The sequence below is a fragment of the Lacticaseibacillus nasuensis JCM 17158 genome, from assembly GCF_001434705.1.
Classification (GTDB): domain Bacteria; phylum Bacillota; class Bacilli; order Lactobacillales; family Lactobacillaceae; genus Lacticaseibacillus; species Lacticaseibacillus nasuensis.
This window is the reverse complement of the sequence record NZ_AZDJ01000013.1, coordinates 1-43,596: the sequence shown is the minus strand read 5'-3', so window position 1 is coordinate 43,596 and position 43,596 is coordinate 1. Positions and strand designations below refer to the sequence as shown.

44 protein-coding genes and 1 pseudogene are annotated in these 43,596 nt (G+C 56.0%); 5 read left to right on the top strand and 40 right to left on the bottom strand.

What is annotated here, in order from left to right; translation table 11 throughout:
- Window positions 1–272: 272 nt before the first annotated feature.
- Window positions 273–2,396 carry a peptidoglycan D,D-transpeptidase FtsI family protein gene (locus FD02_RS03270; RefSeq protein WP_056950408.1) on the bottom strand — a complete coding sequence of 708 codons (2,124 nt, stop codon included), beginning with the start codon at window positions 2,394–2,396 and terminating at the stop codon, window positions 273–275.
- Between the two features lie 139 nt (window positions 2,397–2,535).
- Between FD02_RS03270 and FD02_RS03265 the strand changes: the two genes are divergently transcribed.
- A complete protein-coding gene (locus tag FD02_RS03265; RefSeq protein WP_056950406.1) occupies window positions 2,536–5,145 on the top strand; it encodes a YfhO family protein in 2,610 nt (869 codons plus the stop codon).
- A 50-nt stretch (window positions 5,146–5,195) separates the two neighbouring features.
- On the opposite strand, the gene FD02_RS03260 is transcribed toward FD02_RS03265, so the two are convergent.
- From FD02_RS03260 to FD02_RS03210, 11 genes are all read right to left on the bottom strand, one after another.
- Window positions 5,196–5,837 carry a response regulator gene (locus FD02_RS03260; protein ID WP_056950404.1) on the bottom strand — a complete coding sequence of 214 codons (642 nt, stop codon included), beginning with the start codon at window positions 5,835–5,837 and terminating at the stop codon, window positions 5,196–5,198.
- Window positions 5,830–6,885 (bottom strand): sensor histidine kinase, encoded by a 1,056-nt coding sequence (locus tag FD02_RS03255; RefSeq protein ID WP_056950401.1) that lies wholly within the window; start codon window positions 6,883–6,885, stop codon window positions 5,830–5,832. The genes FD02_RS03260 and FD02_RS03255 overlap by 8 nt, the downstream gene beginning before the upstream one ends.
- A complete protein-coding gene (gene liaF, locus FD02_RS03250; RefSeq protein ID WP_056950399.1) occupies window positions 6,882–7,589 on the bottom strand; it encodes a cell wall-active antibiotics response protein LiaF in 708 nt (235 codons plus the stop codon). The genes FD02_RS03255 and liaF overlap by 4 nt, the downstream gene beginning before the upstream one ends.
- A gap of 104 nt (window positions 7,590–7,693) precedes the next feature.
- Window positions 7,694–8,170 (bottom strand): transcription elongation factor GreA, encoded by a 477-nt coding sequence (greA, locus tag FD02_RS03245; RefSeq protein ID WP_054723392.1) that lies wholly within the window; start codon window positions 8,168–8,170, stop codon window positions 7,694–7,696.
- A 68-nt stretch (window positions 8,171–8,238) separates the two neighbouring features.
- A complete protein-coding gene (gene udk / locus FD02_RS03240) occupies window positions 8,239–8,880 on the bottom strand; it encodes a uridine kinase (protein WP_235806662.1) in 642 nt (213 codons plus the stop codon).
- Window positions 8,881–8,929: 49 nt separating this feature from the next.
- On the bottom strand, window positions 8,930–10,090 hold the full coding sequence (gene mltG / locus FD02_RS03235) for an endolytic transglycosylase MltG (protein WP_056950392.1): 1,161 nt from the start codon (window positions 10,088–10,090) through the stop codon (window positions 8,930–8,932).
- 92 nt (window positions 10,091–10,182) lie between these two features.
- The gene (gene pheT / locus FD02_RS03230; protein ID WP_056950389.1) at window positions 10,183–12,594 is read right to left on the bottom strand and encodes a phenylalanine--tRNA ligase subunit beta; all 2,412 of its coding nucleotides are present in this window, start codon (window positions 12,592–12,594) and stop codon (window positions 10,183–10,185) included.
- Window positions 12,595–12,597: 3 nt separating this feature from the next.
- Window positions 12,598–13,644 carry a phenylalanine--tRNA ligase subunit alpha gene (pheS, locus tag FD02_RS03225; RefSeq protein ID WP_054723391.1) on the bottom strand — a complete coding sequence of 349 codons (1,047 nt, stop codon included), beginning with the start codon at window positions 13,642–13,644 and terminating at the stop codon, window positions 12,598–12,600.
- Window positions 13,645–13,973: 329 nt separating this feature from the next.
- The gene (locus FD02_RS03220) at window positions 13,974–14,339 is read right to left on the bottom strand and encodes a winged helix-turn-helix transcriptional regulator (RefSeq protein ID WP_054723390.1); all 366 of its coding nucleotides are present in this window, start codon (window positions 14,337–14,339) and stop codon (window positions 13,974–13,976) included.
- A 138-nt stretch (window positions 14,340–14,477) separates the two neighbouring features.
- Window positions 14,478–14,984, bottom strand: coding sequence for an HD domain-containing protein (locus tag FD02_RS03215; protein WP_054723389.1), 507 nt, complete (start codon window positions 14,982–14,984; stop codon window positions 14,478–14,480).
- A 70-nt stretch (window positions 14,985–15,054) separates the two neighbouring features.
- Window positions 15,055–15,813 (bottom strand): TrmH family RNA methyltransferase, encoded by a 759-nt coding sequence (locus FD02_RS03210; protein ID WP_054723388.1) that lies wholly within the window; start codon window positions 15,811–15,813, stop codon window positions 15,055–15,057.
- An 81-nt stretch (window positions 15,814–15,894) separates the two neighbouring features.
- Here FD02_RS03210 and FD02_RS03205 point away from each other — a divergent pair, with 81 nt between their 5' ends.
- On the top strand, window positions 15,895–16,176 hold the full coding sequence (locus FD02_RS03205) for an acylphosphatase (RefSeq protein ID WP_054723387.1): 282 nt from the start codon (window positions 15,895–15,897) through the stop codon (window positions 16,174–16,176).
- Window positions 16,177–16,254: 78 nt separating this feature from the next.
- The gene (gene yidC / locus FD02_RS03200) at window positions 16,255–17,217 is read left to right on the top strand and encodes a membrane protein insertase YidC (protein ID WP_056950386.1); all 963 of its coding nucleotides are present in this window, start codon (window positions 16,255–16,257) and stop codon (window positions 17,215–17,217) included.
- A 77-nt stretch (window positions 17,218–17,294) separates the two neighbouring features.
- Here yidC and FD02_RS03195 read toward each other — a convergent pair whose 3' ends face one another.
- From FD02_RS03195 to FD02_RS03180, 4 genes are all read right to left on the bottom strand, one after another.
- A complete protein-coding gene (locus FD02_RS03195; protein WP_056950383.1) occupies window positions 17,295–18,593 on the bottom strand; it encodes a D-serine ammonia-lyase in 1,299 nt (432 codons plus the stop codon).
- Window positions 18,594–18,720: 127 nt separating this feature from the next.
- Entirely contained in the window at window positions 18,721–19,155 is a 435-nt protein-coding gene (locus tag FD02_RS03190; RefSeq protein ID WP_056950380.1) for a MarR family winged helix-turn-helix transcriptional regulator, read from the bottom strand.
- A gap of 37 nt (window positions 19,156–19,192) precedes the next feature.
- The gene (locus FD02_RS03185) at window positions 19,193–20,752 is read right to left on the bottom strand and encodes a HAMP domain-containing sensor histidine kinase (protein ID WP_056950377.1); all 1,560 of its coding nucleotides are present in this window, start codon (window positions 20,750–20,752) and stop codon (window positions 19,193–19,195) included.
- Window positions 20,752–21,438 (bottom strand): response regulator transcription factor, encoded by a 687-nt coding sequence (locus tag FD02_RS03180; protein WP_056950373.1) that lies wholly within the window; start codon window positions 21,436–21,438, stop codon window positions 20,752–20,754. Before FD02_RS03180 ends, FD02_RS03185 begins: the two co-directional genes overlap by 1 nt.
- A 282-nt stretch (window positions 21,439–21,720) precedes the next feature.
- Between FD02_RS03180 and FD02_RS03175 the strand changes: the two genes are divergently transcribed.
- Window positions 21,721–21,981: a hypothetical protein gene (locus tag FD02_RS03175; protein ID WP_156408222.1), complete on the top strand. Its 261-nt coding sequence runs from the start codon at window positions 21,721–21,723 to the stop codon at window positions 21,979–21,981.
- A gap of 49 nt (window positions 21,982–22,030) precedes the next feature.
- Here FD02_RS03175 and FD02_RS03170 read toward each other — a convergent pair whose 3' ends face one another.
- The 23 genes and pseudogenes from FD02_RS03170 to FD02_RS03060 all read right to left on the bottom strand — a co-directional run bounded on the left by FD02_RS03170 (window position 22,031) and on the right by FD02_RS03060 (window position 42,779).
- Window positions 22,031–22,963: an Abi family protein gene (locus tag FD02_RS03170; protein WP_056950367.1), complete on the bottom strand. Its 933-nt coding sequence runs from the start codon at window positions 22,961–22,963 to the stop codon at window positions 22,031–22,033.
- A gap of 281 nt (window positions 22,964–23,244) precedes the next feature.
- Window positions 23,245–24,324: a GH25 family lysozyme gene (locus tag FD02_RS03165; protein ID WP_054722817.1), complete on the bottom strand. Its 1,080-nt coding sequence runs from the start codon at window positions 24,322–24,324 to the stop codon at window positions 23,245–23,247.
- A 23-nt stretch (window positions 24,325–24,347) separates the two neighbouring features.
- Window positions 24,348–24,590: pseudogene (locus tag FD02_RS03160) on the bottom strand (phage holin); the annotation flags it as partial.
- 306 nt (window positions 24,591–24,896) lie between these two features.
- On the bottom strand, window positions 24,897–26,594 hold the full coding sequence (locus FD02_RS03150) for a glycerophosphodiester phosphodiesterase family protein (RefSeq protein WP_056950365.1): 1,698 nt from the start codon (window positions 26,592–26,594) through the stop codon (window positions 24,897–24,899).
- Window positions 26,563–28,650 carry a phage tail protein gene (locus FD02_RS03145; protein ID WP_056950362.1) on the bottom strand — a complete coding sequence of 696 codons (2,088 nt, stop codon included), beginning with the start codon at window positions 28,648–28,650 and terminating at the stop codon, window positions 26,563–26,565. Before FD02_RS03145 ends, FD02_RS03150 begins: the two co-directional genes overlap by 32 nt.
- Before the next feature lie 13 nt (window positions 28,651–28,663).
- Window positions 28,664–29,482 carry a phage tail family protein gene (locus FD02_RS03140; RefSeq protein WP_054722806.1) on the bottom strand — a complete coding sequence of 273 codons (819 nt, stop codon included), beginning with the start codon at window positions 29,480–29,482 and terminating at the stop codon, window positions 28,664–28,666.
- Window positions 29,483–29,494: 12 nt separating this feature from the next.
- Entirely contained in the window at window positions 29,495–31,987 is a 2,493-nt protein-coding gene (locus FD02_RS03135; RefSeq protein ID WP_056950359.1) for a phage tail protein, read from the bottom strand.
- The gene (locus FD02_RS03130; RefSeq protein WP_054722798.1) at window positions 31,980–32,204 is read right to left on the bottom strand and encodes a hypothetical protein; all 225 of its coding nucleotides are present in this window, start codon (window positions 32,202–32,204) and stop codon (window positions 31,980–31,982) included. Before FD02_RS03130 ends, FD02_RS03135 begins: the two co-directional genes overlap by 8 nt.
- Before the next feature lie 89 nt (window positions 32,205–32,293).
- On the bottom strand, window positions 32,294–32,728 hold the full coding sequence (locus FD02_RS03125) for a tail assembly chaperone (protein WP_054722796.1): 435 nt from the start codon (window positions 32,726–32,728) through the stop codon (window positions 32,294–32,296).
- 68 nt (window positions 32,729–32,796) lie between these two features.
- A complete protein-coding gene (locus FD02_RS03120) occupies window positions 32,797–33,450 on the bottom strand; it encodes a phage major tail protein, TP901-1 family (RefSeq protein WP_056950358.1) in 654 nt (217 codons plus the stop codon).
- Between the two features lie 11 nt (window positions 33,451–33,461).
- Window positions 33,462–33,815, bottom strand: coding sequence for a hypothetical protein (locus FD02_RS03115; protein ID WP_054722826.1), 354 nt, complete (start codon window positions 33,813–33,815; stop codon window positions 33,462–33,464).
- Entirely contained in the window at window positions 33,815–34,189 is a 375-nt protein-coding gene (locus tag FD02_RS03110; protein ID WP_054722794.1) for an HK97-gp10 family putative phage morphogenesis protein, read from the bottom strand. The genes FD02_RS03115 and FD02_RS03110 overlap by 1 nt, the downstream gene beginning before the upstream one ends.
- A gap of 1 nt (window position 34,190) precedes the next feature.
- On the bottom strand, window positions 34,191–34,448 hold the full coding sequence (locus FD02_RS03105; RefSeq protein ID WP_235806661.1) for a hypothetical protein: 258 nt from the start codon (window positions 34,446–34,448) through the stop codon (window positions 34,191–34,193).
- A gap of 29 nt (window positions 34,449–34,477) precedes the next feature.
- The gene (locus tag FD02_RS03100) at window positions 34,478–34,840 is read right to left on the bottom strand and encodes a phage head-tail connector protein (RefSeq protein WP_056950355.1); all 363 of its coding nucleotides are present in this window, start codon (window positions 34,838–34,840) and stop codon (window positions 34,478–34,480) included.
- Window positions 34,840–35,718: a hypothetical protein gene (locus FD02_RS03095; protein ID WP_054722790.1), complete on the bottom strand. Its 879-nt coding sequence runs from the start codon at window positions 35,716–35,718 to the stop codon at window positions 34,840–34,842. The genes FD02_RS03100 and FD02_RS03095 overlap by 1 nt, the downstream gene beginning before the upstream one ends.
- Window positions 35,719–35,786: 68 nt before the next feature.
- Window positions 35,787–36,701 carry a hypothetical protein gene (locus FD02_RS03090; RefSeq protein WP_054722788.1) on the bottom strand — a complete coding sequence of 305 codons (915 nt, stop codon included), beginning with the start codon at window positions 36,699–36,701 and terminating at the stop codon, window positions 35,787–35,789.
- A gap of 12 nt (window positions 36,702–36,713) precedes the next feature.
- On the bottom strand, window positions 36,714–37,268 hold the full coding sequence (locus FD02_RS03085) for a DUF4355 domain-containing protein (protein ID WP_056950352.1): 555 nt from the start codon (window positions 37,266–37,268) through the stop codon (window positions 36,714–36,716).
- A 151-nt stretch (window positions 37,269–37,419) separates the two neighbouring features.
- The gene (locus tag FD02_RS03080) at window positions 37,420–38,220 is read right to left on the bottom strand and encodes a minor capsid protein (protein ID WP_225352480.1); all 801 of its coding nucleotides are present in this window, start codon (window positions 38,218–38,220) and stop codon (window positions 37,420–37,422) included.
- Entirely contained in the window at window positions 38,135–39,658 is a 1,524-nt protein-coding gene (locus FD02_RS03075; RefSeq protein ID WP_056950349.1) for a phage portal protein, read from the bottom strand. Before FD02_RS03075 ends, FD02_RS03080 begins: the two co-directional genes overlap by 86 nt.
- Before the next feature lie 4 nt (window positions 39,659–39,662).
- A complete protein-coding gene (locus FD02_RS03070; protein ID WP_056950346.1) occupies window positions 39,663–40,961 on the bottom strand; it encodes a PBSX family phage terminase large subunit in 1,299 nt (432 codons plus the stop codon).
- A complete protein-coding gene (locus tag FD02_RS03065; RefSeq protein WP_056950343.1) occupies window positions 40,939–41,484 on the bottom strand; it encodes a terminase small subunit in 546 nt (181 codons plus the stop codon). The genes FD02_RS03070 and FD02_RS03065 overlap by 23 nt, the downstream gene beginning before the upstream one ends.
- Window positions 41,484–41,621, bottom strand: a complete 138-nt coding sequence (locus FD02_RS11400; protein WP_003566426.1) for a hypothetical protein — start codon at window positions 41,619–41,621, stop codon at window positions 41,484–41,486. The genes FD02_RS03065 and FD02_RS11400 overlap by 1 nt, the downstream gene beginning before the upstream one ends.
- 9 nt (window positions 41,622–41,630) lie before the next feature.
- The gene (locus tag FD02_RS03060) at window positions 41,631–42,779 is read right to left on the bottom strand and encodes a hypothetical protein (protein ID WP_056950341.1); all 1,149 of its coding nucleotides are present in this window, start codon (window positions 42,777–42,779) and stop codon (window positions 41,631–41,633) included.
- An 83-nt stretch (window positions 42,780–42,862) separates the two neighbouring features.
- Here FD02_RS03060 and FD02_RS03055 point away from each other — a divergent pair, with 83 nt between their 5' ends.
- On the top strand, window positions 42,863–43,072 hold the full coding sequence (locus tag FD02_RS03055; RefSeq protein ID WP_054722786.1) for a CsbD family protein: 210 nt from the start codon (window positions 42,863–42,865) through the stop codon (window positions 43,070–43,072).
- 92 nt (window positions 43,073–43,164) lie between these two features.
- Here the strand turns inward: FD02_RS03055 and FD02_RS03050 are convergent.
- The coding region (locus tag FD02_RS03050) for a hypothetical protein (RefSeq protein ID WP_056950338.1) at window positions 43,165–43,596 on the bottom strand (432 nt) is incomplete at its 5' end.

Genomic DNA, 43,596 nt, shown 5'->3' with positions numbered 1-43,596 from the left:
CCGTGCCACTCCGCTTCGCGAAGGTGGCTTGCCACCTGCCGGCGACGGGAGTAACTTCAATGACGTGAATGGACTGAGGAAGGGCGAGTCTGCCCGGAATCAGGAAAAGTAAACATTCCGCAACTCGGACCAAGCCAATAGCCAACGTGGTAGAGATCCGGCTGGCTTAGTTGCGGGCACCATGGCGGTGTGAGGAAGCGTCGCGACTTCCTCACGCCGCTTTTTGTGTGTCCGCGCACAAAAAAACCGCCGCCAGCTGGCAGCGGTAAGCCTTATTGAAGTTTGGTTTCGTGCGCCGAGTAGCCGGACTGCTTGGCGATGTTGTACTGCTGGTAATAGGTACTAAACATCGTCTTGGCCACGGTCAGGTTGTAGTTCGCCAAGTCATCCCCGCGCAGGTTCGGGAAGACGACGGCAATGGCAATTTTCGGATTCTTCGCCGGGGCGAAGCCGACAAAACTTTGGGTCGTCGTTTCCAGCAGCTCGGATTGGGAGTTGGTGGGATCGCGGCGGGTAAAGGTTTGCGCCGTCCCGGTTTTTCCGGCCACGCCGGGGTTCAGCGTGTTTAAGCTCGTGGCGGTGGTCCACCCATCGGTGCCGTGCACCACTTGCCACATTCCTTGCTTGACCAGGTCTAGCTGCGCCTGGGTGTTGCCCGTCTTACCCAAGACGCTCGGCGTGGTCGTCTCCACGATTCGGTTGCTTTTGCCGGTGCCGCTGGCTTCGGCGATGCTTTGCACCACGTACGGCTTCATGCGGTAGCCGTTGTTGGCCACGGTGCTGATGTACTGCGCCATTTGCATGAGCGTGTAGCCATCGTAGTTCCCGTAAGCCAAATCCAGCGCCGAGCCGACCTTCAACAACCCGTTGGCGTAATCGTCCCCGGTCAACCCGCTGACTTCGCCGGGCAAGTCGATGCCGGTTTTTTGCCCCAAGCCATATTGCCCGAAGTAACCGCGCATTTTCTCGAAAATGTCGTCGTCCAGGGTCATCGAGGACTTCGGGACGTAGCTGGCGTGGCCTTCCTTCATCGCCAGGCGCATCATGTAGATGTTACTGGAGACTTCCAGCGCCTTGGTGGCCGTCAGCGTGGCAAACGTGCCGGCGGGATAAACGGACTTCTTCACCGCGGTGGCCGGCAGGTAAATCGGCGTGTCGACTTGGGTGTTGTTCTTGACGGTGATGACGCCGTCTTGCAAGGCGCCGAGCACCATCGCCCCCTTGACCGCCGACCCCATGACGAACGAGCGGTTGATGCTGCCCAAGGCGTCGTCGGTGATCTCGTTGGTTTTGGTGTCATGCGCCAAGCCGGCCACGGCAAGCACCGCGCCGGTTTGCGGATTCATCGCGATTGCGTAGGCGCCGTCGGAATACCGCGCCGCCCCGTTGCTCAACGCCGACTTGAAGGTGCTAGTCAGCACCTTTTCCACCTGCTTTTGATAATTCAAGTCGATGGTCAAGTTGAGGTTTTCGCCAGCCTTGCCCTTGAATTCTTGGACTTGGTTGATGATGCTGTTATCGCTGCCGATATCCACCTGGGTCCGCGACTTGGCCCCTTTTAAAATCGATTCGTATTGTTGCTCGAGGTAACTGGTCCCCACCCGGTCGTTGCGGGCGTAACCGTTGGCCAAGTAGCTGGTCAACCCGGAGGCAGGCAGCCCAGACTTGGCGCTGGACACCGTGCCGATAATGCTGGTCAGGGACGACCCGTTGGGATATTCGCGCTCCCAGTCGGTGCCGAGGTTTACCCCGGGCATGCTGGTGAGGTGCTCGCCAACGGCACTGGATTCGGCCACCGTGACGCCGCTGCTTTTCAACAGGACGGTCGTCAGCTGCGTGGCGCCGTTCATGATCTTGAACAGCATCACCGCCTCGCGCTGCGTGCTGGTGAAGGTCGGCAGGTGTGCCTGCACATAGGCGGCTTGTAGCTTGTACAGCTTGCTGGCATCGGTCAGGGTTTGCTGGCTTTTCGGCAACTTGGCAGTGACGGCCTTGGCGTGGTCGGCGTCGGCCAGATAATAGTCGGCGTAATCGCGCGGCTGCAAGTTCGTCGGCGTGATGGTCAGGTAATTGGCGAGGCGGTTAGCCACGCCATACATTTGCGCCGCACTGGTGCCGACACTTTTGGTGTAGGTGATGGCGTTGTTGGCGGTGTTGGTCACCAGCGGCCGGCCCTTGACGTCGTACATCAACCCCCGCGGCACGGCGCCGGCAACGACGGTTTGGTCGGTGCGGTCGACTTCCCCGGCGAACTTGCTGCCGTTGATGATCTGCAAATAAGCCAGTTGCCCGATCAAGGCGGCCAGCAGCAAGAACACCACGAAAAAGAGGAGATTCAACCGGAACGGAATTTGAGATTTCGGCCGTTTGGGCTTGGGGGTACGAACGTATTTCACGAGACAGGCTCCTTTGATTCTGACACTGATTACCCACCAGTGTAGCAAAAAACCGGGGCCATCGCGAATCTCCCCGCACCCTTATCACAAGTTTAACGCCTATGGTATAGTAGAATTCAAATTACGGGGAGGTGGCAACATGCGAGTCTATCACTGGCTAAAGGCCCATCCCTTGGTGTGCGCCGCGGTTCTTCCCATGCTGATCATGGCGGTTTACTTCATCGCCCGCGGCGTCTACCCCTTCGGCAACAGCAGCGTGTTGACCGTGGACATGGGCCAGCAGTACATCGATTTTTACGCCTACTTTCGCAGCACCGTGTTCGGCCACCCCGGTCAACTTTTCTATAGCTTCAGCAATGCCTTAGGCGGCGACATGTATGGCACCTTTGCCTACTACTTGTTGAGCCCCTACAACCTGGTGTTACTCCTCTTCCCGAAGACCATGCTCGACGTGGCCGTGGCGGTGATGACGCTGTTAAAATACGGCAGCGCCGGCTTGGCAATGGCGTATTATCTGAAAACCACCGGCTGGCGCTCCTGGTGGCTGCCGGCTTGGGGCACGGCCTACGCCTTGTCCGGCTGGATGCTGGCCAACCAACTCAACTTGATGTGGTTCGACGGCGCGATTTGCTTGCCGCTGATCGCCGTGGCGCTGGCCAACCTCGTGGCCGGGCGGCGGCCGTTTGCCTATATCGGCTGGCTGGCCGCGGCGATCGTGGTCAATTACTACATCGCCTTTATGCTGTGCCTGTTTCTGGTTGGCTACTTTGGTTACGAAGTCGTGCGGCAATGGGCCGGCTGGCGCTGGTTCGCCCGCCAGACCGCGCGCTTTGCCGCCGCCAGCATGGCCGCGGCGGGCCTGGCGGCGGTGATCGTGATCCCGACCTTGGTGCAGCTGCGGCTCGGCAAGGGCACCTACACGACGACGGATTTTCATTGGCGCTTCGAATACGCGCCGTACCGCCAGCTCGGGAAGTTCATGCTCGGGGCGTTTAACTTCGACCAGATGCCCAGCGGCCAGGCTAACGTCTTCATCGGCGCCATTGGGGTGTTAGGCGCGGTGCTGTTTTTCACCCAGCGCACGATTCCGGTGCGCGAGCGGCTGTTTGCCGCCGGCTGGAGCCTGTTTTTGACCCTGTCGGTAATGGTGGAGCCGCTCGACTTGCTGTGGCACGGTTTACAGTTTCCCTCGTGGTACCCGTATCGCTTCAGCTTCGTCATTTGCTTTTGGCTGCTGGTCTTGGCCGGGCGCGCCTTGCAAGGCCAACCGACTGGCCTGACTTGGTGGCAAATGTTGCTGACGCTGGGCCTGGTGTTGGCGGTGGTTGCCACCGTCTGGCTGAATCTGGCGCACTTTAGCTACCTCACCGAGTGGCAAGTCGGGGCCTCTGCGCTGTTTGGTATCGCCGCGGTGATTCTCCTGACGATTCGCCACGACGGCCGCGCCGCCACCGCCGCCATTTTCGCGATGTTTATGGTGATCGACAGCACCGCCAACATGGTGACGACCTTGAACCAGCTGTCTTACATTTCCCACTCCGACTATCACACCTACACGGAAAGCCTGCGCGCCGGCGTCGCCCACATTCAAGCGGCCGACAGCGGCACCTACCGCATCGGCAAAACCGTCACCCGCACCAAAAACGACGCCATGCAGGTGGGGTACATGGGCACCGACCAGTTCAATTCGATGATGGCCCCGCCTACCGTGCAGCTCTTCGAAGACCTCGGCCAATCCGAAAACGACGGCTTCGTCGGCTACACCAACGGCACCGTCATCACCGACGCCTTGCTGGACCTCAAGTATTGGCTGACGCCGCGGCCAACGCCGGCGGTGGCCACCGGCTTTTTACCGAGCAGCGGCGCCCGGCCCGACGTCAGCCGCTACGACGAGCTCGGCCGCACCGGCGACTTAATCGTGTCGCGCAACCCTAACGCCTTGGGGCTGGGGTTTGTCGCCAGCACCGATATTCTCAAAACCAAACGCGCCGCCAACTTGGCGATGCTCAATCAAGAGCTGATTCTCACCCACCTGGCCGGCCAACCCTACCGTTCGCTGTTCGACCTGCAGACTATGACGGGGCCGAAGCTGCACGACGCAACCATCAAGAAGCAAACCCAGGTGGTCACCAAGGTCACCGACGGGGCGACGGTCACATACACCTTCACGGCGCCCACCACCGATCCGTACTACCTCCAGCTTCCCGTGGCGTTCAGCGATAATGTCGTCACCCTCACGCAAAACGGCACCGATTTACCGATTCCCGATAGTTTTCGCAGCAGCATCTTGCTAAACGTCACGCCGACCGCACCCGGCGAAAAGCAAACCCTGACGCTGACGCTGCAAAAAAGCACGGCCAACCTTACCGACGTGGCGCTGTATCGCCTGAACGCCGCGGCGACCACCGCGCTGCTCACGCCGCTGCGGCAAAATCCGTGGCACATCACGCACCGTAGCGACACCAGCCTGCGTGGCACCGTCACGGTAGAGGCCAAGCACAAGCTGTTGATGACGACGATTCCCGCCGTGCCCGGCTGGCGCGTCACCGTCGACGGTCAGCCAGCCACCATCAGCAAGGCGCTGAAGTATTTCATCGCCATTCGCCTCAAGCCCGGCCAGCACACCGTGACCATGACCTACCGGCCGCCGGCGCTAGGACTCGGCGCCGCAATCAGCCTCGCCAGTGCCGCACTCGTCGGTGCCTGGTGGTGGTGCACCCCCACCGGCCGCCACCGCAAACATTCCTAAGCCACTAAAAACTCGCGCCGCCATTTTGCCAATGGCGGCGCGAGTTTTGGTTAGTCCTGTTTTTCGACCAGGTGGTGCTTGAAGGCGTAGATGGCGGCCTGGGTGCGGTCCTCGACTTCGAGCTTGGCCAAGATATTGGACACATGCGTCTTCACGGTTTTCAAGGTGATGAATAATTCCGTGGCGATTTCTTGATTGGACTTGCCTTGGGCGATGAGTTGTAACACCTCGCGCTCACGGTTGGTCAGGTCATCATAGCGCTGAATCTCGGCGCGCTTGCTCATCCGGTTCATCATCTTGGTGGTGACTTGCGGCTCGAGCACCGCCTCACCTTGCGCGGTCTTGCGAATGGCGTCGGCGATTTCTTCGGCCGTCGCGGTTTTCAAGATGTAACTCGCGGCGCCGGCGGCAATGGCCGGGTACACCTTTTCGTCGTCGATGAAGCTGGTCAAAATGATAATGCGCGCCTGCGGCCAGGTGGCGAGAATCTTCTTGGTGGCGGTGATGCCATCCATGTTCGGCATCACCAAGTCCATCAAGATGACATCGGGCCGCAGCTGCAACGCCAGGTCGAGCCCTTCCTGGCCGTCGGTGGCTTGGCCCACCACGGTTAAGTCGGGTTGCACGCCGAGGTAGGTGGCGATCCCTAACCGCACCATTTCGTGATCATCGACAATCAATACTTTAATCATTCGGCTCATCCTTTGGCATCGGCACGCGGACTTCAACCGTCGTGCCTTGATTTGGAAAACTAATTACCCGCGCAGTGCCGCCGACGCTGGTGGCGCGCTCTTGAATATTGGCGAGGCCATAGGCGCCGGTGTGCGGCTCGGCGTTCAAGTCGAAGCCGACCCCATCATCGACGACGCGCAAAATCACGTTGCCGCCTACCGCCTTCAAGTATACCTCAAGGCTGTCCGCCTTGGCGTGGCGCAGCGTGTTCGACAGCAACTCCTGAACAATCCGGAACAAGTTGTCCTCAATGGCGCTGCCGAGGTGCACGTCGTCGAGCTCCCAGGTGATCTTGATGTGAATCTTGGTTTGCAGCTCCTGCAGCAAGCCGATGATGCCGGCCTTCAGCGATTTGCCTTCAAGGTTGGTCGGCCGCAGGTGCAACAGCAACGCCCGCATTTCGGCTTGGGCCTCGTTGATCACGCCTTCGATGGTAACCACCGTTTTCAGCTGCGGGTCATCCTTGGGCATCACGCTGCGCACCGCCGACAGCATCATCATCGCGGCAAACAATTGCTGGGACACAGAATCATGCAACTCCCGCGCCAGGCGGTGGCGCTCGGCCGTCAGGATTTCTTCCTTGCTTTCACCGGCCACGCGAACCGGCACGTTGGCGTAGCGCTCGATTTCCCGCTGGAGGCGAATCATTTTTTGCCGCAATTGCTCCAGCAGCTGGGCGTTGTCCGGCCCGAGTAAGTCGGCGGCCACCTGCTGACGCGCCAGCACCGGGGCGTCGACGTGGCCGGTCGTCAGTTGCGCCAGGCGGCTGGCCAAGGCGCTGCGCTGGCGACGAGCGGCCGCATACGCCCAAATCGTGACAATGCTGGCGAGAATCACCGACCCGGCGATGAGATACGCCACCACCGGCGCGTGGTACACCGGCAGCATCAACGCTTGCGCCGTGGTGCGCGGCGTGTCGTAGGTGACCATGAAGACGGCGGTGAGTTCAAGCATCGCCGCCAGCAACCACGTCACGATAAACAGCCACAATAAATTGAATCGCCTCATACCGCCAGCACCTCCACATCACCAAACGCCACGTTGGTGAGAATGTGGACGCGCCGGGTGGCGGTGTCGTAGTCATCGCTGTACTGCGTCACGGTTTCCATGTGCACCGGCAGCTCGTGGTTGGCCATCGTCAAGGTGCCAAACGCGCCGGAGTGGCTGACCATGACCCCGACGCCCACCGGCACCAGGATCCGGGTTTTCCCGCAGCCCTTGCGAATCACGACATGATTATCCCCTTTAGGCAAGATGGTGTTGCCCAGGTCGATGATGGTGTCGCCGGCGGCCACGGTGAGGTTAATGTCGTCCCATTCAAACAACTGGGTGCCGATATGCGCCTCCCCGACCCACGGGTGCCGAATGCTCTTGCCGGCTTTGGGCGTCGGCTCGGTGGTGGCCACGGCGACGAATTGTTTCTTCGCCCAGGGGCCAAAGCCGTGCGCCCCGTTGGCGTACTTCAAGACCGCCACGGCGCCGAGAAACAGCATCACCCACACGGTAGGGTTGATGAACACCGCCACGATCACCGCGATGGTGCCGGCGGTGAGCCACACTTCGCGGCCGTGATGCACCCGCGTGCCCAGCCACACCGCGAGTAGCCCCAGCAACAGCGTCAGGAAAATCGGCGGGTTCGTCACGATTTCAAAGCCTAAACCAAATAACAGCGCCAGTTCTACCAGCCAAAACACTTGCCATCTGCGACTCACCACACCGCCCCCTTTCACTGATTCTCTTTAGTATACCGAATCTTAGTCAGTTGGGCTTACGGCTTTAGCCCGAAATCTGGCCACGAAAAAAGCGGCGACTGCCGCTATCCTTCAACCTTGGTAATCTTGACGGTCATGTTGCCGCCTGGGGTGGCGATGCTCACCTTGTCGCCAACCTTGTGGCCGATGAGGCCCTTGGCGATTGGCGATTCGTTGCTGATTTTACCGCCAAAGGCATCAGCCTCGGCCGCGCCGACGATTTCGTAGGTTTCTTCCTCGTCGTCGCCGTCTTCAACGAAGCTCACCTTGCGGCCCAACGACACCTCGTCGGCGGCCACGGCGTTGGCGTCGATGATTTCGGCGAAGCGCAGCATGGTTTCGACCTGGGCGATGCGGGTCTCTAACGACGACTGCTCGTCCTTGGCGCTTTCGTATTCGGAGTTTTCGGACAAGTCGCCGAAGCCGCGGGCGACCTTGATCCGTTCGATGACCTCTGGCCGGCGCACGGTTTTCAAGTTCTCCAGCTCTTCTTCAAGCTTTTGCTTGCCCGCGGCGGTCATTGGGTATGTTTTATCTGCCATGATTTATCCCTCAATTCAATTGATAACGTTCAGAAGTAGAGGATAAGCAGTTTCGCCTGCTTTGTCAACTACAATCCCCCGCCCCCTTGGCCGCGCGCGGCTAAAATGGCGCGGATCTTGGTGACCAACAAGTCGATGGCCACCTGGTTTTGCCCGCCTTCTGGAATGATGATATCGGCGTAGCGTTTAGTCGGTTCGATAAACTGATGATAAGACGGCTTCACCGTCGCCAGGTACTGGTCGATGATGTCGGCGAGGTCCCGACCGCGCTCGGCCATGTCGCGGCGAATGCGGCGGATGATGCGAATGTCGTCGTCGGTATCGACATAGACCTTGATGTCCATCAAGTCGCGCAGCTTTGGATCGGCCAGAATCAAGATGCCTTCCACGATGATCACGGCGCGCGACTCGACGCGCTCGGTGAGCGCGGCGCGGTTGTGGTTGGCGTAGTCGTACACCGGCTTGTCGATGGCCTCGCCGCGAATGAGTGCCTGCAGCTGCGCCAGCAAGAGCGGCGTGTCGAAGGCCAAGGGGTGATCGTAATTGATCAGCCGGCGCTGGTCAAACGGCAGGTCGCTGTGCTTGTAGTAGCTGTCTTGGGCGAGTAACACGACGGAATGTCCGGAGAAATGGTCGAAGATGGCGCGGCTCACGCTGGTTTTGCCTGAAGCGGAGCCGCCGGTCACCCCGATGACGATCGGTTTTTGCATGGTTGCCCCCATGAAAAAGCGCGACGGCTGTCGCGCTTTGGTTGTGTGCTTATTTACTGCTGGCCGCCGCCGCGTTATCGGCGGCAAACTTGGCCGTGTTGGCGTCGTGTTGGGCGCGCGTCGTCGCGTACAAGATTTCCCCAGTTTTCATGTTGGCCACGAAATACAGGTACTTCTTGTTGCGATTGGTCGGGCTCAACACCGCCGTGATCGAATTCTCGCTCGGTGAGTCGAATGGCCCCGGGCCGTAGCCAGTGTGGACGTACAAGTTGTACGGCGAGTCCACCGCCGTGTCCTTGTTGGTCAAGTGCGCCTTGTGCGTATTCAGCGCGTACATGACGGACAAGTCGGATTGCAGCGGCATCTTAGCGGCGATGCGGTTCAAGAACACGCCGGCGATGGTGCGGCGATCCGCGGTGGTGGACCCTTCGCGTTCCACCAGCGAGGCCAAGGTCATCACCTGTTGGACGCTGTAGCCTTGCCGGGCGATGCTGGTGTAATAACTTTGCATCACGCTGTCGGCTTTGACCACCATTTCGGTGACCAGCTCCTGCGCGGTTTCCTTGGCCGTCACGCTGTAGGTCGCCGGGAACAGGTAGCCTTCCAGGCGATAGCGGACCCCCTTAGCCGCCGCGGCGCTACTCAACAGCTTCGGGTAGCGCTTGGCCAGTTGGTCGAAAAAGGCTTGGTCCTTCAGCACCGCCAAGAACTTCGCCTTGGTGAGGTTGGGATTCTTGGCCTTCAGCCCATCCACCGTGGTGGCGATGTCGCTGATTTGTGCGCCTTCCTTGACCAGCACGGTGCCCACCGCGTCGGCCTGGGCGCCGCCGTCCCGCAAGACGGAAATGATGTCGTCGAGGGTTTCGGCCTTGCTGAAGTGGTACGTGCCGGCCTTAAACGCCGCCACGTTATGGAACTTCACGTAATAGTTGAACACCGTGCCACTTTTGATGATGCCTTTTTTCTGCAACTCGGCGCCGATGGCCTTCGTCGAGCTGCCGATGCCGATTTTCACGGCAATGCGGTCCTTGGAATTCGGATCCACCGGCGCCAAAGCGGACTTGATGTAGCGATAGCCCAGAATGCCGATGATCACGAGCAGCACCACGACGATGCCGACGATCCAGCGCACGATGCGCGTGACCACCCGTTGTTCCTGACGCCTGGTCCGGCGCTTTCTTGTGTCTTGATTGTGCGACTGTCTGTCCACCCACTCGTCCTCCGTTCGTGCCAATACTAGAAACAGTATACAAAAAGCCGCCGCAAATTGCGACGGCTGAACTATTTCATTCGTGTTACGGGCTAGCGGATGCTGGCGCCGACGTGTTCCTGCAAGGCGGCGACGACCTTGTCAAAGGCCGTGGTCACCTGCTCGTCCGTCAGCGTGGCCGCTTCGTTTAGGTAGGTCAACGTGTAGGCCAGACTCTTTTGGCCAGGGGCGATATGCGCGCCTTCGTAGACGTCAAACAAGGTGATGGACTGCAGGTACTTGCCACCCGCGGCGCGAATCGTCGCCTCGATGGTGGCGTTATCCACCGTCTTGGCCACCTGAATGGCAATATCGCGCGTCACCGCCGGGAACTTCGGCGCGGGCTGCGCCAGCACTTCAGCGCGGTCGGTTTTCATCAACGCGGAGAGGTTCAGCTCGAAAACATACGTCGCCGGCAGTCCTTCGGCTTGTTCAAACGCCGGGTGCAAGCGGCCAATCAAGCCAATGGTTTCGCCCCCCAGCATCAGCTTGGCGCTTTGCCCCGGGTGTAGGTGCGCATCGGTGGTCAATGGCAGGTATTGCACCGGCGTTGCCAGGCGAAAATCGGCCAGCAAATGCGCCACAATCCCCTTCACCGCGTAAAAATCGACGGCTTGGGCGGCTTGGTGCCAGGTTTTGCTCAGCAAGTTGCCGGTCAACACGCCGGCGACGTACTCGTTTTCCTCCGGCCGGCTGTGGCCAGCCGAGCGCGGGAAGACCCGCCCTTGTTCGTACAAGGCGATGTCGGTTTGCTTGCGGGCGAGATTATACTGCACCGCGTCGATCAACCCGGCCAACAAGTTGCGGCGCAAGGCCGAATGGTCGGTGGTCATCGGAAAGGCAACGGCGGTTTGCTCGCTTGGCGTCAACTCAAACCAGCCGGCCTGCTCGTCGCTGACCAGACTGTAGGTGATGGCCTGAGTGAGGCCGAGGCCTTCCAGCAGGCGCCGCGTGCGGCGCAGGCGCGCTTGTTGCGGCGTGAAGGCGCCGATGGTCATCGTGGTGGTCGGCAAGGTATTCGGCAGATTGTCGTAGCCGTAAATCCGGGCGACTTCCTCGATCAAATCGGCCTCGATGTGAATGTCCCAGCGCCGCGTCGGCACGGCGACGGCAAACAGGCCGTCCGCCTCGGTGACGCCAAAGCCCAGCTGCTCAAAAATCCCCGTGACCGTGGCGGCATCCAGGCTGGTGCCCAACACGTGGTTGATGCGATCCAGCGAAATATCCACCACCGTCGGCTCCGGCTTGACTGCCGTGGCACTCAGCGTCCCGGTGGCGACGGTGCCGTCGCCGAGCTCGGCCATTAGCCGCGCGGCTTCGTCCAACGCCAAGTTGATGCTGCCAACGTCCACGCCTTTTTCAAAGCGGCTGGAGGCCTGCGAGCGCAGGTTGTACTTCAGCGCGGTTTTGCGGATGTTGGTCGGGGCAAACATCGCGCTTTCGATGACCACGGTGGTCGTCGTCGCGGTAATTTCGGAATTCAACCCACCCATGACGCCGGCCAAGGCCACCGGCTGCTGGCCGTTGGTGATGACGATATCATCGGGATCAAGCTCGTGGTCGTTGCCATCAAGCGTCGTCAAGGCTTCGCCGGCCTTGGCGCGGCGCACGAGAATCTCCTGGCTGCCGAGCTTGGCGTAGTCAAAGGCGTGCAGCGGCTGGCCGTAACCCAGCATGATCAAGTTGGTGACGTCGACAATATTATTGATTGGCCGCACCCCGGCGTTCCACAGCCGGCGCTGCAGCCACAGCGGGCTGTCCTTGATCGTGATGTTGTCGACGACGCGCATTTGGTACGCCGGCGCGTCGGTGGGATCGGCCACCGTGGCGGTGAGGTAATCGCTCACCGGCTTGCCGGTTTCGGTCACGGGCTGGTCGGTGAAGTGCGGCTTGTTGCCATAAGTGGCGCCGACTTCCCAGGCCACCCCGCGCATGCCCAGGGCATCCGCGCGGTTTGGCGTGATTTCAAAATCCAGCACCGCGTCGTCCATCCCCAATGCGGCTAAGGCGTCGCTACCGGGGGTCAACGGCTCATCAAAAACATAGATGCCGGCGTCAAAGGACTTCGGCGCAATGGCGTCGCTGAAGCCGAGTTCCTGCAGCGCGCAAATCATGCCATCGGACACGACGCCGCGCATCTTGCCGCGCTTAATTTTTTCGTTGCCGCCGATGCGGGCGCCTGGTAAGGCCACCACCACGGTTTGACCGGCTTCGATGTTTGGCGCACCGCAGACGATTTGGCGCAATTCGTCATCGCCGGTGTCCACCATGGCAATCTTCAGGTGATCGGAATCCGGGTGATCGCGCAGGGATGCGACCTTGCCGACGACGACTTTTTTCAAGCCCTCGCCCAGCCGGGTCACGCTATCGACTTCGATCCCGGTGCGCGACACCTTGTCCATCAACTCTTCCGGGCTGACCGACACATCAACTAATTCTTTTAACCATTCATACGAGACGTTCACGGGTTAACCCTCCTGTTGGAATTGGCGCAAGAAGCGGACATCGCCTTGGTAGAAGCTGCGAATGTCGTCGATGCCGTATTTCAGCATCGCAAACCGATCCGGGCCAAGGCCAAAGGCGAACCCGCCATACACATCGGCGTCCACCCCGGCGGCGGTCAAGACGTTCGGGTGCACCATGCCGGCCCCAAGGACTTCGATCCAGCCGGAGTACTTGCAAATGGCACAGCCGACGCCGCCGCACCGGAAGCACGACACGTCGACTTCAACACTCGGCTCGGTGAACGGGAAAAAGCTCGGGCGCAGGCGAATCTTGCGCTCGGCGCCAAAGACGTGCTGCGCCAGCGCCAACAACGTCCCCTTCAAGTCAGCCATGGTGATGTGGCGGTCGATGACGAGGCCTTCGATTTGGTGAAACTGGTGACTATGCGTGGCGTCGTCGGTATCGCGGCGGTAGACGCGGCCGGGGCTGATCATTTTCAGCGGGCCCTTGCTGAAGTCGTGCTTCTCTAACGTCCGCGCCTGCACCGGGCTGGTTTGCGAGCGCATCAACAGCTGCGAATCGATGTAAAACGTGTCTTGCATGTCGCGCGCCGGGTGGTCCTTTGGGATGTTCAACATCTCGAAGTTGTAGTGGTCCTCTTCGACTTCGGGGCCGTCGATGACTTGATAGCCTTGGCCGATGAAGAATTCTTCCACGTCGTCCATGATTTGCTGCAAGATGTGCGGCGTGCCGGCCACCACTTCATCGCCGGGTAAGGTGACGTCGATGGTTTCCTGCTCGAGGCGTTTTTGAATCATGGCCGCTTCCAAGGCGGCGCGGCGCTCTTGCAGGTTGGCTTGGAGTTCGGCCTTGATTTGGTTGGCAAACTCGCCCACCTTCGGCCGCTCTTCCGGGGCTAAGTCGCGCATGCCGCGCAACACCTCGGTAATCGGGCCTTTCTTGCCAAGCAGGCTGACGCGCACCTGGTTTAATTCGTCGAGATCAGAGATATGGTGAATCTTTTGCTGGTTCTCATCGCGCAGTGCCTCTAAGCGTGATTTCAGATCCATGGTGTTGGCTTCCTTTCAGTACTAAATTTTGGGCATAAAAAAAGCCCCGTTCCCGAGGGACGAAGCATCGCGGTACCACCCTTGTTCACCCAACTTGGGTGCACTCAACAGCATAACGGCAGGACCGGGTCGCCGAAACGACCAACTCGGAAAGTGAAAACACCCGCTTGAGCCATCGGCACCTTACAGTCTATGAGTGCCGTTCCCTATCTGGTTCGCCCGGTTGAGCTTTCGTCAACGTCTTTAGGTGATTCGAATATGTTCAGTGTAGCCAAGGCGCGAAAAAATTGCAAGGCAGGCACGAAAAAAGCGGCACGCGGCCGCTTCCCTTATTCGCACTCAGCGTCCGTGATCCATTGGTCGCCCCAAACGTGGGCCGCATCCAGAACCGGGCCCAGGGCTGCGCCCTTGGCCGTCAACGCGTATTGAATCAACGAAGAGTTCGGATGGGTCAGGCGGTCAATCAAGCCTTCGCCTTCCATCTCCTTTAAGCGCTCAACCAAAACGCGGTCGGAGCACTTCTCGATGGTGCCGGCAATGTCCTTGAAGCGAGACGGGCCGTTTTGAAACAGCGTCTCGAGAATCATGCCGTTCCACTTCTTGCCGAGAATCGAGAACGTCTGCGAAAACTTCGGGCAGAGTGAGTATTTGGCGGCAGTACACGGCGCCGCCGCAGTGGTCGTAGTTGTTGTCATTTCCTTCACCTCATCGAATGCTTACATTTATATAGCTAGTATACCCCTTTGGCGTCAGAATGCAACGATTACGCAAGATTCCGGGAAAACCGGCGAAATATTGCACGAAAAAACCAACCCAAACCTCGGGCTGGCCGCTTAATTGCGTACTTGTTCGACGTGATAGGCGAAGGGATGCCGGAGCTTCATCAGCCACGGCTTGACCACCTCGTCAACCGCCGCGTAATCATCCACCAACGACACCACGAAGCTTTCTTTGTACTTCGGCAGGCCCACGGTGGCGCCCCACATGTGCTTGATGATGATGTCTTTTTCCATCGGGGTCAAGTCGGTCAGCTTCTCCGCGTTGCGCAAGGCAATCCGCGGATGAATGTAGGCATGCGTGCCCAGACTGAACTTGGTCGTTCGCCAATCGTAATAGAACAAGTCATGCAATAGCCCCGCTCGCGCCAGTGCGCGAACATTCAGATGGTGTTTCTTACCAAACAGGTAACTGCGGTAAGAAACGCTAATCACATGTTCCAAGCGATTGGAGTAATGGTGTTGCGGATATTCCGCCAGGCGCTGGACCTCGGGTGTTGCCAAGAGGTCCTGCACTAACGCCACATACTCGTGATCGTTGGCCCATTGCAAATCGTTACTCATTCAATGTCCCCTTTTGTGTGGTGCGTTCAACACACCTTCATTATATCAGGTCCAGCCGCCGATAACAGCCCTAGGCGGTGAGGTGAAACAAGATGACCGCCGCGGCAATGGCGACGTTAAGCGATTCAGCGCGACCTTTGATGGGAATGTAAAGATTTTTGGTTGTTTCTGTGAGCAAGGCTTCCTGCATGCCGTTGCCTTCATTGCCGACCACCAAGGCGAATTGTTCCTGAGGCGCCAGCTCCCGGTAGTTTTGCGCGTTGACGTTGAGCTCCGTGCCGTACACGGCGATGCCGGCGGCTTGCAACTGCGCAATCAAGGGCGCCAAGTCCGCCATCACGATGCGGACATGGAACTGGCTGCCTTGCATGGCGCGCAGCACCTTGGGATTAAACGGATCCGCCGTGCCGGCGCCAAAAACGACGGTGCCGACGCCGGCCGCGTCGGCGGTGCGCACCAGCGTCCCGACGTTACCGGGGTCTTGAATGCCGTCCAGCAGCAGGAATTGGCCGGTTAGCGCCGGCAGGCTCGCCAATTCGCGCGGCATCACCGCAAAGATGCCTTGCGGGGTTTCGGTGTCGCTGAGGTGCTTGGCCACCTCGGGGCTGATTTCGATCAGCTGGTCATAAAACGGCCGCAACGCGCGCTCGTCGAGAAACTTCTCGGTGGCGTAAATCGTCTTGGGCGTCAAGCCGCTGGCCAAGGCCTCTTCCACCAGGTGCCAGCCGTCGAGCAAGTACGCGTCGCCTTGCTTTTGGCCTTTCTTGGTGGTGAGCTTCTTGGCCGCCTTGATGCGCTCGTTTTTCGGTGATGCAATATATTCTGTCATGTTTTTTCCTCCGAGCGTAGTGTACCACACCCAAGCGGCGAATCTGCTACACTAATCTAGATGAACTAAAGGAGGTCGCCTATGCCAAAAATTGCGCAACAAATTCGCGTCGCCGGCCGCGTTCAAGGCGTCGGGTTTCGCTGGACTACCCTGCAGCTGGCGCAACGCCACCACATTGTCGGCACGGTCGCCAACCAGGCGGACGGGAGCGTCGAAATTATCGCGGTGGGCGAAGCCGCCGACCTAGAAGCGTTTGCCGCCAGCATCAAGGCCGGCCCGTCGCCTTACGCCCGCGTCGCCACCTACGAGGCGCACACGCTGTACCCGGTGCCGCACTTCACCGATTTTCGCGTCACCGGGTGACATCAGCCTTAGGTAGCATTGAACTTCGCCGCCCCAACAAGTATGATATTGGCTAGTGACATAGAAGGGACAGACGACATGCATAAACTTAAACGGTGGCTCGTGCTCGGGGCCATTCCTCTCCTCACCGTCGTGTTGACGGCCTGCAAACGCACCACGACCACAACCTTGAAGCCGCCCACTGGCTTTTTCGGCATTTTCTACAAATGGGTGGGCTTACCGCTGCAGCACCTGATGGACTGGATCGCCCCGTGGTTCGGCAAGGCCAGCGGGTACGGCATCGCCATTATTCTCATCACCTTAGCCGTTCGCTTGATTCTGTTGCCCGCCATGCTGCGCCAGCAGAAGAACATGACCATCTCCCAAGAGAAGATGAAGGTGTTGAAGCCGCAGCTGGACATTATTCAAGCCCAGATGAAAAAAGCCTCCTCGCAAGAAGAGACATTGCGGCTCAACCAGCTCATGCAAGACGTCTACAAGAAAAACGGCACCAGCATGTTGCCGTCGATGGGCTGCTTGACCCTGTTGATTCAGCTGCCAATTTTCTCCGGCCTGTATCAAGCCGTCGCCTATTCGCCTGAGATTTCGACGTCGAAGTTCTTCGGCATCGCCTTGGGCCAAAACAGCATGGTCATCACCATCGTCGCCACCTTGATCTACCTGGTGCAAAGCTGGATCATGGTGCAAGGCGTCGACGCCAGTCAGCGCAAGGCCATGCAAACCACGGCGCTGATGAGCCCAATCATGACCTTCTTCTTCTGTATGTTTTATAACGCCGGGCTGGGCCTGTACTTCTTGGCCGGCGGGATCATGATCGTCATCCAGCAGGTCATCGTGACCTACGTCATGACGCCGCGCATCCGCAAGCAAATCGACGAAGAAATCAAGGGCAAGCCACCGGTAATCGTGGTCGACGAGCACACCTTTTACCAAGGCGTGATTGCCCAGGCCGCGCCTGCCGCCGGCCCCGCCACCGCCGCGCGCCCGACCACGCCGCATTCAGGCCACGGTCGCAACGCCGGCAAGCAACGCCATCATTAAACCAAAGACACCGACCCCGCGTCGGTGTTTTTTTTCACCAAAATAGCGCCGGCTTTCGCCGACGCCATCAGAATTGTTCAGTGCAGAAATTCTTCGCCGATTCCATAGTCGCGCGCATACTCGGCGGCCGGCACCAGCATGCCGCCGGTGGCCCACACGATATGGGTGGCGTGTCGCATGGGGTAACGCTGGGCCAACACCGCCTGCGCATCGTGTAGCGCCGCAAAGCCGGCGCTGGCACTCGGCTCGACCTTGATGTCCTCCCGGTCTTTGAGCAGCGCCGTGTACGCCATGATGCGCTCATCGTCAAAGGTGGTGATGGCATCCAGCAGCGTGCGCATTTCGTGGCCGGCGAGCCGGCTCGGCCGCCCGACGGCTAGCCCATCGGCTTCCGTCAGGCCATCGAGGCCGATATCATACACCGAGATTTTTTCGTTCAAGCCCGTGGCCATGCCCAACAGCACGGAAGGAATGTGCGTCGGCTCGGCGAAAATCGCGTGCGCGTTGCCGCCAAAAATCATCTTCAAGCCGAAGGTCACACCAGCAGGTGACCCACCCACCCCGGCCGGTAAGTAAACGAACAGCGGGTGCGTCGCATCGACGCGGATTGCTTGGTCCGCCAGCTGCTTTTGCAGCCGAATCGCCGCGACGGCATAGCCGAGGTAAAGGTCCTTGCTCCCTTCATCATCGATGAAGAAGACGCTCGGATCTTGGGCGGCTTGCTCGCGGCCGGTGGTGATCGCCGTCGTGAAGCTGCCGGCGTATTCCACCACGGTCACGCCTTTTTCGCGAAGCAGGTCTTTCTTCCATTGCTTGGCGTCGCGCGACATGTGCACCGTGGCGTGGAAGCCGAGCTTGGCGGCGACGATGCCGATGGACAGCCCCAAGTTACCGGTCGACCCCACCGCGATGCCGTAGTGGCTGAACAGGTCATGAAACGCCGGTGTATTTAGCTTGGCGTAATCGTCCATATAGACTAATTGGCCACTGGCTAACGCGATTTCCTCGGCGATTTTCAGCACCTCGTAGATGCCGCCGCGGCTTTTGATTGAGCCGCTGATTGGCAGTTCGTTGTCGGCTTTCAGGTACAGCCGGCCCGGCAGCTGGTAGTCATCGCGCCGATTCAAGGCGGTTTGCATTATTTTTATGGGAATCAGCGGCGATTCGAGGATGCCGTCGGTCTCGGCGGTTTCGGGAAAGGCGCTGACGAAATACGGGGCGAAACGGCGCAGGCGCGCGGCCGCATCGAATAAATCGGCGCGCGTCGTCGCCAACGTCGCCGGTTTGCCGTAATCCGGATTCGCCCAGACGGTTTCTTTTTCTGCGACCAAATCTTTCACGATTGGGTAAGTTTGCTGTAATGCTGTGATGTCCATCATTAACCTCCGAGGGTGCACAATTAGCTAGATTCTTGGTTCATTGTACGCGACCGACTCGCTGAGGAAAAGGCCCAATCGTGCAGGTGGCACGTCTGTCGCCAAAAAAAAACAGGCTTTCGCCTGTTTACCGTTGAATGATCGACTCCCCGACGCGCCGCATGATGCGCAGCAATTCCCGCGCGTCTGCTTCGCCGAGCACGTCGACCCACTCACCGAAGCGCTCGCTGATAGCCACGTTGAGCTTGGCCGTCACCTGCTCGCCGGTTGGCGTCAGGTGCAGAAATTGGCGCCGCCGGTCGTCGGTGTCGCGCTCTTGCACCAGGTAGTCGCGGTCCAATAACGTCTTGATTTGACGCGAAATTGCTGCGCGGGAGACGCGGCGCTGTTCGGCAATCGCCGACAGCGCCACCTTGTGGCCCGCCGCGACATCGCGCATGATCAAGAACTGCTCGAAGGACAGGTGGTATTGGTGCATCGGTTCGGACACCAAGTCCCCCACGTTTTTAAACGCGGTGAAGTAAACCTCGATGTATTCGTTGAGCAAATCGGCTGTCGCCATGGGCTGCGCCTCCGTTTTCTTGGTTGCTAAGGACAAGCTACTGCAAACTGGCTTCGGGGCCTTGCGCGTCGTTTAACGCGTCCAGCCGCGCCACTTCAGCTGGCGACAACACCGGCAAGTCGACGCGGAAAATCGAGCCGTGGCCCAAGGCGGAATCGACGCTGATGGTGCCGCGGTAGCCTTCGACCAACTGCTTGGCGATGGCCAGGCCCAGCCCGTTGCCGCCTTTTTCCCGCGAGCGGGCCTTGTCCACCCGGTAGAACCGGTTGAACACCCGGGCGCGGTCGGCGGCGGCGATGCCTTCGCCGAAGTCCTGCACGGCAATGGCCACGCCGTCGGAATCGGTGCTGACGCTGATGTGGATCTCTTGCCGCGTCGTCGAATACTTCACGGCGTTGTCCAGCAAGATGATCATCACCTGCTCGAGGTGGTTGCGGTACATTTGCACATAGGTCGGCGCGTGCAGGTCGTTGTCGAAGGTGAACTGGAACTCGGGATGAATCATCGTGAAGTCGTTGACCGCCTGGGTGACGGTTTCGTTGACGTCACAGGTCGCATTCGGGAAGTGCACGTCGACTTGATCCGCCCGGGTCAAGTCGAGCATTTCTTGAATCAGGCTCTTCATGCGGGTGACTTCCTGCAGGCTGGCGCTCAAGGATTCGGCCAGCACCTCGGGATCGTCTTTGCCCCAGCGGTTCAACAGCTGCAGGTGGCCCTCGAGAATCGCCACCGGCGTGCGCAGCTCATGCGACACGTCTTGGACGAAATCTCCTTGCTGGTCGATGAAGCGCTGAATGCGATCCAGCATGCCGTTGAACTCGTTGATCAAGTCTGCCAACTCGTCGTTGCGCTTGAGCTCCGGAATCCGGGCGCTGCTTTGCGGCTCGTTGTTGACGATGTCGATGGTGTGGGTGATGGCCTTGATTGGACTCAAGAAGCGCTCGGCCATGAACCACCCGAGCAGAATCGCGATCAACAGCGCCGCCACCGACAGCACGACGATCAACTCGCCGACTTGATCCAAGGTGCGGTGCAAACTGGTCATGCGGTCGGTGACCTGGACGTAGCCGATGAGCTTGCCGTTGACCAGCGAGCGCACCGGCGTCCGGCCGACAATGCCGGCGCGGCCGGCCAGCGTTTCTTCCTTGATGCTGGCCTCGCCGGTTTTATGCAGGGCCAACAAGTTGTTCCGCGAGGTGAACAGGACCTGGCCGCTGGGGTCGAACACAGTGACGCTGATGTCGGAGCGCGACAGTTTTTCAATCACCGAGTCGGAGAAAATGCTGCTGCGGCTGGGTGCCTGCGCCGGTGCGTTTTCGCTGGTGTCGCCGGTGGTGTCGGTGCCTTCGATGCGCGGCACCACGGTGGCAATGGTCAGTTGCTTGGCCACCGGCGACAGCCGCTGCTCCACGGCGCCAAGCGTGTCGCTGACGCTATTTTTCTCCGTTTGAATCAAGGTCGAGCGCGTGGTGGTGTACAAGATCCCCGCCAGCACGATGAACGTGGCAAAAATGCCCACGCCAACAACGGCTGTCCATTTGAAGCCTAAGGACAGCCGCCGCTTCTTGTGTTCAGTTTTTGCTTCCGGCCTGCGCATTACGACCGCATGACATAGCCAGTGCCGCGGACCGTTTGAATGTAGCTCGGCTCCCCTGGCTTGTCGATTTTGTTGCGGATGTAGCGGACGTAAACGTCGACGACATTGGTTTCGACGTCGCTGTTATAGCCCCACACCTTGGACAGCAAGACGTCGCGGGCCAAGACCACGTTGATGTTTTCCATCAGGGTCAACAACAACTCGTATTCGCGCTTGGTCAACTCGATGATGTCGTCGCCGCGGCGCACCACCCGGTTTTCCTTTTCGATGGTCAAATCGCGGTACGTGATGGTCGTTTGCTTGGCGGCGTTGTGCTCGCCTTCAATGCTGATGCGGCGCAACAAGGCGCGCAGGCGGGCCAGGAGCTCCTCAATGGCAAACGGCTTGACGATATAATCATCGGCGCCGTGGTCGAGGCCGCTGACGCGGTCGATGACGGAATCACGCGCGGTCATCATGATGATCGGCGTATTTTTCACCTGGCGCACGCGCCGGCATACTTCTAGGCCGTTGAGCTCGGGCAGCATCAAGTCGAGCAGGATGGCGTCCCAATCCTCGGCCAAGGCGGCCTCCAACCCGGTGCGGCCATTGAAATGCACGGCAGTCTCGTAACCTTCGTGCTTCAGCTCCAATTCGACGAAGCGCGCAAGGTTCTTCTCGTCTTCGATAATCAAAATCCGGCTCATGTGAATACTCCCTTAATTTTTTAATGGCGGCCCCACCGCCGCGGCTGTGTAACGCCAAGCGAACACACTTCCCAGTGATTGTACCATACCCAACAAAGTGTGACCAACTCTCATCAAGTCCTCACCCTCGGCGACCCGGGCACGAAAAAACGGGCGGCTGCCCGTTTTCGATGGTGCTTATTGCTCTTCGTACCAGCAATAGGACAATTTCAGCATCGGCGAGTCACTGAATGAGGTGGTCCCGCATTCGTACCGCAATTCAATGAAACTCACGCTTTCATCTTGAATTATCGAACACACGTTTGTATAATGATGGCCGAGGTGATTCAAATGAAGCTTCCCATTACAATCGGTGACATCGAGATCACTCGCAGGCAAGCTGGCCGCGGCATGGTTCGGTTAATCAAGCACGGCGAATCAATTGGCCGCATCGAATCCAATAAGGTGCTTGACGACCTACCACGAGTGCTTGGCCGCAAGCTAACTATCGAAGAACAGGTTGCCATCACACTAGCTGTGCCAGGTGCGGTGGTGGCAGCATAGGAAAAGCCAGACTGGTATTTACTAGCTTGGCTTTTCTCGTTGCAGATAGTTAATCATCCAATAATGGCTCTCTTAGAAGTGCCGTTGATTCGTGGCTCGCGAAGCCAAGCGCATTCGCAACAGAGTCATCACCACCAATGATGTTCCCTAAAGTCTCTTTAATATTATGGAAATTGTAGTTTGGGTTCACGAAATGCATGAGGTATTTCAAAATATAGACGGCAATTGCAATTCCGTTCGAATAACCTCCGGGTGCAGTCTGAATTGAGTCCTTGTAAACATCGGGAGGAGTTGGCTTTGTCTTGAGCTTGATATCAATCAAGTCACTGTTGTGAACACAGGCATTTCTAATGAAGTTCATACAGCCCATCCATGATACAAACTCCGTTGACGTACAGCCAAATTTTGCAGAAATGGCTCGGAGATTCCCCGGAGACATCAAATCTATTAGGTGCAAAGTATCCCCAAAAGTCAAAGCATCAACCATGGTCCAAACTGTTGGGAAACCATCACTGTTAATATTAGATGGTTTTTTAATATCCGGCAGGCTTGACCTCTTCACTTTACTAAGCAAGCCTTTCTTGAAGTAAAACTGCTCTTTCTCAATCTCAAACCTAGGCCTATTCCGATCTACCCAGTTCTTGAAATCAAGATAACCGAAGCCGCCGTACTTATACCCTAGCCGGTAGGCAACTACGCTGTTTAGCCGAACCTCAATGTCTTCGATTCCGTGCAACATAAATATGCGGAAATTTTTATCCTGGTAATACCTGACCAGCAGGCGGTTAAATTTGAGCCCATGGTAGCTAATCTCGCCTGAGGTATCGGTAGTACTGAATGGGTAAGCGAACTCCTTTAGCTTATAGTAACCAATTTCTTGAATTTTATTGGCATCTCGTTCGTGATCTCTAGTTGGAAAATAGATTCCCCTTCGCTCAAAGCGTGAACGCTGTTCTTCAGGGGTTAACTTTTCAGGTTTCATATTATTTTCTCCAAAAAAAACCCCCGTTCTTCAGGACGTACCTGCCGACTTAACGGGAACGAGGGGATTGGCTTCTGTACTATCTTTATACTATGCAACGTCATCGTTGTCAAAGAAAATGTTTCACGAGTGCTAACGTTGTTCCACAATATATAGATAATTGCCTGTCGGTTTTCCTAACTTGATAATGATTTCGAACCTCTCGTCACTATATCTTGTGTGACAAAAAATATTCCACGAAAAAAAGGCCCACCCGCTGAGCGGGTGGGCCTTGATGGTGCCTAATATTTGAGCTTTTCCCCTGGATAAATCGTATATGGACTCTTGATGCCATTCTTGCTGGCAATCGTTGCCCACGCCACTCCCAGCTTCGAGCCGATACCAGATAAGGTGTCACCAGACTTGACGGTGTAGGTGCGTGCCGCTGGTGCTACCTTAGTCGTGCCATTGATGATGGCTTGCACTTCATCGTACCAAGTGCCCAAGATTGCTTTTCGAGTCGATCCCGTCCCGAATACGCCCTTCTTGGTCTCAGTAGCCAAAATCTTCATGGCCTCTGCCTTCTTGCTGTCGTGCATCAGATAATTTGCAGCAGCCTGTACACCCGCATAATACTTACCAAGCGTCTTGACCCGCGTCTTACCGTTGCCAGTCTTCCCGGCGACGGTATCAGTAGCCATGCGCCATACCGTCTTCCTCTTGGTCGAGTAACTCGCCTTCTTGACCGCAGTCTTGACAGCGGTCGTCACCTTGGCCGCCGCCTTGGTGGTTGCCTTGGCTTTGGCGATAGCGTTCCAGTCTTTCGAGTCGATGTGGGCGACATTGCGGTCAAGGCCGCCGCCAGAGCTGAACTGCCAGATAGTGACGGCTTTCCAGGCGCCAGTACCGTAGTTGAAGCTAGGCACCGTCCAGCTGGCCGCATTAGTCGGGTAGCCAGCAATCCAAAGACCGCAGTATGGCGCGCAGGAAGCGACCTGGGCGATTGCTGAGGCCTGCACGTAGATTACTGGCCAGACGCCCGTCTTGCTGTGGATACGCTTGACGAACCTCAGCGCCCAGGTCTTGCTCCCCCAGGCCGCATTCTCGCCCGCCTCCCAGTCCAGGGCCAGGATCCCCTTGCCGACGTAGTTCTTGATTTGCGCGATGAAGTAGTCGGCTTCCTTCGCCGGGTCGCCGCCGCTGGCGTAGTGGTAGAGCCCCCGCAGATGGCCTGCCTTCCCCGCCGAGTCCCACTGCGCGTTGCACAGTGGATTGACATAACTGCGGCCCTGCGTGGCCTTAATGATGGTGAAGTCGATGCCGGACATTCCGGCTTGAGCCGCCGTTTGGTAGCTGGCGACGTCGATGCCTTTCATAGTCATTCTACGTCCTCCTTTGGCTTATCGTAGGTCAGTGCCTGCTCGCTATCAGACAGCCCGGCGGTGGTTGGGTCGGTAACGACCCCCAGGATTGTCAACAGCGCGAACACCGCGTTGATGAGTCCGGTGAGCTTGTCGCCCAGTCCGGCGAAGTCCCAGGTGTAGCCGAAGACGGACCCAAAGGCTTGGCCGACCAGTAGCAGTGCAGGCACAGCTGCCAGCCAAAACTTCGCTGACTTTAACCGCACCGTCCAATTAATTTTAGTCATTGTTTGTTCCTCCGTTCGTTGTACAGCGTCTTAATCTGCTCATGGTGCCGGTCAAGTCGACGGTCGTGCTCATCAACACGCGCGTCAAGCTTCGCATAATCTGTCCGAAGCTCCGCGATGTTAGCATTAAGCGCGACAATCGACTTAGACAGCTCTTTGATGTCTGTCCGGAGCGGCCCGAAGACCGCGTACTTGAAAAGTAAACTGACTAGCGTACAGATGAAGGTTACAATCCCAATAACCGAAACCCACTCCCCCCAGGTCAGTCCACCAATTCCGTGTGGTGGCAATTTACTTCATCTCTTTCTATAAGCTATATGTGACGTCGAAGTTGACCCAGCCATTAGAACCGGTGGGCATTTGATCTAAGTTATAACCGGCCTGCAATCCACCGGCTAACCCGCTGCCCGATGAAGCTCCGCGGATGTCGATACCCCCGAGGGTAACAGAGGAAGACGTCCGAACTGTAGCTGGGCTCCAGTAATCATTGAGTGGAACTGCCCAATCAGGTAAGTTTCCTACATAATTTCCCTTCGCGCCGTCCCCGCCGGTAATGTTGAGTACGATGTGTGCGGTACGTAAATTCACTTGCTCGACGAACGGTCTGGCAAGCCTTGCATTTGCGCTCGCGGTCCACCCACCGGTAAGAGTGATTGCCCCCCACCTCAGGTCGCCGGACTTTGAGTTGGTAGTGACGTAATCGACTCCCATTGCCTGCCAGCTGGCTCGGTTGGTGTCATCGGTCGGCGTCCATAGGCCGAACTTCAATCCTTTGCTATGCGCATAGGCGACTTGCTCGGCTGTGATGTTGGCATAGCCGCCCGCATCGATGCCGCTATTCGGTCCCAGTGTCGCTGCCTTGTCGGCATCGGTGTCGCTGTATGTGTTGGTCAGGAAGCTCGTGTTAAGCCACGGGAGCCGCTTCTTCATCGCCTGGAGCGCCTCGAAGTAGAAGCTAATGAGCACCATGGACTTGGCCATGCCGTACTGGTTGATAGCCGCAGCCAGGCTGTCGTAGTTGGCGTCTGTGTATGTCGCCTGCTTGATTTCTAGGAAGGGAGTTTTGTTGTTGGCCTTGCAAATGCCCAGGTAGTCTTCGACTGTTGGCACCTTAAGGTCGTCCGCACTGAGGTAGCTGACGTTCGTCCCGGTATCTATTTTCAACGCCTGGATTTGCGCGAAAGTCATGTCGGCGATATTCCCATTCCCATTGGTCGTCCGGTCAACCGTAGCGTCGTGCATAATGACCCAGTAACCGTCCTTGGTGACCGAAATATCTGTCTCGATCCCCCAGTGGCGGGTGACCGTTCGGAATGCCGCTTTAGAGTTCTCTGGCCATTCGGCGTTGTTTCCGCGATGAGCAACAAAATGCATCCCGTCACCGAGGACAAAATCATTAGCATCTTCCGTGTATTCTTTTGCCTTAGCCAAATTGCTGTCCGAATATGACTTTGCACCCGCCAAAGTGGCAGCATCTTTACTATCAGTCTGTGCTTGATTGTAGAAATCGCCTTGGTTAAATGCATTAATAATCGTCTGAACGTCAGTGCTCATTGCGTCGATTTTCTGCTGTAACGATTGCAACGTCCCATCAATGATCGTGATGTAGTCATCAGCTTGTGCCTGAGTTGCGTCTACTGCTTTCTTGATGATGAAGGCCACATCAAATGTCGATTCGGTACCCGATGCGTCTGAAAAGCTAAAGTATGCAGTCACGATCTTCCCAGGAACAGCAGCAAGCGCATTTGGTACTTGATAAGTGAATTCACCACCAGAGGCATTAACGATATTAAATCCGGTACTGTCAATAATTACCGCTTGACCATCAGCTGTGTTGGCCTTGAACATTGGTGTAAGCCCACTGAGTGACACTGGAGAGCCATTGTCCATCAGCGTGGCATCAATCACCACGGCGCCAGTTTTATCTCCCTGCCGCAAAAACACGGGCTCTGGCGCAATAGAATTTTTTGAATCAAGAGTAACTTTGTACGTTCTGATTGCCATTGGGTATCAGTCCCTCCATTTTTTCCAAATCTTTGTAAGTGTCCTTTGTATCAACGAGGCGCTGCTTTTCAAAACCGCGCCGGTGGACCTTGATCTCCCAGCCAAAGGAGGCGCCCGGTTGGTCAGAGCGAACAGTGAAGCTCAAATCTTCGCGCTTGGACACCCAAAAACGTGTGTCAGCATACGGTGTGATGAATACCTGATAACCCATTTCAGTGTTACTAAGGTCATACATCAGCGGGTCGATGGCCACCTGTACGGCGCTATCATCGCCCGTTTTGGCCTCTCCAAGGTCGCCCACGTAGTTTTCTGCCGTTTCGTAAGCAGGCGTGGCACGGGCGCCGTCTCGCGTCATCTGTACCGCGTTCTTCGAGCCATTGTATACGTTAAAGTTTCCGGAAACGTTCACATGGTCACCATAAACGGATAGCTGGTTACCACCGCCGTCGTTTCCGCTGATGTTGACTGACGATGGGTGTGTGATCCACATGCCACCACTCTGCTTACTTGCAATCGAACTCATCAGACTGCCAAATAGCTTGTACTTCGAATCGTCATACGTAGAATCGGCCGGTATTTGAAAAACCGGAACGCTTAACCCATCTGCACGCGCTTGATTGAGACTGATGATATAGCCCGGCCGGTTTGTGATGGTGATGCTGTTAGGCTTGCCGGTGTCCCTGTCAAACGTAGTCCCAAGCGATCCCATCATTGATGGCCCGTTAAAGAAGTTCATGCTGCCGCCGCTGAGCTGCATGATGAAATCCTTTTCAGTGGTCTGGAACGTGACACCTTGAATCAAGTTGCCGTACAACCGGTCAGCCACGACCCCATCTGCCGTAATGGCGGTCTTGAAGGTCTTGCCGCCGTCAGTCGACACCCCAACACCAGAGGAGTTGAGCATCACCATTTTGTTATGGTCGTCCTTTTGCACGGCGATGATGCCCTGATCGGTGAACTGGAGCTCAGTCCGGGCACTCAGCAGGTCGTTCGTGGCCAGTTGAACCTGTGTCGTCAGCCATTCATTCGGAATTGGCGCTTTGCCCGCAATGATGTTGTCCATCGCTGCTTGGCTAGTCTTTTGCTGTGAAGCAAAGGACAGGTTGCCGCACTCCACGCTGCAGTCCACCCGATTGCCATTGATGTCATAGTCGCTGGTAACCTTAACGATGCGCACATCATCATCGAAGTTGATACTTTCATCTATGACCGTGATGGAGTCACCGGCATTGGCCATCGCGTACGGATAACCGGCGCTCTGGAGGTCGACTAGGCTCAAGGTCAGCGAGTACGCATAGCTTTCGTCAACGGCCTTCTTAACCGCCGCCAGTAGATTGTCCGCGATGGTGTAGCGCTCATCGACTACTGGACTAAGATCAATCGCACCAAATTTTGGCGCGTATAGATCATAGAGCGGTGATTTGTACTCAACCTCCAGCCGGCCTTTGCTGTGGTCGTTTTCGTCTGTGTAGGCACCAAAGCCCCGGCCATACGTGGCGAACCCGGCGTTGTCGGCTTCCAGCTCGGCGGTGTCTAGGTTGAAATGCTTGCGCACCACAGTAGACAAGTCGGAGCCGATGCGATCCACGATGTGAACCACCTTGCCGTCAACATAGAACTCAACCCCAGCTTGGTCGATGATGTCATTGAAAAGGGTCAGCCGGTCTTTGAGGCCCCAGCTTTCCTTTTCAAACGCGGCCACGTTGGCAGTCGAGTCATAGGTGTAACCGGAGTCAGTGAAGATGGCATCTAGGTATGAACTGAACGGGTGTGACCCGTCCCATTCCTCGTAGAAGCCTTTCTTCTTCATGTCCCAGAAGAACCGCTGCACCGCCGCGATGCTGACCGTGTTGTCCTTGTCGTTCCGCTGATCGGTCGTGACCACGTACTCTTCGTCCTGAAACTCAAGCGACCAGCCACGCGAGATGTTCTGCTTCACCTCATCGCCGAAGTAGATGATCGCGGTCAGTGACTTCTCACCGTTGACGCCATCGACCCGCTGCACGGTTGCCTGAGCCTGGTGGCCAACGTTCTGCACATCCTGAAATGTAATCAAATATTAGCCTCCTTTACGCAAAAAGGTCTTGGTGATGCAGCACACGGATCGTACCCGCCACGCTCGCCGAGACCTTGTTCTCATCGCTAGGAATGAGAGTGAAATACGCCTTATTCGTGGCGTTTACAACGTTTAGACTGTTCTGCGTATAACTGAACCCAGTGAAGCGGAAAACGTCACCAGCGGCCACCTTGCCCGTAAATTCAAGCGTTGTTGCTCCGATTGTGAGGCTTAACTTGTCAGCAGCGGCTGAAGCCGTAAATACAACCACAAACTGCTGCTCAAGCTGACTGCATGGCACCGTACCGGCATAGGGCACACGGCCTTTCACTGTGATGTCCTCCGGTATGCTCTCCCCGTATGGTAGAGCCAGCGTCTTGAGTTCGGCAGTCAGCTTGTACACTTGCTTTTCACCGTTCGACCCGAAAAACTCCAAGTCGAGAGAGTTGCAGTAGACCAAGAACCGCTTATGGTCTGGCACGTCTTCATCGCGATCATACGCGCCGCCAACGTGCTCACCGGGACGTTCAAACCCCGGCTGGCTCATTGGCATGCGCCGTGTGATATAGAAGCCCTCAGGCGTCGCAAATAGCGCCTTGATCCGCTCGGTGTCGTAGTCTGCGGCCAGCATGTTCTCAGCGTGTATGTAGCCCGAGACGTCGACCGTCTTGCTCTTGTGCCACCCGCCGAAGTCAATTGACCCATTGCGGGCGTCTAGCTGCGTGCTGTTCCGCGCGCCTTCAATGGGCTCGTCCTCGAATTGGGTAACCTGCACATCGTACTGGCTCAGCAGGTAGCGCGAGCCGTCTAACTTTTCAATCAGCGCGTCCATGCGCTCCCTCCTTTACCGGAAAAACTCTTCGTTGATTTGCTGTTCCTTGTCGCCCTTCTTGACTGAGGTGCGAATCTTGTCTCCCACTAGCTCGTTGTACACGTAGAAGGTCGGCTGCACGCGCTCGGAATTGTCGATTGACTGCACCGTATCGCCTTGGTTAACGTCAGGCGCGGCAAATGCCATGTCCCCAACGCTCATCGACCCCGCAACCGAAGCCACGGAAGCGCTGATGTTGGAAGCCATGCCAGAAACAGTCTTCTGCACGTTCCCGAAGGACGCTTGCAAGCCTTGATTCAAGCCGGCCATGATAGCAGACCCGGCGGGAATCAGGAGCTTGGCGTCGTAGCTGATTGGCCCTTTGTGCTTGCGGATCCAGTCAGCGATGCCACCAACGAACTTCTTGCCGGCGTCCCAGGCGGCAGTCAAGCCGTGAATGAAGCCCTCGATGATTGCCTTCCCGGCTGCCAGCAGGTCGATGTGCTTGAGGGCGTCAAACGCGCCCTTCACACCTTCGACGATGCGGCTGACCATGCCGGTGAAGCCGGACCAGGCCGACTTGGCACCCTCGAAGATGCCTTTCGCAATGGACACCACGCCGTTCTTGAGGGCGTTCCAGGCGTTGATTGCGGTCGACTTGATGCCATTCCACAGGCCAGACATGAAGGACTTGAGCCCGTTCCAGACACTCTGGGCGGTGCTGACAATTCCGTTCCACAGGTTGACCAGGAAGGACTTGATGCCATTCCAGACGCTTGTGGCAACGCCCTTGATTGCATTCCACACGGTTGAGAAATAGGCCTTGATTACATCTAGAATGCCGCTGAAATAGCTCACAAGGCCGTTCCAGATTGAAGCCGCAGCATCTTTGATTGAAGTCCAAATCATCGACAAGTCCGCGCCCATCTGCGTCCAGCTCCCAGTCAGGAAGTCGAGCACCAGCAGGATTGGCCCCATGATAACGGCCTTGAGCATGTTCCAAACGCCGGTGGCGATTGAAACGATGCCGTTCCATATCTCAGTCAGGCCAGGCCCGAAGGTGTTCCAGACCCCCATGGCGGTGTCCACGATGCCCTGCCAGATGCCAGCAAAGAACGTGGTGATGCTGGTCCATACGCTTTCCGCTGTGGTCTTGATGCTGTTCCAGAGACCGGAGAAGAATTCCGTGATGCCGCTCCAGGCGTTCTGCACGCCCTCCACCGCGCCGCTGACCGCATCAGTGATGCTGTTCCAGACGTTGGTGGCGGTTGTCTTGAGCCCAGACCATGCACTCTTGAGGAAGGAGACGAACCCAGCCCACATCTTGCGACCGGTCTTCGTCTTGGTGAAGAAGATGACTAGCCCCGCGACCACCGCGGCGATACCTGAAACGATCCAACCGCCAGGCGACAGGAAGCCCATGGCAGTTTTCAGAGCACCAAAAACGCCGCCCAGATTCTTTACAACCGTGACGGCGGTCTTGATTTTGTTGAATACAGTGATGACGGTCAGAATGCCCTTCACCGCCCCAACAAAGGTGACGATGCCGGCGACCAGCGGAAGCAGCCAGTCCTTGTTTTGGTTGACAAAATCTAAGACCTGCTTCACAACGGCGATTACCTTCTTGATTGCGTTAGCCGCAACCGTGGCGAAGGCGATGGCCTTGTCAGCCAGGGTGTCGAAGTCAATCTTCGAGATCCAGTCAATGAGTGAATTGATTGCCTTGATTGCCACCGCGGACAGCTTCTGCCATGCAGGCTGGAGCTTGTTCGCCAGGGTTTCCTTGAGTCCGTCCATAGCCTGGCCCACCGTCTTGTAGCTGGTGGCCATATTCTGGAAGGCCTTACCGTTGCCGGCCTTGGAGACCGCATCGAAGAAGTCGGTGGTCTTCACCTTGCCGTCCTGAATCTTCTTGATGAGGTCGCCGACGCTCATGCCCATCTGCTTTGCGACGGCTGCCATACCGGCTGGCGTCTGTTCGAGCATGAGGCGGAAGTCTTGCCACTGAATCGTTGGCTTGGCCGCCGCTTGTACGCTCTGCTGCATCAGGGTCTTCATGGCCTGCTGCGGGTTGTCAGTGGCTGCTGCCAGCCCACCCATGCCTTTGACTAAGCCGTCGACACCCTTCACCCCAACCGCAGCAAACTGCGAGTAGGAAGAAGCCATGTCGGAAGCTGAGTAGACGGTTTGCTGCGCGTATTTCTGCAACGACTTCTCCACCGTCTTGATCTGCCCCGGCGTCTTGCCGAGGAACTTCATGTTGCCCTCGAACGTCTGCCAAGCAGCGCTCGATTCGTTCAGTTCGGTGTACATGCCGCGAATGCCGTTGCCGATTGCAGACATTGCCGCTGAGCCCACCTTGGCAGCCACGCCGAAGAGTGCCCCCAGCTTGAGAATGCCGCCGCCGCTGCTCGACAGCTTGGACTTGATGCCCGAGGTTGCTTTCCCCGTGCTGTCTTGCATTGCCTTCATCGCATTTGTGTAACCGCTGATGTTTGCGGTGAAAGTCGCCGCTACGTTAGCCATTCGCGTCACCTCCAAACGCTTCATTGACCTGTTGAATTAGCTTCATGTTCGGCCGTTTGCCGACCTGACGATCATCACGATTGAGCACGCTTCGTTCCTCTTTCTCGATGGCCCGCATGCCGTTGCGCACGGCCTTCTTCGGGTTCTTGCCATTGCTGATGTTGGCAATGTTGACGGCCTGCTCCAGCAGGTCACGCCGCAAGTCAACCTCACGCAAGGCTGCGCCGTCGAGTAGTCCCCGCGCCTCCCAGAAATAGAGAGTCGGCGGAAGCTGAGGGTCGAAGATGCCCCGCCGCGCAAAGTTAATCAGGAGAGACTCTTCTTGACTCCGGCCAGCATATCCTCGAACCCTTTCTTTTGGACCTTCTCCTCGTCCGTCATGTTCTTCTTGTCGGTGTAGGTTTTTCCGTAGTTCTCGGTCAATTTGAGCCATTGTTTCATCTCGCGACGGAAAAAAGCCGACTTGTGAAGCTCCTCAACGGTTTCTTCGTAGAACGCGTCCGGGTCCGGCAGGTCGTCGATTGCTTCGATGATGTCATCATCGCTGAACTTATTGTCCGGCAGCATCGACTTGATTGCCTTGAAGAGCACCATGGTCTCGCCGGTGACAAACCCCAGCCAAATGGTGGTGCCGCCATCGTCCTTGCCTGGCTCGGAGCTGAACAGCTTGTTCGCCCGGTAGAGTGCGGCAAAGTTGAATTTGAGTGGCATGTCTGTGCCTTTGATTTTGATTCCTAGCATGATTTTTCCTCCTGATTAGCGTCTCAGCTCGGCTAGTGGCCTACTCGTCTCTGTTTGCGTGACTATTACTACGCGGTGGTCGTCGTGGTCGTGGTTGAAGTGGAAGAGGTGGCGCTGTCGCCAGCAGAGGTGAACTCGCCGGCCTTTTCGCCAGGACGTTCGAAGCCGTACAGCTCCTGCAGCAGGGCGACCTGCTTGTCGGACAGTGGGAACGTTCCCGGGGTGCCGTCTTCGTACTTGTCCACCAGCTTGCCGATGATGTCCAAGGTGAAGTCGATTTCGCTGAACCCGTCTTCGTCTGAGATGTCGACGGACTCAACGACGGCGTACCCGAACATTGCTGGGTATGCCTTGGTGTCATCGCCTTCTGGGGTGGCCAGGCGTGGGTCTACCTCGACCCGCCAAACCTTGACCTGGCGGTGGTTGTGTTTGGCATCAATGATGATGTCCTTGGCCTTGTCGCCAGGCACCAGGTAGTGGGTCAGCTCGACGCTGTCCTCGTTGGCAGAGTAGCCGAGAATGCGGCCCATGTGGGTCTGTTCATCGGTCAGGTCGCCTTCGATGGACGTGTCGCCTGAGGTTACGTGGGCCGGTGCAATGGCCGGTGCGCCTACTGGAGCTACTTCTGGATTGGTAGACTGAATGAAATACATGACGTCTTTGCCAAGAACCGGAGTGTCCTTGACCATTTGAACGCCATTGTTGATTGGTGTATCAGGCATGATAATTCCTCCTAAATCGTTTTTGTGATAAGCAAAAGGGCGCGATATAAATCACGCCCCGTGCTTGTGTCAATCATTTGTTGAGTTGTCAGACTCTCCCAGCCACCGGCCCGGCTAAGCGACCACTTGAGCTTCTCGGTCAGCATCTCAAACTCCGCACGCGACATGGTGACTTCGCCGTACAGATCAATTTGCTGGTCAATGGAGCTGAGCGTGCCGTTGTGACTCGATACATCGCCGTCTGTGTGACCGGCAACGTGAACCAGAGGCAAGACTGCGCCCGGCTGTGGCTGCATGAACGTCACGGTGAAACCGTCACTAGTGAGCTGGGCTTGAAGCTGTTCATACCATTCACTTACTCGCATCACTTCACCAGCCCTTCCAGCTTCTGCCGCATCGTCGTATAGAACCAGTCAGCAGACGCCTTGACTGCCGGCGCCACAAACGGACGCGCGGGCATCTTATACGTGCCAAACTCGTTGAAGCTGGAGTAGTCAGCTTCTGCATTGATTTCGCCCATCACCCGGTCCTTGGTGGACTCAGTGATGTAGACCTCAATGCTGTTTTGCATAAACCCGGTGCGTACTGGGGCTAGTTGTTTAGACCTCTGTTGAGCTTTGCCCAACGTTGTTCGCATGGTGTCTTCGGTGACTTGTTGAGCCTTTGCCCCGGCAACTTGAAACTGCTGGAGCAATTCCGGCAAGCCTTTGAAGTCGATGTGAAAATCGCTATTCGCCATGCTAAGCACCCCCAGAGATAATGAGCACCGTGGACTTGCGATTGAGGTACGTCTTGTTGACGGTGTACTCAATGCCGTCCAGCTTGACGCGATTTGGCACCAGCCCACTATTCTTGAGGTGAACCTCGAAGGCCGTCTTCTTCATCAGGCCATAGGCGGCCAGCTCCTGCGTGTCAGTGATAGGAATCGTCAGGCACGGGACTTCTACCTCAGTTGGCGTTGGCGCGCCGTGCAGGTCGTCTGCTGAGCCGATCATCATGATTAAGGTAATTCGGTTGTTGTATCTCATCACACAAACCTCATTCCTGGCCGCCGCCGCTGGCTTGAACTGCGGTACTGGTCGAGTGCATCAGCGTACTGTGAAAGATCAATAGCGGCCCATGTATTGGACACGCTACCCTCGGTGCCGCTGGCCTTGCCCTCATCACCGATGCGGTTGTACATCTCAATCGCCACCGCCTTGACCACCCAACCTAGCGAACTAGGCAGGTCATCAGTAGTGGGGCCATCTTGATTGATGTAGGCCAACACACGCGAACTAGCATCTTCAATCAAATCAAGCAGGAGCGCGTCCTGTTTGGTGTCCTCGATGCCGATGCGCAGCTTGATGCTGGTCAACAGTGCATTTTCTTTCGGTTCTTCTTCGGCCATCATTTCACCGCCTTAATTGCCTTCACGTACTCGGATGAGCACTTTGACTTGTCTACAAAGCTCAAATCATCATCAAATGGGGTGCGTTCGGTGTACTGGCCTTTGAAGAACAGGCTTGTGTCCTCACGTGTCACCCCGGCGTTGTGCATGATTTTGGTCTGCTTCCAGCGCTCGATGGGGTCAGTAGCCCAACAGAAATCGAGCTCGTCAGTAACGGCGGGCCCGATGTTGAAGTACATCATGTTCCAAAGTTGCGCCCACATCTCCGCCGTCCATTTCTGCAGGTTGGTGTTGGTGACCTCAAGATAGTGCCAGAGGCGATTGCAATCAAAATAGACTTTGCGCCAGTAGGCCGCTGTCGGCTTGCTGATGACCCATTGAGCCCCGCCAGAGTTCGTGTTGATGGTTTCCAATGACTCAACTGTGACCCCGACTATGCTTGCCATACCGCGCAGAACCGCCTCCCCATTGTCCCGACTGCGAATGTAGTCGAGATTGAGGTAGTGGTTAGTATTGCTACACAGCCAGCGGTCAGGCTTAGCTTTGAGCTTTCGCATGTCAGGTTTGCGGCGAAAGATGACGTCACTGTCGAAGTAGAAGTAGTCCTCCGCTTCTCGGCTGGAGTCTTCCGCCAGGTATTGCCACCAGAGCCACGGCTTGACTGAGGGAATGTAACTCTTGTCTCCGCGTGTGTCTGCGTACTCGTTCACCTCCACGCCGTATTTCTCGGCGAGGTAGTCCGGAATGGTTGGGTCGTGCCGCGTGAACAGCAGAACCACATCGCCGAGGTCAAACCCCACCTTCTTGAGGTTGGTCAGGCACACCTCCAGCTCCCATTCGAACCGCACGATTGCAGGTTGACAAAGAATTAGCTTCATTTCGTTTCCCCCTTAAATGCCGCCCGGTTGCCCGTATTGTTGATTTCTGCGGCGACAGTTGTCATTGATTAGCCCGCAGCGTTGGTGCTGGTGGTCGTAGTGGTGGACGTAGAAGGCGCAGCGGCCGCGCTGGCGGTGAAGATTGCCTTCTTGTTGTCCGTGCTGATCCACTGGCCAGCCAAGCCAGCACCTTGCAGTGCTACACCGGCGAAGTTCTCAGACTGAATGGTCCGAACAACGTTGATCCCGGTGAAGGCGCGGCCGATGTTGTCTGGCGTGAAGATGATTGCCTTGCCGCCCATGTACTTGGACGGGGTCTTGGTGACAGCAATGTCGCGGAACCGCAGAATGCCGTTGTCATCGATATTGACAGCGGAACCCTTGAGGCCGCTAACAAGCTGGTGGTCGATGATGGCGTTGTATACATCGGCGGTTACATAGGCGCGAATTGGCACAACAACTTCGAGGTCGGTGTACTTCGCGGAAGCCGTTTCGAAGATTGCGTTCACGTCATCAGCCGCGCCCAGGTCTTCGGCGGCGCTTGCCACCAGATAAGCACCCAGCTTCGTGTTGAAAAGACGGGTCTTAGCCTGTGCTTGCAGGTTCAGACGGTCAGCCACGGCGGAGGGCAGGTCGTTGTTAACAGTGAATTGGTCGATGCCTTCGTTGAAGCTCCAGCCAAAGCTGTATGGCACATCGATGTCGCCGTAGACGACTTCTTGCATCTTACCGAAACGGTTGGAGTTGCTGGTGCCGTCAGCGAATGCGGTGTCCTTGTCGGTGGAGTATTCGCCCACTGCGACTGGAACATCGTTGGCCTTCACGGAGAAGGCAATGGCGTTGTTCTGCACACCGTCAATGGTCTGCAAAGCGCCAAAGGTTGGCCCGAAAGTGCTCTGCACTCCGAAGACCGTTTGCATCAAAGCGATGAATTGTTTCTGATAAACCCGCACTGGCAGGTTGTTGTTTGCATCTGTAGCCATGTTAGCTACCTCCTATTTTTTCTTGTATGAGTTGATAATCTTGTTGAATGGATCATCGGCATCGCCAAGGGCAGAAGCCCCATTCTTCGGCGGCGTGGTTTGGAGTTGCTTCTCCACCCGCTCGTTGACAGCCTTCTCAAGCGATGAGCCCAGCGTTTCCACTGTGGCCTTGATTTTGTCAGCGTCGCCTAGTGCCACCAGTGACCCCGCAAGGTCTGACGGTAGGCCCTTGTCCACGAGCAGTGACTTGGTGCTGGCTGCCAACTCACGGGCGTTGATTTCTGCCTCGCGCTTGTCGAGGTCAGCCTGGCGCTGCTTCTCCAGCTCCTTCGCCTTCTCGTCTGCCGACATCTTGGCCAGCCGTGCGCTTTCGCTCTTGGCTGCTTCGAGTGCCTGGGCCTGCTCGGCCTCCCACTTCGCACGAGCCGCTTCGACCGCTTTGGCTGCCCGCTTGTCCGCGGTGCTGTCGAGTTCGGATTGGCTGTATGTCTGTGGGGCCTGAGTCGTGGTCTCGGTGGTGGTGTCGTTTGCTTCGGTTACGTCGTTGTTGAGTGCTTCTTCTGCCATTGGTGGTTCCTCCTGATTTGTCAGCCCAAAACAAAAAGACGTGTACTCGGCCCCAGCCACGCCTTTCGGCCCAACCACGGTCACACGTCTTTCTCCTTCACGCTGCGATGTAGCAGTTTAGGGACTTGCTCAGGTCACGGTGTTATTCGTGTTATTCGTCTTCTTCATCATATCCGGCCCATGAACATAGGCAGTTTGGGTGCGCTGGTATCAGCCCCTCGGCCTGCGCCATGGTGTATACATCGCCATCATGTGGTGCGCAGATGGAACACGCTCCAGAGTTGGCCACCCAAACCACCTTCTTGAACCCGGCCTGCTTGGCGTTCACAATCGCCTGTTGCGACATGACCCGCGAGCTCTCGGTTCTGATGATGCGGTCAGATTGATACTGCATCACCTTGAACCGCTTCCGAAGCTTGGCGCTCTCGGTGATTGGATTGTGGTGCGTTAGCAGCGCATTCTTCATGAGCTTGGTTAGATCACTGCGCAATGCGTCTTGATTTGACCAGATACGGTCGCTCCACAATGCTCCATCAAGTAACTGGTTAACTAGCGTGGTGTCGGGCTTCATCTTTCCGCCGTATACGTGGCCGCCAAGCTCCGCCATACCACTCACTATACCGTTTAGCGTCTCACCCGTATATGCCACCAGAGCGGCCGCTAATGCCCCCGCGTAGATGGCAGCGGCGTAGCTCAACAATTCATCATTGTTCGCCACTGGGCGTGTTTTCAGACCAGCCTCGCGTGCGTCAGTGTCGACCTGCTTCTTGAGTTTGGCGTCTGCTGGACGTGAGTCGTCTGCGTGTGTGTAGTCTTCGTGCTTCTCGTTGAACGCGTACCAGAATGCCATGAACGCGGCCGTGTACTTAGTTATTGTCTTCGCTATCTGCCGGTGCTTCTTGTCCTGCTTGTCCGCGAACGCCTTGATGCGTTCCTTCGGTGTCTTCGTCATTGTCTAAGCCCTCGTTGTAGTCGGCTGCTCCGCGCTGGTCGTCCATCATCTTCTCGATTTCCGCCGGGTCTGTGATGCCTGGCAGGAATTGGTAGAGGTACTTCTGCGGCAACGTCGCACCAGCAGCCTCTAGGTCTTTGATTTGGCTAAGGTCATCGCTTGGCAGGTTGTCGCGGAATGTGAATTTAAGCGTGTCCGGGTCAGTCTTCCACGGTGTGTGAGCCGCGTGCTCAAGCGCTGCGATAATCGTGTAACGCTGGTAGAGCGACTTCTCAAACATGCGCCGCTTGATGGCTGCCAACTCCACAGTTCCGAGTAACTTGTACTTCATCGCCACGCCAGAGACGTTGCTGGCAAAGTTGCTGTCGGTCAGGTCTGGTGTATGGCTGAACTTGTGAATGTCTTCGGCAATGCGTTTCTTGTATGCCTCGGTGCCGCTCACGTCGTACTCTTTGTTGATGTACTTGGCGTCTACGCTGGTCTGCTGACCTGTGCCTGTGATGCCCGACTTGAGCAGTAGCATGTTGGCGTCTTTTTGTTCCTTGGCAATTTCTAGCTTATCTTGTGCGAGCTTTTTCATTGCATCAGGATCATTGGGGTCGACACCGCTTAGAAGCGTACTACCGTTAAATAGCGCATCGATGTCGCCACTGATGACTAGCAGCGCATCGTTGAGGTCGGTCATGTAGTTGGCCGTATCTGACTGCGCCGAGTCGTACAGGTCAATGAGCGAGATGACATGCTCGAAGTCGCCGGTACGGAACCTGTTGTTGTCATACTCGACAACGGGGAAGGTAGTCAGCCGTTGCTTGAAATATAAGTCCATGGTGCCGTTTGCGTCAGTCGGCTTGTACTTGCAGTACTCGTCAGCCGTCCACGTCTCCGGCACAATACGGATGTTGATGTGCTCATCTTTGTCGACTAGCTCCACCGAGTGATACCGCACCGCCATGATTGGCTTCGGGTCAACGTCCAATGAGTAGATGACAAAGGTGTCGAGTGGGTCCAGCCGTACACAGTGCTCCAGCCCATCTTCGCCGTGATAGATGTATTCGAATGCTCGTCCATAGCGTGTCATGTCTAGGAATAGGTCGTAGTTGAGGGCGTCCATGTCGTTCACGCGGGTAATCTGGTCGAACCTTGCATCGTCCTTATCTAGCTTCACATTGATTGGGTTCCCAACCGAGTAGGCAGTTTGGAAGTCAGCAATGTACTTACCGAAGGAGTGCACGGCGCGATGGTCGGACTTCCCGGTCTCAACCCGCCGCGAATTTGGCTTCAAGATGCCCTCGTTGTGGCCTTCATAGTAGCCGTCTAGCGTGGCCAGTCGCGGCCGCTGGTACTGCGAATGGTGGACGATGAACTTCATCACCCGGTCTGGGGTGAGCTGGCTCAAGTCCTCCTGATAGATCATATTTTCTTGTTGGAAATTCTCCATGATGTCACCTCAAACCTGAATTTTTGACTGCCTGAATGCGTTCCTGATTGGTCATGTAGCGCCTGGCCACCCGGAACATGAATTGCTCCATGGCATACCTGAGCGCGTCCACACCGTGGTTGTTTGCGTCCTCTGGCTGGTTGGTCCAGTTGTCGAACTTGTCCTTGGCGTACACGTATGTGTTGAACTCCTCCAGGAGGCCCTTCACCCTCGGGTGGACGATGTAGCGGTAGGACTGCATGTACTGAATACCCTGTGAGACGCTGTCTTTGCCTTTCCCAGCGCCTGTGATGTTGGGCACGCCAAACACCCGGGACAGCTCGGCAATGAGCCTCTGCTCGGCTGAGTCGGCTGTGATAGGCAACCCATACGCCTTGTGCTGGCCCAGCGCCTGTGCAATCTGCTGTGTGAGCATGCCTTGCTGGTAAAACTCGTCGTAGACGTACACGACACGGTTCTGCTGATCGATTGCAATGAACTCGCCTGCCGTTGGATCGTGCTTGAACCCGAAGTCAAGGCCAACCGCTTTTGGCAATGCGGCAATATCTTCCATGCTGAAATCACGCTGCTCGAACAGTCCATCAAACACAAGCCCTTCTGCAATGCCCCAGTCACCGTATACGGCAACACGAGCACGATTGGGATTGCGCTTAACCATGTCTTGTAGACTTTCAATGTAATCATCATCTAGATATGGATTGTCCTCATATGTGGTCGTGAACGACTTCGAACGTGGGTTCTTTGTGTCTGCATCGAAGAACTCACTCTTAAGCCAATGCTGATCACTCCACGGGTTGAATGTGATTATTGACTGGTAATAGCCATCCGGATCGTTGATCTCGCCACGCATGGTTTCTTCAACGGTCTTGAATGCGTCCAGTGATTTCAGCTCATAGGCTTCCTCCCACCATGCACGAGCAAGCACGCCAGTTGTCGGCTGCAATGAAGTAACGGCCAGTGGCTTGTCCATTCCACGAAAAAACACCTTCTGGCCAGTTGGCTTAAAGGTGATTTCTAGTGGTGACAGTGTGAACTTGAACAGGTCGTAAACGCCCAGCCTGAATGCTGCTTGCTGGATGGTTGAATATGTCGAATCCTTGTTCGTATAAGCGTATTGGCGAAGCACAATCCAATTGACGTAGGGATGCAAGATAATCTGCATGATCACATCCTCGGCAACAGAGAATGACTTGCGCGATCCACGACTGCCCTTGTATGTTAGGTAGCGTGTTCTGTCATTGTAAAGTGGTGCGTAAGCTTTGGGGACGATTGAATTCAGATCAATGTTGATTTGCACTGTCATCGCCTCCGTCTTGCTGAATTGGCTTGATGTTGATTGTGATATTACTTGTATCTTCGCTAGTCTCACGTTTGGCTTTAGCTTCCATGATGTCAGCCTCGGCCTTCGATTTGCGGGCATCCGCTTTCAGCTTGGCAATCTGTGCCTTGAGCATCTGGTCATTATCTGGGTAGCGCTTGAGCAGCTCTTTACCCGCCGCCAGTCTGTCCTTGATTGTCGGTGGATTGTCCACCTGCTTAGGCCCATTGATGCCGTCAACGACCACTGTTTCGCGAGCGGTGCCCCGTATGACCTTCGTGTAGTACTCGAGCACCTCTTTGGCGCTGGCAATCGTGTTACTTGCCATTTCTGCCATGCGGGCCTCGATGGCCTCTTTCAGGACAGGTTTAGACAGGTTTTCAGTCCCCATCTGTTTGGCGGTGTTAATGCTGTAACCTGCTTCAATGGCGGCCTCTTTGGCGTTCCCGGTCTCGACGTACTTGTCGACGAACTTGCGCTGCTTGGCCGTTAGTTTTCGCTTTGCCATCACATATCACCACACCTCCCGCGCTTTTTCTTGTCTTCCTGAGCTTTCTTCTGAGCTTCCTCTTTTGCGAGTTTCCCGATGATTGAGGCCTCAGCCTTCGACATGTATCCGAACTTGGTCATCACCATTTGAGCCATGAAATCACCTCACACATAGTAAATGGCACGGGTATCATGATCGCTGTATTCTACCAGCTCAAACGTTTTGTGAGCAACCACGCCAATATCATCAGTCCAGCGGTCTGTTGGCTTGCGTGTCGATACTTGACGCTGAACGAATCCGCCTAGGTCTTTACTCATCTCTGAATGGAGATGCCCCGTAAACAGCTCGCGGTTCTGCGCTGTACCCAACATGAAACCGAACTCATCGAGATACTTTGCAAGATAGTTGTTCTTGCCCTTATCTCCGTGAGTGGCACCAATGAAGTTGTGGCCTAACATCGCTCCCTTGTAATGCTTCAGTGATATGTCCCAAGTGATGTTTGTTTGGTTGCTGTAGGCGCGTTTCAATAGACGAGCGAACATATATCCAACTGACGGGTCGTGATTGCCTGGCGCATACATGACCTCACACTCATTGGCGTTCTTAATGATTGCTTCAATCAATGTCTCGAAGTATTGCTCCATTTCGTTCACAGTCTCGCCTAAGTCAGTTGTTTCTAGCTGTGTGCCCTTTGCTGTGGTTGAGTTGATATTATCCACATGAGCAAGATCACCGCCAAGAATGAGCAATATTTTGGCGTAGTGGCCGCGTTGAATGATATCTAGCTGCCGCTTCAATGATTCGGCATAGACATCAAACGTGTGACCGTTGAAATGTGTATCAAAAGCAGGAATGACCAGATAGCGATCTGATTCCACAAAAATAGGAGCCTTAGCTTGGTATGGCTCCTTGTGTGTGATGATGTCATTCATCAACGATTCGTATTGTTCAGCATCAACTAACGGCCTAATTTGTATCTTGCTCTGGAAGAGCGTTGCTTCAGGCTTCTGCTTCCAGTAATTGCTTGTAGCGCGTAGAAGCTCCCACTTAGTGTAATCATACCCGTGAGCTTCCAAAACCTCTCTAGGCGTCATTTTGTGGCCCCTGACGACCTTCAGGATCGTATCGCTAGACTGTGTACCATCTGAATCGTACTCGTTCGTCATGGGTGGCTGGAACTCAATTCCAAGCCGCCGCGATTTCTTCTGGACTGCATCGTAGCTAATTCCTAGCTCGTCTGCTGTCTCACGTCTGGTAAAGCCTTCAGAGGCGAGCTTGCGCATCGTTCCGATCTGTTCATCTGTCCATTGCAATCCGTTCGCCTCCAAAAATAAGTTGTTTGCAATATAACTCCAAATATAGGACAATGATGGTACACCAAAAGGAGGTAATATCTATGAGCTTAGATGGTAAAATTGACAGCACTAAGGACAAAATCTCCGGTAAAGCTAAAGAAGTTGAAGGTAAAGTTACTGGTGATAAGGCCCGTGAAGCACAAGGTAAGGCTGAAGGCGTGCTTGGCAAAGTAAAAGAAAAATTAGACGATGCCAAAGATGCCGTTAAAGATACCGTTGATGATGTGAAAGAAAAACTTGATAAAGATTAGTCTCTTGGCCGGCATTTGCCGGCTATTTGTTTGCACAAAAATAGCACCTCACCGTTTGGCGGAGTGCTATAAGTTTTCCTATGATTCTGTTTCTAAAACCTAAAAGCAATTTTTAACAGACTGTAAACTATAGGTGCGCCAACAGTGACTATTACTACATTCCATCGATCATGTCTATCTCGGGCTTCTTTTAAACCATCAATGGATTTTTCAAGACCCTTAATTTCAAGATTTCCACTGTTCTTTTTGACCCATTCTTTCGTAGGCAAGGCATTAATTTTATCTTCTATACTAGAGTCTCCGTCCTTAATGGCTTGCAATAGTTCTTTACGTGAGCTGTCCATGCTTTTGCTCAGTCTGTCAACATATTTTTCTAAATCATCTGTTTTTTGTTCTGCTGCGGTCTTTTCAGAGGACATATTAATCGCTCCATATTCTTCATAATAAGCATTATCCGATCCACTATCGCTATTATTAATAACAGTAGATTGCATAGAAATTATTTTGTTTCCGGTTTTAGACAT

Coding starts and splice junctions, on each gene's coding strand:
- FD02_RS03260 (WP_056950404.1), bottom strand. CDS start 5,837: ATGATTAAAGTATTGATTGTCGATGATCACGAAATGGTGCGGTTAGGG.
- FD02_RS03085 (WP_056950352.1), bottom strand. CDS start 37,268: ATGGCAGAAGAAGCACTCAACAACGACGTAACCGAAGCAAACGACACC.
- FD02_RS03215 (WP_054723389.1), bottom strand. CDS start 14,984: ATGAGTAACGATTTGCAATGGGCCAACGATCACGAGTATGTGGCGTTA.
- FD02_RS03055 (WP_054722786.1), top strand. CDS start 42,863: ATGAGCTTAGATGGTAAAATTGACAGCACTAAGGACAAAATCTCCGGT.
- udk (WP_235806662.1), bottom strand. CDS start 8,880: ATGCAAAAACCGATCGTCATCGGGGTGACCGGCGGCTCCGCTTCAGGC.
- FD02_RS03090 (WP_054722788.1), bottom strand. CDS start 36,701: ATGGCTACAGATGCAAACAACAACCTGCCAGTGCGGGTTTATCAGAAA.
- FD02_RS03185 (WP_056950377.1), bottom strand. CDS start 20,752: ATGCGCAGGCCGGAAGCAAAAACTGAACACAAGAAGCGGCGGCTGTCC.
- FD02_RS03120 (WP_056950358.1), bottom strand. CDS start 33,450: ATGCCTGATACACCAATCAACAATGGCGTTCAAATGGTCAAGGACACT.
- FD02_RS03210 (WP_054723388.1), bottom strand. CDS start 15,813: ATGACAGAATATATTGCATCACCGAAAAACGAGCGCATCAAGGCGGCC.
- FD02_RS03165 (WP_054722817.1), bottom strand. CDS start 24,324: ATGACTATGAAAGGCATCGACGTCGCCAGCTACCAAACGGCGGCTCAA.
- FD02_RS03065 (WP_056950343.1), bottom strand. CDS start 41,484: ATGGCAAAGCGAAAACTAACGGCCAAGCAGCGCAAGTTCGTCGACAAG.
- FD02_RS03095 (WP_054722790.1), bottom strand. CDS start 35,718: ATGAAGCTAATTCTTTGTCAACCTGCAATCGTGCGGTTCGAATGGGAG.
- FD02_RS03105 (WP_235806661.1), bottom strand. CDS start 34,448: ATGATGATCGGCTCAGCAGACGACCTGCACGGCGCGCCAACGCCAACT.
- pheS (WP_054723391.1), bottom strand. CDS start 13,644: ATGGATCTGAAATCACGCTTAGAGGCACTGCGCGATGAGAACCAGCAA.
- FD02_RS03150 (WP_056950365.1), bottom strand. CDS start 26,594: ATGGCAATCAGAACGTACAAAGTTACTCTTGATTCAAAAAATTCTATT.
- FD02_RS03075 (WP_056950349.1), bottom strand. CDS start 39,658: ATGGAGAATTTCCAACAAGAAAATATGATCTATCAGGAGGACTTGAGC.
- FD02_RS03135 (WP_056950359.1), bottom strand. CDS start 31,987: ATGGCTAACGTAGCGGCGACTTTCACCGCAAACATCAGCGGTTACACA.
- FD02_RS03100 (WP_056950355.1), bottom strand. CDS start 34,840: ATGGCCGAAGAAGAACCGAAAGAAAATGCACTGTTGACCAGCATCAAG.
- FD02_RS03115 (WP_054722826.1), bottom strand. CDS start 33,815: ATGCGAGTAAGTGAATGGTATGAACAGCTTCAAGCCCAGCTCACTAGT.
- FD02_RS03125 (WP_054722796.1), bottom strand. CDS start 32,728: ATGCTAGGAATCAAAATCAAAGGCACAGACATGCCACTCAAATTCAAC.
- FD02_RS03070 (WP_056950346.1), bottom strand. CDS start 40,961: ATGACAGTGCAAATCAACATTGATCTGAATTCAATCGTCCCCAAAGCT.
- FD02_RS03080 (WP_225352480.1), bottom strand. CDS start 38,220: ATGACGAAGACACCGAAGGAACGCATCAAGGCGTTCGCGGACAAGCAG.
- FD02_RS03190 (WP_056950380.1), bottom strand. CDS start 19,155: ATGGCGACAGCCGATTTGCTCAACGAATACATCGAGGTTTACTTCACC.
- FD02_RS03180 (WP_056950373.1), bottom strand. CDS start 21,438: ATGAGCCGGATTTTGATTATCGAAGACGAGAAGAACCTTGCGCGCTTC.
- FD02_RS03265 (WP_056950406.1), top strand. CDS start 2,536: ATGCGAGTCTATCACTGGCTAAAGGCCCATCCCTTGGTGTGCGCCGCG.
- FD02_RS03170 (WP_056950367.1), bottom strand. CDS start 22,963: ATGAAACCTGAAAAGTTAACCCCTGAAGAACAGCGTTCACGCTTTGAG.
- FD02_RS03255 (WP_056950401.1), bottom strand. CDS start 6,885: ATGAGGCGATTCAATTTATTGTGGCTGTTTATCGTGACGTGGTTGCTG.
- greA (WP_054723392.1), bottom strand. CDS start 8,170: ATGGCAGATAAAACATACCCAATGACCGCCGCGGGCAAGCAAAAGCTT.
- FD02_RS03110 (WP_054722794.1), bottom strand. CDS start 34,189: ATGGCGAATAGCGATTTTCACATCGACTTCAAAGGCTTGCCGGAATTG.
- FD02_RS03220 (WP_054723390.1), bottom strand. CDS start 14,339: ATGACAACAACTACGACCACTGCGGCGGCGCCGTGTACTGCCGCCAAA.
- FD02_RS11400 (WP_003566426.1), bottom strand. CDS start 41,621: ATGGCTCAAATGGTGATGACCAAGTTCGGATACATGTCGAAGGCTGAG.
- FD02_RS03140 (WP_054722806.1), bottom strand. CDS start 29,482: ATGGACGCGCTGATTGAAAAGTTAGACGGCTCGCGCTACCTGCTGAGC.
- FD02_RS03205 (WP_054723387.1), top strand. CDS start 15,895: ATGCCAAAAATTGCGCAACAAATTCGCGTCGCCGGCCGCGTTCAAGGC.
- yidC (WP_056950386.1), top strand. CDS start 16,255: ATGCATAAACTTAAACGGTGGCTCGTGCTCGGGGCCATTCCTCTCCTC.
- FD02_RS03195 (WP_056950383.1), bottom strand. CDS start 18,593: ATGGACATCACAGCATTACAGCAAACTTACCCAATCGTGAAAGATTTG.